The following is a 42,202-nucleotide window of genomic DNA, read 5'->3' as shown; positions in this document are numbered from 1 at the left end:
AAGACCCACAGCGCCGATGGTACTGCACCCGGGAGGGTGTGGGAGAGTAGGACACCGCCGGACAACCATTCACGGTCCAGGCCCCGACACCACATGTCGGGGCCTGACCCATTTAAAACCCACCACAACCCCCGCCCACACATCCACGGCCGTCGGCGGACGCTCGCTCACATATCCACGGTTGTGGGCGGACCCTCGCTCACCTATGTGCCCGAAATCCCGAACCCTCGCTCACCTATCCACGGTTGTCGGCGGACGCCCGCTCACACATGCGCCCGTTTCCACCAACGCCCGCTCACATATGTGGCCGAAATCCCGAACCCTCGCTCACCTATCAACGGTCGTGGGCAGACCCCCGCCCACATATCAACGGTTGTGGGCGGACGCCCGCTCACACATGCGCCCGTTTCCACCAACGCCCGCTCACATATCAACGGTCGTGGGCAGACCCCCGCTGACATATGTGGCCGAAATCCCGAACCCCCGCTCACCTATCCACGGTTGTGGGCGGACCCCGCTCACCGATGCGCCGGCCCGGCCCCTGCACCCACCGGCCGGCAGCAGACCTCCAGGAGCGTCCGGCCGAAACCCGGCACAGGTGAGCGAGCGTCACCGGGAAACCCGGCACAGGTGAGCGGGCGTCCCGCCGGAACCCGGCACAGGTGAGCGAGCGTCACCGGGAAACCCGGCACAGGTGAGCGGGCGTCCCGCCGGAACCCGGCACAGGTGAGCGAGCGTCACCGGGAAACCCGGCATAAGTGAGCGGGCGTCCCGCCGGAACCCGGCATAGGTGAGCGAGCGTCCGGCCGAAATCCGGCATTGGTGAGCGAGCGTCCGCCCGAAATCCGGCATTGGTGAGCGAGCGTCCGCCCGGAACCCGCCATAAGTGAGCGAGCATCACCGGGAAACCCGGCATAGGTGAGCGAGCGTCACTCGGAAACCCGCCATAAGTGAGCGAGCGTTGTTTGAGGATTTCGACCCTTTGGCAACCTCAAAGAGCCGACACTCAGCCCCTGGACTTGGATCTGACAGTCGGCCGTAGGGGGCTCAGCCAGGCCTAGGGTTGTGATGATTCCCACGGGGAGCTGAATAGGCGGCCTTCGAATGCGTTCGCGGATGGCTGTTCACCTAGAATTACATAAGAGATACGAGCCGGATCCCGGCGGCGTGAGAACAAAATACGGATAAGAGCGGCTGCGCATGCGCCAGTGGTCAGCTCACAACAGGAGGAATCCATCATGGCTGAGCACAACGGCGGCAACCGCGGCAACTTCGGCGGTGGCCGTGGCGATCGCGGCCCGTTCCGCGCCAACAACAATTCCGGGGGCGACCCGCGAGGATTCCGTTCCAGGGACAACCGTGAAGGCGCCGCTGGCGGTGACCGTGACCGCAAACCCTTTAGTGACCGGGATCGTAAGCCGGCTGGTGATGGTGAGCGCCGTAGCTTTGCTGATCGTCCTCGTCGTGATGGGGATGCGCGCCCGAGTTTTGGTGACCGTGATCGTAAGCCGTTTGGTGATCGTCCTCGTCGTGATGGGGATGCGCGCCCGAGTTTTGGTGACCGTGATCGTAAGCCGTTTGGTGATCGTCCTCGTCGTGATGGGGATGCGCGCCCGAGTTTCGGCGATCGTGATCGTAAGCCGTTTGGTGATCGTCCGAGTCGTGAGGGTGACCGCGACCGTAAGCCCTTCGGCGACCGTGACCGCAAACCCTATGGTGATCGTCCGAGCCGTGAGGGCGATGGTGAACGCCGTAGCTTCGGCGATCGTGATCGTAAGCCGTTTGGTGACCGTCCGCGCCGTGATGGGGACGCGCGCCCGAGTTTCGGCGACCGTGACCGTAAGCCGTTTGGCGACCGTCCTCGTCGTGAGGGCGATGGTGAGCGCCGTAGCTTCGGCGACCGTGACCGTGACCGCAAACCGTTTGGTGATCGTCCGAGCCGTGAGGGCGACCGCGACCGTAAGCCCTTCGGCGATCGCGACCGCAAGCCGTTCGGTGATCGTCCTCGTCGTGAGGGCGATGGTGAGCGCCGTAGTTTCGGTGACCGCCCCGAGCGCGGTCCCCGCAAGTTCGATGGCCCACGTACCGAGGGACGTAGCTTCGGCGGCGGATCCTGGGAAGATCGTCCCGCAAGGGTTCCGAACGCGGCGGATCTGCGCAGCGCCAACCGCCCGGACCGCGAGCGTTCCCCGGAGATCGACGACGACGTCACCGGCCAGGAGCTCGACCGGATCACTAAGCACCAGATCAAGACTCTTGAAGGCACCAATGCCGATTGGGTCTCCAAGCACTTGGTGATGGCGGGGCGCCTCATCGACATCGACCCGGAGCTATCCTTCCAGCACGCCTTGGCCGCTAGCCGTCGTGGTGGCAGGTTGGCAGCCGTCCGTGAAGCGGTGGGCTTGACCGCCTACGCTGCCGGTCACTACGGCGAAGCGCTTCGCGAATTCCGCACTTACCGCAGGATCAGCGGCTCCAACGTCCATTTGCCTCTCATGGCAGACTGCGAACGCGGTCTGGGTCGGCCGGACCGTGCGCTGGATGTGGTCCGTTCACCCGAAGCGCAGGATCTCGATGCCCCCGGCAAGGTTGAGCTGGCAATTGTGGCCTCGGGAGCGAGGACCGACCTTGGCCAGTTGGACGCTGCAGTGGCCGAGCTGGAGATCATCCAGCTCGACATCAATCGCGCCTTTTCGTACAGCCCGCGCCTATTTCGTGCCTACGCAGACGCCCTGACGGCGGTGGGTCGCACGGAAGAAGCCGGCAAGTGGCAGCGCCAGGCAGTCGTGGCTGAAAATGCCCTCGGCGTTGGAGACTTCGAGGACCCGGACATCATCGACCTCGGCGAGGACGATGAAAACGAAGCCCGCAAGCCTCGTTTCCGGAACATTGACGAGAACACGGAGCGAGCCGAAGAGAGCCAGTCCGAGGCTGCCCCGGCGCTTGCTGAGACGGTCATAGGCTCTGAAGCCACGGAACAGGACGAAGTGGAACTCGACGACGTCGAGTCTGACTACTTTGAGTCCGACGACGCCGAGTCGGACCGCGATTCCGTCGAGGACGCCGAAGAAGACGAGGAAGACGAGGAAGAGGCTTCCGAGGGCGGCGAAGAGACCAAGAATGACTGAGGCCTCACTGGTTTCCCGTTTCGACGCCGTTCTGTCCGATCTGGACGGAGTTGTTTACGCAGGCCCGCACGCCATTCCCGGCGCGGTGGAGTCCCTGCAGCGGCTTGAATCGGTCGGAGTGCGGCTGGGCTACGTAACCAACAACGCCTCGCGTACCCCGGCACAGGTGGCCGCGCATCTTCGTGAACTTGGCGCGCCGGCCGAGGACAACCAAGTGGTCAGTTCCTCGCAGGCCGCCGGGGATCTTTTGGCCGGACTCCTGGCTCCGGGTTCACGGGTAATGATCACTGGAAGCGCGGCGCTGGCCCACGAAATCGAACTTGTAGGCCTCACGCCTGTCCACAGCGCCGAAGATAAGCCTGTGGCTGTGGTCCAGGGCTTCAACCCGGAAATCGCGTGGAAGGATCTTGCGGAGGCGTCCTACGTTGTTGCCGCTGGTGCTCTCTGGGTGGCTACAAATACGGACATGTCCATTCCCCAGGCTCGCGGGATTGCTCCCGGAAACGGCACCTTGGTGGCCGCGGTCGCGTCTGCCACTGGCAAACAGCCGCGGGTCGCCGGCAAGCCGGAGGCCCCGCTCTTCCACTCGGCTGCCCGGAGGCTGAAGTCCGAGCGGCCGATCGTTGTCGGAGACCGCCTGGACACCGACATCCTTGGCGGCAACCGTGCGGGCTTTGCGACGGCGGCGGTCCTCACCGGCGTCGATACGACGGAGTCCATCCTTGCTGCGCGCAGCTCGGAACGGCCCGGCTATTTGCTGGCTGATCTCACGGAACTGTACGAGCCGTACCCCGAGATCTTCGAGGAGGACAGCACGTTCCGCTGCGGAAAGGCAACTGCCGAGGTCCAAGATGGCCTGATCACCGTTTCCGGGTCCGAGAAGGATCTGGACGGCTGGCGTGCTGCGTGTGCAGCCTGGTGGGCCGCCAATCCCGACGCGGCAGAGGCCACATCGCCGCGGCTCGAATGGCTGGAAAACTAGGCTGGTGGAATGAGCGAGTTGAACGATCACCCGGAGCGCGCAGCCGAACTGGACAGCGTCGAACTGCACGGCGTCGAACCGCACGATGCCCCATGGCCGGACGACGCGGCCCCCACAGGTGACTCCGCCGTGGATTCGACCTTGGAACCGCTGACCGGCATCCAATCTGTGCCGGTAGCAGGGCACAGCGGCATCTACGCCGAGATCCACGACTCCTTGTTGGCGGCCCTCGACGCCGAAGAACGCTGAGCATGGCCAGACTCGACCAGGAACTCGTCAGCCGCGGGTTGGCGAGATCGCGGACCCATGCCGCGAAACTCATTGCGGACGGAAAGGTCAGTTCCGGAGGCAGCGTTCTCGCCAAGGCGGCGCAACAGGTCTCCGAAGAGACAGAGATTGATGTTCGGGCCCACGCCGAGGACGTCTACGTCAGCCGCGCCGGACACAAACTAGCTGGGGCGCTGGCGGCGTTCCCTTCCGTTGTTGTGCAGGGGAAGCGGTGCCTCGACGCCGGGGCCTCTACCGGTGGCTTCACTGACGTGCTGCTCCGGCAAGGTGCCGCGCACGTGGTGGCGGTCGACGTCGGGCATGACCAGTTGGTGCCGTCCTTGCGGAACGATCCCCGCGTCGCTGTCCATGAGGGCCTCAACGTCCGCTACATGAGCCCGGAGCAGATCGGCGGCGCGGCCACGCTCACTGTGGCAGACCTGTCCTTCATTTCCCTCACACTGGTTCTGCATCCGCTCGCGGCATGCACCGAACCCGGGGGAGACCTGGTGCTCATGGTGAAGCCGCAATTCGAGGTCGGCAAGGAACGGCTGAGCCGCACCGGCGTGGTCACATCGGACCATGAACGGCGGCGCGCGGTGGCCCAAGTCGCCAAAGCGGCGGTGGATGCAGGGCTTGAACTCTGTGGCCTGGCACCGAGTCCCTTGCCGGGCCAGGACGGAAATGTGGAGTACTTCCTGTGGATAAAACGCAGGATGCAGTCGGACTTGCCTAAGATCGAAGAGCGGGACGAGGAAGTTGCTGCACTGATGGAACGAACCTGGACCACCCACTAGAAAGCAGAACACCATGAGCAGGCGCGTTATGGTCCTTGCCCACACCGGGCGTGAGGACTCCCTTCGCGCGGCTTGGGATGCCTGCGGGCAGCTCCACTACTCCGGCCTGATCCCCGTGATGCAGAAGTCCGAACTGGACGACATCGAACGGTTCTACGGTGTGGTGGACAAGCCGATCGAGATACTGCACGAGGATGTCCGGCTGGAGGACGTCGAACTCGTCATGGTTCTTGGTGGCGACGGCACCATCCTGCGCGCGGCCGAGCTGGTCCGCAACGTCGATGTTCCCCTGTTGGGCGTCAACCTCGGGCATGTTGGATTCCTCGCCGAGAGCGAGCGTGCCGATCTTGCCCAGACTGTCGAGTGGATTGCCAGCCGCGAATACACCGTGGAAGAACGCATGACCATCGATGTCCAGGTGTGGGTCCGGGGCCAGAAGATCTGGCATACCTGGGCCCTCAACGAAGCCGCCATTGAAAAGGCGGACCGGGAGCGCATGATCGAAGTGGTCACCGAAGTGGATGAACGTCCGCTGACGTCTTTTGGCTGTGACGGAGTGGTGCTTGCTACCCCGACGGGCTCCACGGCTTACGCCTTCTCATCCGGCGGGCCGGTGGTGTGGCCCGAGGTGGAGGCCTTGGTGATTGTCCCCATTAGCGCCCATGCCCTCTTCGCCAAACCCCTCGTGGTTTCGCCGCGGTCCAAGCTGGCTGTGGAGATACTCACCCGGACCGACGCCCAAGGCGTGCTTTGGTGCGATGGCCGCCGTTCCGTGGACCTGCCGCCCGGCGCCCGGATCGAAGTAACCCGGTCCACCCGGCCTGTGCGGCTGGCCCGCACCCACCAGACCCCGTTTTCGGCGCGGCTCGTGCGGAAGTTTGAGCTCCCCATCCACGGCTGGCGGGGTCCGGCACCCCGTTCGGCGGACATCCACACCGGTCCTACCCCTGTGGTCAGGACCTTCAAGCCCAGCCCTTTGCCGACGCCCCAGGACGTGCGGACAGGCAGAGCGGCCGACCCCACAAAGGAGATGTAGACCATGATCGAGGAACTCCGGATCCGTGATCTCGGCGTCATCACCGACGCCACGTTGCCGTTGGGGCCAGGCCTGAGCGTCGTCACGGGCGAAACCGGCGCCGGCAAGACCATGGTGGTCACCGCCGTCGGCCTCCTTCTGGGAGCACGGTCCGACGCCGGTGCGGTACGCTCCGGTGCCAAGTCGGCCTCTGCGGAGGCTCGGCTCTTCCTTGATCCGGCGCATGCCGCCGTGGAACGGGCCGTGGAGGCCGGCGGTGACGCGGAAGAGTGCGACGGCGGCACTCAGCTCGTGCTGGCCCGCACCGTGGGCGCAGACGGCCGCAGCCGTGCCTTCGTGGGCGGACGGTCGGCGCCTGTGGGCGTGCTGGCAGAACTTGGCGAGAGCCTGGTGGTAGTGCATGGCCAGTCGGACCAGATGCGGCTCAAAGGTGCCGTGGCGCAGCGGCACGCACTGGACCGCTTCGCCGGTGCCGAGCTCGCCACAGCGCTTACTGAGTACCAGGAACTTTATGGCCATTGGAAGTCCAGCCAGGCGGAACTCGATACCCTCCGCGGCGAGGCCCGGGAAAGGCTGCGCGAGGCGGAATCGCTCGCGGTCGCACTCCAGGAAATCGACGACGTCGATCCCCAGCCGGGCGAGGATGAGTCCCTCAAGGCCGAGGCAGTGAAGCTGGCGAACGTGGAAGAGCTCCGCATCGCGGCCGCGGCAGCACATGAAGCACTGATCTCGGAGGAATTCGGCGAAACAGCCGATGCCACGACGCTCATCGACTCGGCCAAACGGGCGCTGGACCAGGTTTCCGAACATGACGAAGCGTTGGCGGGAGCCGCCACACGGCTCGCCGAGATCGGCTTCCTCATCAACGACATCGCAGGGGAGCTGTCCAGCTACCAAGCATCCCTGGACTCGGAGGGACCCGAACGACTTTCGGAGATCGAGGAGCGGCGGGCTGGCCTGGCCAAACTGATTCGCAAGTACGCTCCGAGCATCGACGAGGTCTTGGAATGGGCAGCAGCTTCGAGGACCCGGCTGGACGAACTGCAGGATGATTCGAGCCGGATCGAAGCCCTTGACACCGAAGTGACTGCGGCGGAGTCCACGCTGCGAAAGCAGGCCACGCGCATCTCGAAGTTGCGATCAAAGGCAGCCAAAGAGCTCTCCGCGCGGGTAAGCGCGGAACTCACCGCCCTTGCGATGGCCGACGCGACCCTGGTGATCGAGGTGGACAGCCAAGGGCGGTTGGGGCCGGACGGCGTCGACGACATCTCCTTCCTCCTGCAACCGCACTCAGGTGCCCCTGCCCGCCCCCTCGGCAAGGGGGCGTCCGGTGGTGAGCTGTCCCGCGTCATGCTTGCCATCGAAGTGGTCCTCGCCGCCGTCGATCCCGTGCCGACCTTCGTCTTTGACGAAGTGGATGCCGGAGTAGGTGGGCGTGCGGCCGTCGAGATCGGACGCCGGCTTGCCATGCTGGCCCGCCACGTCCAGGTGCTGGTGGTAACCCACCTGCCGCAGGTGGCTGCCTTCGCCGATCAGCACATCCGCGTCACCAAGACCTCGGTCAGGGGAAGCGACGGCAAGACGGCCACTGGCTTCACATCCAGCGACGTCCAGCTCCTCGATGACGAAGAACGCGTTAAGGAGCTTGCCAGGATGCTGGCAGGCCAGGAAGACTCGGAGTCTGCGCGTGCGCATGCCCAGGAATTGCTGGACGACGCCAAACTTCTACCCCAGCAGGCGTAGCCACGCGGCTGCGGTCTGGGACATCGGTCACATGTGCGCCTACGCTGGGCCGGGAGCCCGCTCCTGCGCTACCTGATGCCAAGCTGTGGATTCTCGAGCAGCTGACCTGTTTTTACCGGTTCGGGTGGACATTACCCTTGATCCTTGCCTCACGGCGGGAGACTATTGAGCATTTGGGAAAACGGCTAGCGGACCCTCTGGAGGCTCAATTGATGATAGGCTCGAATTCCGTGGTGCAGCGATCAAATTCCCGTGTAAATTCCCGGTTCCCGGGCTCGTCCAAGACGACCAAACACATCTTTGTCACTGGCGGTGTGGCGTCCTCGCTCGGTAAGGGACTGACGGCTTCGAGCCTCGGCCACCTGCTGCGGGCACGCGGTTTGTCTGTAACTATGCAGAAGCTCGATCCCTATCTGAACGTGGATCCGGGCACGATGAACCCCTTCCAACACGGCGAAGTCTTCGTCACTGACGACGGCGCCGAAACCGACCTCGACATCGGACACTACGAGCGCTTCCTCGATGAAAACCTCGAGGGTTCGGCCAACGTCACGACCGGCCAGATCTACTCGACGGTCATCGCCAAGGAACGGCGTGGCGAGTACCTCGGCGACACCGTCCAGGTCATCCCGCACATCACGGATGAGATTAAGCGCCGCATGCGCCTCCCCGCTGAAGGCAAGAACGCTCCGGATGTCATCATCACCGAAATCGGCGGCACCGTTGGCGACATCGAGTCCCAGCCTTTCCTCGAGTCCGCGCGCCAGGTCCGCCAGGACATCGGCCGCAACAACGTCTTTTTCCTGCACGTCTCGTTGGTGCCGTACATCGGCCCGTCGCAGGAACTGAAGACCAAGCCAACGCAGCACTCCGTTGCCGCCTTGCGCTCCCTTGGCATCCAGCCGGAAGCGATCGTGATCCGCTCGGACCGCGAAGTGCCTGACGCCATGCGCGAAAAGATCGGCCGCATGTGCGACGTCGATATTGACGCAGTGGTCAACGCCGCCGACGCTCCCAGCATCTACGACATCCCCAAGACGCTGCACTCCCAGGGCCTTGACTCCTACGTCGTCCGCGCCTTGGATCTCCCGTTCAAGGACGTCGACTGGACCAGCTGGGACAAGCTCCTCGAAGCTGTCCACAACCCCAAACACCAGGTTGAAGTTGCCCTCGTGGGCAAGTACATCGACCTCCCGGACGCTTACCTGTCCGTGACCGAGGCCTTGCGTGCCGGTGGTTTCGCGAACGAAACCAAGGTCAAGATCCGCTGGGTCCCGTCCGACGAATGCGAAACCCTCGAAGGCGCCACCAAGTCCTTGGCCGGCGTCGACGCCATTTGTGTTCCCGGCGGCTTCGGTATCCGTGGCCTGGAGGGCAAGCTCGGCGCGCTTAAGTTCGCCCGCGAGACAAAGCTTCCGGTGCTGGGCCTTTGCCTCGGCCTTCAGTGCATGGTCATTGAATACGCCCGCAATGTGGTCGGCCTCGAGGGGGCGTCCTCCAGCGAGTTCGAGCCGGACTCCAAGTACCCGGTCATCGCCACCATGGAAGAACAGTTGGACATCGTGGACGGCAAGGGCGATCTTGGCGGCACGATGCGCCTCGGCCTTTACGAAGCCAAGTTGGATGAAGGCTCCGTGGTTGCAGAGACCTATGGTGCAACGACCGTCAGCGAGCGTCACCGCCACCGCTACGAGGTCAACAACAAGTACCGCGAGCAGATCGCAGCCGAGGGACTGGTGTTCTCCGGAACGTCTCCCGATGGCAAGCTGGTTGAGTTCGTGGAACTTCCGCGCGAAGTACACCCGTACTACGTGGCAACACAGGCCCACCCCGAGCTCAGCTCCCGCCCCACGCGCCCCCACCCGCTGTTTGCCGGCCTCGTGAAGGCTGCGCTGGAGCGTCAGTCAGGCGTGGATTCGCTAGCAAAGTCAGCCCGCAAGGTAGCTGCGAAGTAATCGCTCACACAAACGAAGGACGGCGCGATGCCCGGTATTTCTGAAACCCCCAGCACTTTTCGGAAGGTTTCGGATATGCCGAGCCCGCGCCGTCTTTTGTCGTCCAGCAAGGTCTACGAAGGCCGCATTTGGGACGTCGTCAGTGACGCCTTCGAGCTGGGCGAAGACACCGGTACTTTGGTCCGCGACTACATCGACCATCCTGGCGCTGTTGCTGTGCTGCCGATGAATGTCGACGGCGAAATCCTGTTGCTCAAGCAATATCGCCACCCCGTGGGCATGGATCTGTGGGAGATTCCTGCCGGGCTTCTTGATGTGGCCGGCGAAGACTTCGTGGTCGGCGCCGCCCGGGAGCTCGCTGAAGAGGCCGATCTTACGGCGGCCACGTGGAATGTCCTCGTGGACTTCTTCAATTCACCTGGATCCTCGAGCGAGGCGATTCGAATCTATCTGGCGCGCGGATTGGGAGACGTTCCCGAGGCGGAACGGCACGTCCGCACAGATGAAGAAGCCGAAATCGAGCTGGTGTGGGTCACGCTCGACGAAGCTGTTTCAGCGGTGCTCGAAGGACGCCTGCACAACCCGTCCGCCGTCGTCGGGATCCTCGCGGCCGCCGCCGCACGCGCCGACGGCTTCAGGAACCTGCGCCCGGCCGATGCTCCCTGGCCCGCCCACCCGAGCCAGCGCTGACCGTGCCCCAGCTCGCGGAGCCGAGGGTCCAGACGGCCATTGACCGGGCCGTCACGGACTACCTGCAACACCTCGGCGTGGAACGGGGACTCGCAAGTAACACTCTGTCCGCTTACCGCCGGGACCTGTCACGCTATTCGAACTTCCTGGCCGCGTCCGGCGTCGACAACCCGGGCAACATCTCCCGGCACGACGTCACTGCCTTCGTCCAGGCACTGACCGAAGGCTCCGATGGTGGCGCCGCACTCGGCGTCCGCTCTGCGGCACGCACCGTGGTTGCCGTCCGGGGGCTCCACAAGTTTTGGGCCCTGGAGGGGACGACGACGGCGGACCCCGCGAGCGATGTCCACCCGCCAATGCCCGGCAAGCGTCTGCCGAAGGCCATTAGCGTCGGCGAAGTGACCCGGATCCTTGAGGCCGCCGGTGCCGATACCGCCACCGGGTTGAGGGACCGGGCCCTTTTGGAGTTCCTCTACTCCACGGGTGCCCGCATCAGCGAAGCCGTGGGGCTTGACGTCGACGATGTCTCCCTCGAAGCGGAAGCCGATGGCCCCGCGATCGTACGGCTCTTCGGAAAAGGCTCCAAGGAGCGCTTGGTGCCACTGGGGTCCTACGGTGCCCGCGCCGTCGGGTCCTATGTGGTTCGCGGAAGGCCTGCATTGGCCGCCAAGGGAAAAGGCACTCCTGCACTGTTCCTGAATGCCCGCGGAGGCCGGATCAGCCGGCAGAGTGCCTGGACCATTCTTAAGACTGCGGCGGAGAAAGCCAACATCACCAAGGACGTTTCCCCGCACACCCTCCGGCATTCTTTCGCCACGCATCTGCTCGAGGGCGGTGCTGATGTCCGCGTTGTGCAGGAGCTCCTGGGCCACGCCTCGGTGACCACCACACAGGTGTACACCTTGGTCACTGCCGACACCTTGCGCGAGGTGTATGCGGCTGCGCATCCGCGGGCGCTCGGCTGACACCTTGCACTGGAGGTTGAAGACTGCACGCGGTCCGGTGCCGATTACGCCAAGACGGTTACGACAAGACCCTGAAGGTCAGCTCCACAGCGTTCAAGAACAGCGCGAGAACAGACATGCCGAGGCCGGCCACGAGCAGGAGGCCCGGGTGCGCCAGACCGACAACCACCCGCCTCAGCCTCGGCCGGGAGCGCAGGAATTTCTTCGGCACCCGTGAGCTGGCGGGACTTTGGCTCCAGCCACGCAAACGGCGCAGGAACCAGGCGCAGCGGACAATGAAAGCCATCCACAGCACGGAAATGACAAGCGGGACAGCTGCCACGAGCAAGTTGAAGCCCAAGGACGTGACTTCGCGCTCGGAATTTCCGACTGCGGCCTGGACGGTGGTGGAGATCGAGGCGCTCATGACCACGGAAACGCCCCACACGAGGAATGCGGTCACCAAGGCAAGGAACCGCACGAAGAAGTGGCCCAGCACTGATTCGTTTTGCGGTTTCAAATGCCTGCGGGGAGTGGCGTTCAGCACCGCGAGTGTGGACAGAAGCGTCGGAAGCGCAGCCATGCCGACTAATAGGTACCAGCTCCAGCCGGCCAGGTCCAGGAATTCATCGAGGACGATCAACAACGCCCAGAATCCGGTCCATACCCACCCGGCGTAGAGCGGATGCCGGACCAGCCAGCCCGGCAACCAGGCATCGGAGGCGTCCGCTGCCTGGGCACTCGCCCCGCTCGCCGGGGCATCCGAAGGGGTTGCCGTCGTGGGACCTTCACCCCCATCCACGCTCATGGGCCAACTGTAGCAAGGACACATTTCCGGAGACCCGCAGAGTTAGGCTTGGTCAATGACTGCAGCCCACGTCACCCTGTGCTTCCTGCTCCGCGACGGCGACGCCGGCCAGGAGGTGCTCCTGGGCCGGAAGAAGACCGGCTTCGGCACAGGGAAGATTGTGGGCGTCGGCGGGCATGTGGAGCCCGGGGAGACAGCGGCCGAAGCCGTATGCCGGGAAGTGCAAGAGGAAATCTTCGTCCATGTGGAAGAAGAGCATCTCATTCCCGCCGGGACGGTGGATTTCGTCTTCCCCGCCAAAGCGGAGTGGAACATGTTCACCACTGTGTATCTGACCGAGCGATGGATCGGCGAGCCCGCCGAAAGCGATGAAATAGCGCCGCAGTGGTACCGGGTGGCGGGGCTCCCTGTCGAGCAGATGTGGGCCGACGCCGAACACTGGCTGCCCGCCATGATTTCCGGCCAACGCATCGCAGTTGAAGTTGTGCTCGCTGATGACAACGAAAGCGTCGCCGAAGTTCACACGGCCGGGTGGCTGGATTCGGGAGCATCGCGCTAACTGCAAGGAATTTTCAAGAAAGTTTGGTTGGAACTGTAACTTTGTCCGGTTTCTTGGAAATTACCCTCGTAGCCGGTAATCACAGGCTCAAAACTTCAAGGGGGGACCATGCTTTCGGAACGGGAGCTGGCGTTTATTGCGCTTCACAAAGACTGCTACCCACGCGTTTTCGGCTTTGTTCGGCGGCGCGTGGCAGATGCGGAATTAGCGCAGGAGCTCGCGGCAGACGTGTTTCGAGTGGCATGGCAAAAATGGGATGAAGCAGGGGCGACTGAACCCGCATGGTTGTTCGTTGTAGCTCGGAATCTGCTGGGGAACGCCTACCGCAGCCACGAACGTCAGCAGGCATTGCATCTTCGGCTTAGGGAATCCGCCAGTGCCACCGGCGCAGCTGCCGAAAGCAACGAAGTTGTGGAACATGCCATGGCTGCTTTGAGGAAAAAGGACCGTGACGTCCTGCAGCTCGCGTATTGGGATGAACTCTCGATCGCAGAAATCGCCGGGGTGCTGCAATGTAGCGAATCGGCTGCAAAGGTGCGTCTGCACCGTGCCCGCGAGGCATTCCGCAAAGCCATTCCGGTCCGGGCCGAAACCGCTTCACAGAAGATGGGGGCATGAGATGGATGCCATCAAGAATTTGATCTCCGCAACCGATCCGTTGAAAACAGATCCAGCTGCGGTCCCCGACGCCGAGACGGTACTGCGGCAAGTTGTCACGGACCGTTCCGAGGCCGTTGACAAGATGCCGCCCAATGTCCGGTCATTGGCCGATGCCAGGCGACAGCGGGCCGTGCGCATCGCCGGGTTGCTGACCATCGCTGCGGCTGCCGTGACCGCAGGCGTGCTGGTGGTGTCGAATCTCGGCGCTTTGAGCGGGGCTGCTGTTCCGGCTAATTCCGGGCACGTGACCCCGGCTCCTTCCGTGACCCCTTCAGCGTCTGGAACACCGGCACCGATCCCATCTCAAACAACGGCACTCCCGTCGCCTGTTGGGGAGCGCTACACGAGCCCAACTACCGGAATCTCATTCAGTATCCCTACCGGGTGGACAGTCACGGAAAACGCCTCAAATGGAGCGGCTGCGGATACCCTCCACCTTGATGTGTTCAACGAAGATCGCGTCAGAGTGGCAGGAATCGAATATGGCCAAGGTGGTTTGGGCGGTGCTTGCGGACCCAAGCCGGTGTCGATGTACACCCTTGACTCGGAACCCGTCGCAATTCCAAACCGGCGGCCTGGCAGTTTCGGGGCACCCGAATTCGTCTACCGCGTGTTGGATGGAACGGAGGCCGGAGGGAAAGTGGTGGGGGCTATCGGCCTCAACCAGGAGGACGCAAACACAGCTGGAAAGGAAACGTGTATGGCCTATACCGTCATATACGCGCCAAAGGCAATGCTGAGCTTCGCGACGAAGCTGCAGATCAGTCTAGGCGACACGAGGGGCCTGATTTTTGACTCTGTCGCAGAAGCCAAGGCCTACATGGGCACACCCGAGTACACGAAATTGAAGGAAATGATCACCAGCCTTCAGCTCACTCAATAGCCTGAGATACGATGTCGGGCACCTCTGGGCCCATGCGAGCAGGGTTCCCTGGCCGAGCTTACGACGTCGGGCCGGTCACCTCTGAGAGGTGACCGGCCCGACGTCGGACGTTCCGAAAATTACGGCAAGTGCCGTTCGTCCACGCCGTTGTATTCGCTGAGCGGACGGATCAAGGAGTTCGCTCCGAGCTGCTCCATGACGTGCGCGGTCCAGCCGGTGATGCGGCTGGCGACGAACAGCGGGGTGAAGGTCGGGGTGTCGAAGCCCATGAGGTGGTAGGTGGGTCCGGCGGGGTAGTCGAGGTTGGGCTTGATGGCCTTGGCTTCGTCCATGGCCTGTTCGAGGCCGTTGTAGAGTCCCAGGATTTCGGGCCGGCCGTAGTGGGCGATCATCTTGTCCAGTGCGGCTTTCATGGTGGGCACCCTGGAGTCGCCGTGTTTGTAGACGCGGTGACCGAATCCCATGACCTTTTTCTTTTGCGCCAGGGCGTGTTCCATCCAGGTCTTCGCTCGTGCGGCGGCGTCCTCGAGTGATTCTTCGGTGCGGATGCCGATTTCCTCGAAGGTGTGCATGACGGCCTCGTTGGCGCCGCCGTGCAGCGGGCCCTTGAGGGCGCCGATCGCCGCGGTGACCGCGGAGTGCAGGTCCGAGAGGGTGGAGGTGACAACGCGGGCCGTGAAGGTGGACGCGTTGAAGGAGTGCTCGGCGTAGAGGATCATCGAGACGTTGAACGCCTTGACAACCTCTTCCACCGGGTCTTCGCCGAAGGTCATCCACAGGAAGTTGGCGGAGTACCCAAGGTCGTCCCGCGGTTCCACTGGCTCGATGGGTCGTCCCCCTGCGCGCCGACGTCGCTGGTCGTAGGCGACCACGGCTGGCATGGCGGCGAACAGGTCCACGGCCTTGGCCATGTTGGCCTCGGGACTGGAATCTTCAGCCAGCACATGCCGGGCCCCCAGCACGGACGTAGCCGTTCGGCACACATCCATGGGGTGGGCGGTGGTCGGCAGCGCATCGATGACTTGCTTCACCACCGGGTCAAGGGCGCGGCCGGAGCGCTCGCGGGCCGAGAACTTCGCAAGTTCCTCGGGGGACGGCAATTCACCCTTCCACAGCAGGAAGGCAACTTCTTCGAAGCTGCACTTGGCGGCGAGTTCCTGCACGGGATAGCCGCGGTACAGCAGCGAGTTGGTGTCCGGGTTCACCTTGGAGATCGCGGTGTAGTCAACCACGACGCCGGCCAGGCCCTTCTTGATCTCAACAGCTACCATGCTGTCCTCCTTCGTTCATCGGCAAGCACTCCGGAGTAGCCGGAGCGCCTGCATCCCTTGGTTGATCCAGTTACCGGCTGAGCCCAGGAATCTGGAAGTTGAAAACGCTCGTGTCGAAGTGGTTGTAAGCCTCGTAGTCCACGAGGTCATAGAGCCGCGCACGGGTGAGCATGCTCTCCACCTGCGCCTCCTGCGTTCCTGTGGCCTTGATCGTTTCCAGCGTACGCTCTGCAGCCCCCATGGCAATGCGGAGCAGGGTGACCGGGTAGATCACCATGTTCACGCCGACGCCGGCGAGCTGTTCCACTGTGAATAGATCGCTTTTACCGAACTCGGTCATGTTGGCCAGGATCGGCACTTCCACTGCATCACGGATGGCTTGGAACTCGGACAGGTCCTTCATGGCTTCCGGGAAGATCGCGTCGGCGCCGGCTTCGACGAGTGCCCGGGCACGTTCCTGGGCTGCCTCGATGCCGTCGACGGCGCGGATGTCGGTCCGGGCCATGATGAGGAAGTTCGGATCCCTGCGGGCGTCCGCTGCCGCGCGGATGCGCTTGGCGGCGGTGTCGACGTCGACCACGTTCTTGCCGTCCAGGTGCCCGCAGCGTTTCGGGTTGAACTGGTCTTCGATGTGGCAACCGGCCAGCCCGGCGTTTTCGAGTTCCTGGATGGTGCGTGCGACGTTCATCGGCTCGCCGAAGCCGGTGTCGGCGTCCACCAGGCACGGGAGCTCGGTCATGCGGGCGATCTGGCCTGCCCGGGTGGCGACCTCGGTGAGGGTGGTGAGTCCGATGTCGGGCAGTCCGAGGTCGTTGGCGAGGACGGCGCCGGAGATGTAGACGCCGGGGAAGCCCTTCTCTTCGATCAGCCGTGCCGAGAGCGGGTTGAACGCGCCGGGAAACTGCTGGATGGTCCCGGAAGCGAGCATCTCGCGCAGGGCGAGGCGCTTCTGTTCCGGGGTGGTCTTGGAATAGAGCATCTAGAACAGTCCCTTCGGTGCGGCGGCGAGGTCGATGACGCCGGGGGCGGCGGTGATGTTCAGTTGGTCCAGCTCGCCCGGGCCTAGTTCCGGGAGGCGTTCGACGGCGGCGAGGAACCTTTCGATCTCGGCGTCCTCGACGAGCCCGGCGGCGAGGGTGCGGAACTTGTTCACGTACTGTTCGCGGGCGAACGGCCGGGCACCGAGGGGGTGGGCGTCGGCGACGGCGATCGACTCGGTGATCACCGTTCCATCCGTGAGGGTGATGACAACAGTGCCGCCGAAGGCCTTTTCCGCGATGTCCAGGGAGTGGTAGCGGCGGGTCCATTCGGGGTCCTCGACCGTGGTGACCTTGTGCCAGAGTTCCACGGTGTCGGCCCGGCCGGCGCGCTCCGGGCTGTAGGAGTCGACGTGGTGCCAGGCGCCGTCCTGCAGGGCGACCGTGAAGATGTACGGGATGGAGTGGTCCAAGGTCTCGCGCGAAGCGGTGGGCGAGTATTTCTGGGGGTCGTTGGCGCCGGAGCCGATCACGTAGTGGGTGTGGTGGCTGGTCTTGATCAGCACGGAGGCCACGTTGGCCGGGTCGGTGGCCTCGGGGTGCTCTTTGTGGAGTTTGCGGGCGAGGTCGATCCAGGCCTGGGCCTGGTATTCGGCGGAGTGTTCCTTGGTGTAGGTGTCAAGGATGGCGCGCTTGGGCTCCCCGGCCTCCGGGAGGGGGACTTCGTAGGAGGCGTCCGGGCCGTCGAGCATCCAGGCGATGACGCCGTCTTCGCCTTCGTAGATCGGCACGGGGGAGGTCTGGCCGCGCATGGAGCGGTCCACGGCCTCGACGGCCATCTTGCCGGCGAACGCGGGGGCGTGGGCTTTCCAGGTGGAGATTTCGCCCTTGCGGGACTGCCGTGTGGCGGTGGTGGTGTGCAGGGCCTGGCCGACGGACTGGAAGATGGTCTCGACGTCCAGGCCCAGGAGGGTGCCGATGCCGGCGGCGGCGGAGGGGCCGAGGTGGGCGACGTGGTCGATCTTGTGCTTGTGCAGGCAGATGGCCTTGACCAGGTTCACCTGGATTTCGTAGCCGGTGGCGATGCCGCGGATCAGGTCCGCCCCGGACGCGCCGGTGTGCTGGGCCACGGCGAGGATCGGCGGGATGTTATCGCCCGGGTGGGAGTAGTCCGCGGCCAGGAACGTGTCGTGGTAGTCCAGTTCACGGACGGCGACGCCGTTGGCCCAGGCGGCCCACTCGGGGGAGACCTTGTCGCTGATCCCGAACACAGACGAACCCTTGCCGTTGGTAGTCGGCGCGTGCGTCAGGGCCTGCGCCCGGGCGGCGATGATCGGGGCACGGTTCAAGGACGCGACAGCAACGGAGGCATTGTCGATGATCCGGTTGATGATCATGTCGGTGACCTCGGGAGTCACCTCGACGGGGTCGGCGGCGACCGTGGCGATCTTGTGAGCCAGCTGCTCCTCGCGGGGAAGGTTTTCTTCGCTCTTGTAGACGCGGACGTGGTTGTTCTTCACCATGGTGCTCCTTATGTGTGAGGGGTGTGGGTGGCTTTGAGGTGGGACAGGCTGCGGTGCAGATGGACGGTGGTGGCGGCTTCGGCGAGCCTGGGATCGCCTAGAGCGATGGCTTCGGCGATCGCGGCGTGCTCGGCCGCGGCCGCGTTGAGCCGGGACGCGTCGTCGGCCGCGAGGCGGCGGACCCGCACCAGGTGGACGCGCAGGCTGCGCATGGCCTGGGCGAGGTAGGAATTGCAGATGGCCGCGTCGATCGCCTCATCCAGCCGGCCGACGAGGGCGTAGTAGTCGTGCCGTGCGGGGTCGCTGTCGTTGAGCATCTCCGGAGCGCGGAGGAGCTCGGCGTGGAGCCGCTCGAACACGGGGCGTTCACCACGTTCCGCGGCGAGGGCAGCGGCTTTGCCTTCCAGGGTTTCGCGCAGTTCGAAGAGTTCGTCGATGTCCTCCAGGGAGATATCGGTGACGACGACGCCGCGGCCGCCCGCCGCCGTCGTCAGCCCTTCCGCGCTGAGCCGGCCCAGCGCCTCCCGGACGGGTGTGCGGGACACCCCCAGACGCTCGGACTGTTCCACTTCCGCGAGGACCGTGCCGGGCGCCAGGCGCCACTCAATGATGTCCTCGCGCAGGACCGCATAGGCTTTCTCGCTGGCACGCATGGACCCTCCTTCATTGAGTGGATGCCCTCAGTGTATACATAAACCTCAATTCGGCCTAGCTTTTGCCAACAAAATTGAGCCGATACCCGATTTGTGTATACATCGCCTTGGGTGGTGGGCTAACTCCGATTCCAGCGATACTCGTTCTCCGGCCGTCCGGGGGTGCCGTATCGCGCATTCCTGGTGACCATCCCGGCGTCGGCCAGGTACTCGAGATAGCGGCGCACGGTGACCCGGGACATCCCAAGGGCCACGGTTGCCTCGCTTGCGGACACGGCCCGGCCAAGGCCCGCCAGGAGGTCTTTGACGGACTCCAGGCTATGGGCGGAAAGGCCCTTGGGCAGCGGGACTTCGGTGGGTGCGCGGAGACTCGCAAACGCCTGGTCCACATCGCTTTGCGAGGCTCCACTCGCCCGGGCGCCCGACGCCGGGGCGGCAAGTTGCTCACGGAAGGTGCGGTAGCTGGCGAGTTTGTCCGCGAACGTTGCGAACGTGAACGGCTTGATGAGGTACTGCACCACGCCGATCGAGACTGCGCTCCGGACAATGTTCACTTCCCTGACGGCGGTGATGGCGATGATGTCCGCAAGGAGTCCCGAAGCGCGCATTCGGCGGGCAACGTCCAGCCCGTGAAGATCCGGCAGGTTCATGTCCAGCAGGACGAGGTCCACTGGCTGCCCGGCAACGGCGAATTCGTTGAGTAGCCGCAGGGCCGATTGTCCGTCCGGGGCCGTACCCGCGACGGTGAAGCCGTCGATTCGGCCGACGTAGACGCCATGGGCATCGGCGGCGATGGGTTCGTCCTCGACAACGAGAACGCGGATTTCGCTCATTCGGCTTCTTTCCTGGAGTCCGGCGCGGGGAGCGCCACGCGGAAGAACGCACCGCCCAAGTCGCTCGTGGATTCGCTGATGGACAGCGTACCGCCAAGCCGCTGCACCGCTTGCCGCACCAGGGCCAGGCCCACGCCACGGGAAGGAGCCCCGGGCTGCCCGGCCTGTCCGATCCCGGCTGCCTTGGTGCTGTATCCGTACTGCCAGACGTCATCCACAATGCCGGGATCGATGCCGTGGCCGGAATCGACCACCGTGAAGGTGGTTCCTTCCGATCCGGATTCGATGCCCAGTTCCACTTTCCGCGGCGGGGGAGCGGCGGCGGCGGCGTCGAGGGCGTTGTCCAGAAGGTTTCCCAAAATCGTCACCAGGTCCTGGACGGCCAAGCCATGGAGGCCGTCCCCGCCGGACACCGTGACCGTTAGCTCCGCTCCGCGTTCGTGCGCTTCGGCCGACTTCCCCATGATGAGCGCACTCAGGACAGGCTCGTCCACCGATGCCACGAGGTGGTCGGTCAGCTGTTGACTCAGTTCGAGGTCCTTGGTGGCAAATTCCAAGGCGTCGGTGGTACGCCCGAGCTCCATGAGGGACACGATGGTGTGCAGCCGGTTGGCGTGCTCATGGGTTTGGGCCCTCAAGGCGTCGGACAGGGTCTTCATGGTTTCGAGTTCGCTGCCCAAGGACTCGATTTCCGTCCTGTCCCGGAGCGTGGCTACGGTCCCGAACACGGCAGGTCGCTGCCGGCCCCTCATCCCCGGCGGGCCTACGGCGGGCGCCTGGTTCACCACCAGGATCCGGGATCCTGTGAGGTGGATTTCGTCGTGCGCCGTCCGGCCGGACTCGAAGAGCCCGTGGAGGCTGGGCTCCAGGGGCAGATCCGAAAGGCGCGGTGCGGCTCCTGCGGCGGGATCGACGTCGGACCGTTCCAGTCCCAGCAGCTCCGCGGCCTGGTCGTTGTACATGACCACCCTGCCACCGGTGTCGATCAGCACCACGCCTTCGCGGACCGAATGCAGGACGGACTCGTAATACGCGAACAACTGCGCCAATTGCTCGGGTCCCCAGCCCCGGGTGACCGAACGCAGATATCGGCCAAGCAGCCAGGAGGCCAGTGAACCTCCAGCGAGCATGGCCAAGGAAACACCGATGATCGCCGTGAGCCGCGCTGACACCGCGACGTCCACCGTCCGCACCGTGACACCCGCGGCGACCAGGGCCCGGACTGTTCCGGATGAATCCTTCACCGGAACGATCGTGCGCACCGATGGGCCGAGAGTGCCTGCTGTGACTTCGGTGAAGGTTTGTCCGTGGAGGGCAGGATCGATGGTGCCGATGTAGGGTTTGCCGATTTCGTCGGGATTCGGATGTGTCCAGCGAGTCCGGTCCGGCGCCATGATGGTGATGAAATCGGCGTGGGCATTGGCCGTCACCACCTGGGCGTATGGCTGCAGGCTGGAGGATGGATTAGGCGTGCCGGCTGCCTGAAGCACTAGGGGATTTGCTGCGATCGCGGCGGCCACCGCCTGCATGCGCTGGCCGGCGTCGTTGTAGGCCCGGTCCCTGGCATCAAGGAAGGCCGCCGTGCCCACGATGGCGGTGAGCGCCAGGACGGACAGCAGATTCGCCACAAAGAGTCTTCGGGCAATGCTCCAGCGTCGGATCACGTGCTCCTTTCCGCGGGCAATCCTGTGACCAATATGAACGCAACCGTGATACATGTCACGCGGCGCCCAATGATGGATATCACAGCAGAGCGACGCAGGGACATTTTGCAGGAACCACGGCGCTTTCCAGAGTATCTATAAGGAGCAAAGCCATGACCTCTCAAAGAGGAGAGATTGCACCCGCGAAGGCCGGGCGCAAGGGGCTGGACAAGTCGCATTACCTCTACATCGCCGTGATCGCCGCAGTTGTGCTGGGCGCCGTCGTCGGCCTGCTTTTTCCTGAAGTCGGCAAATCCCTCAAGCCACTGGGTGACGGCTTCATCAAGCTCATCAAGATGATGATCGCCCCGGTCATCTTCTGCACCATCGTCCTGGGCATCGGATCGATCGCCAAGGCAGCCACCGTTGGCAAGGTTGGCGGCCTCGCACTCATCTACTTCCTGGTGATGTCCACCTTCGCGCTCGCCATCGGTTTGGTAGTAGGCAACCTCATCCACCCCGGCGAGGGCCTGAAGCTGATCCCGTACAACCCCAACACCCCCACCGCCTCGAACAGCACTGCCGATTTCCTGCTGGGCATCATCCCCGGAGACATTCCCGTCTTGCCGACTCTCCTGGCCGCCATCTTGGTGGGCTTCGCGTTGCAGCGCATGGGCTCGCAGGGCCAGCCGGTGCTCAAGGCCATCCAGCACGGGCAGGCACTCGTCTTCCGCATCCTCATCATGATCATGTGGCTGGCACCCGTCGGCGCCTTCGGCGCGATCGCCGCAGTGGTCGGTGCCACCGGTGTGAAGGCCATCTTCGGCATGGTCACCCTGATGGTCGCCTTCTACATCACTTGCGCGCTGTTCATCGTGGTGGTGCTCGGCACCTTGCTGCGGGTTGTTGCCGGCGTCAGCATCTTCCAGCTGATGAAGTACCTGGCCCGCGAGTACCTGCTCATCTTCTCCACCTCATCCTCCGAGGCCGCCCTGCCCAGGCTCATCGCCAAGATGGAGCACCTCGGTGTTTCCAAGCCCGTTGTTGGTGTCACCGTGCCTACCGGTTACTCCTTCAACCTGGATGGAACTGCCATCTACCTGACCATGGCCTCGCTGTTCGTCGCCAATGCCATGGGTATTCCGCTGGACCTCGGTGCGCAGGTATCGCTGCTGGTCTTCATGATCATTGCGTCCAAGGGAGCAGCCGGCGTTTCCGGTGCCGGCCTGGCCACCCTCGCAGCAGGCCTGCAGGCACACCGGCCCGAACTGCTCGGCGGCGTCGGCATGATCGTCGGGATCGACCGCTTCATGTCGGAAGCCCGTGCCCTCACCAACTTCACGGGCAACGCCGTCGCCACCGTGTTGATCGGTACCTGGGTCAAGGAAATCGACCGCAACCAGGTCACTAACGTCCTGTCCGGCTCAAAGCCGTTCGACGAGCTGACCATGATCAGCCACCACGCTGAACCCGAGGTGAAAGAGGCCGTGGCCGTTTAGTCCAGAACACTGTTTAGAATCATCCGCGCAGGCAAGGCAGGAACCGGTAATCGGGACCTGCCTTGCTTTCGTTTTATTGGCACGAAGTCTCAACCTTCTACCTCAGCTAGAAGGTAAAGGCTCAAATTGCGGGCAATGTCAAGTTCCGCAAAATGCCGTGTCGGGCGCTGTAGCCTAGGTGGGGAGCAGTGCTGGTGCTGGAGACAGCCGCAGGAAATGACCGTCGTGGAGAGAGTGGATAAATACGTGAGCAGCGAACGGGGAGCAACTACGCTGGAGGGCACGGATTTCGATCTGGAAGACGCCGTCATGGGGCCCACTGGCCGCCCGTACCGCGACTTCCCTGAGCCCGCACCACTGGCCTCCCATGGCCCGGCCCGGGTAATCGCCATGGTCAACCAGAAGGGTGGCGTGGGCAAGACCACGTCAACCATCAACCTCGCTGCTGCGCTCGCAGAATTCGGCCGGCGCGTCCTGCTCGTTGACTTCGATCCGCAGGGTGCTCTTTCCGCTGGCCTGGGCGCGAACCCGCACGAACTCGATCTCACTGTCTACAACGTCCTGATGGACCGCAAAGTGGACATCCGCGACGCCATCCAGCAGACCGGCGTCGAAGGCATCGACCTCCTTCCAGCAAACATCGACCTTTCCGCCGCTGAGGTCCAGCTGGTCAACGAGGTAGCCCGCGAGCAAGTGCTGGACCGCGCGCTCAAGAGCGTCGAGGACGACTACGACGTCGTGCTCATCGACTGCCAGCCGTCCCTGGGCCTCCTGACGGTCAATGCCCTGACGGCTGCGCACGGCGTCATCATCCCGCTGATCTGCGAATTCTTCGCCCTCCGCGCGGTGGCACTGCTCGTCGAGACGATCGAAAAGGTCCAGGACCGGCTGAACCCGCGCCTGCAGGTGGACGGCGTGCTCGCGACGATGTACGACGCCCGCACGCTGCACAGCCGCGAAGTCATTTCGAGGCTCGTGGAGGCGTTCGGGGACAAGGTCTTCGAAACCGTCATTAAGCGTTCCATCAAGTTCGCCGATGCCACGGTTGCAGCAGAGCCCATCACCAGCTATGCCGGAAACCACATCGGTGCCGACGCCTACCGCCGCTTGGCCAAGGAACTGATTTCGCGCGGCGGCGCACCCTAGCCCGCGTGGCAGAGCCACTCACTCCTGAAGCCGCTCCCGTTGGACGAAAGGCCGGCTTTGAGGTCAGGCTGGCGAACTTCACCGGCCCCTTCGATCTCCTGCTCGGCCTGATCTCCAAGCACAAACTGGACATCACTGAAGTTGCGCTGGCCACCGTCACGGATGAGTTCATCAAGTACATCCGGCGCTTGCAGGAACTGGGGGAGGACTGGGCGCTCGACGAAGCCAGCGAATTCCTGGTCATCGCCGCGACGCTCCTGGACCTCAAAGCCGCGAGGCTCCTGCCCGCGGGCGAAGTCGAAGATGCCGAGGACATTGCCTTGCTGGAAGCCCGGGATCTTCTCTTCGCCCGGCTCCTGCAGTACAAGGCTTTCAAACAGGTGGCCGCGATCATGTCCGGTACCTTGGAGTCCGAAGCCAGGCGTTTCCCGCGGCAGGTTGCCCTGGAAGGGCATTTCGCGGCAATGTTGCCGGAGCTGATTTGGCGCCATACGCCTGAGCAATTCGCCGCGCTGGCGGCCAAAACCCTGGCGCCGAAGGACAACACGCCCGAGGAAGTCGGGCTCGACCACCTTCACGGAACACCCGTCAGCGTCAGGGAACAAGCCGAGATTATCGGGTACCGCCTGCAGCGCGGCCAGCCACAATCCTTCAGGGCACTGATTGCCGACGCCGAGTCCACGCTTGTTGTCGTGGTCCGGTTCCTGGCACTTCTGGAGCTGTTCCGCGACCGTGTGGTGGCGTTTGAGCAGTCGGGTCCGCTCGCCGAACTGACCGTCCGCTGGACCGGGCGCCCCGAAGGCTGGAGCAGCGACAATTTGAGCGACGAGTACGACCAGATCAACGAAGGGGAGGAGCCGCTGTGAGCGAGCAGGAAACAGGCGGGGACGGCCTCGCTGGGCTTGAAGCCCTACCGGGTGGCGTCCGCGCGGCCCTGGAAGCCGTCCTGATGGTGATCGACGAACCGGCCACCGCGGAAGAGCTCGCCGCCGGGCTCCACGTGACGGTCGCCGTCGTCGAGGATTTGCTGGAGGGACTGCGGCAGGAGTATAGCGGCTATACTGTTAAAGCCCCGGGCAGGGACGCTGATGACTTGCACACTGATGCAAGTGCCAGCGCTGCACCCCGGGGTTTTGAGTTGCGGAACGTTGCCGGAGGGTGGCGGATCTATTCGCGCGCGGATTTTGCCGACGTCGTGGGCAGGTTCGTTCTCGAAGGCCAGACCGCGCGGCTGACGCAGGCAGCCCTTGAAACCATGGCGGTCATCGCGTACCGGCAGCCGGTTTCCAGGGCGAGGGTGTCGGCCATCCGCGGCGTCAATGTCGATTCAGTCGTCAGGACCCTTGTCCAACGCGGGCTGATCGAGGACTCAGGTACCGATCCTGAATCGGGGGCCATCCTTTACCGGACCACCTCGTACTTCCTCGAGCGCATGGGCATTGGCTCGGTGGCGGAACTGCCTCAATTGTCCCCCCACCTTCCGGGGCTGGAGGGCATCGAGGAGTTCTTCGACGCCGAACGCATGTAGTCGCGGGAAACCCGCGGCCGCAGGCAAGGCATAACAACTCAATATTGCAAGGATCTACGAACGCCCGGCTAGTAGCGGGCAGATTTCACACAGGGCAGATATCCTCTGTCCGGCTGGCTAATGTTGAGAAAGAACAAGCCGGCCACCATAACAAAAGGACGGGTCATGACACAGGCGGGACGCCAGGGTTCACCACGTAATAGTTCGGGACGAAACGGTTCCGGACGCAACGAGTCGCAAGACTCAGGCCGCAGCGGCGCCGGCCGCAGCAGTGCCGGCCGCGCAGGAGGCAGCGGCTTTGGTGCCGGCAAGGGTGGCGCAAGCCGTGCCGGCGGCGCCTCCGGAGGCAGCAAGCGCAGCTTCTCCCCGGGCGGAGAACGCCCCTTCAAGCCCACTCGTCCGCGTGAAGAGCGCCCCTTCGATCCGGACAACCCCACCTCGGCCGGAGGCTACGAGCGTCGTGAAGACGCCACCCGCCAAGGTGCCAGGCCGGCAAAGGCCCCCCGCAAGCCAGGCTCCAACAAGCCCGGCTTCGGCAAGGCTCCCGGTACGCCAGGCGCATTGAAGCCCAAGACCAGCAACAAGAAACAGTACGCTTCCCGTGCCTTCGGCAGTGAGCGCTTCGGCCAGAACCTTGGCCCGATCCGCAAGCCCCGCGGCCGCCGCGGCGAGGTGGCCCAGTCCGAGCAGCACGACGCCGATGGCGTGCGCCTGCAGAAGGTCATGGCCCAGGCCGGCGTGGCTTCCCGCCGCGTCTGCGAGGAAATGATCGAGGAAGGCCGCGTCGAGGTCAACGGCCAGCTCACCACCGAGCTTGGCATGCGCGTGGACCCCGCGACCGCCGTGATCCATGTCGACGGCATTCGCATCCAGCTCGATGACACCATGCTCTACATGGTGTTCAACAAGCCCAAGGGTGTCGTCTCCACCATGGAAGATCCCGAAGGCCGTCCCTGCATCAGCGACTTCCTCAAGTCCGCCAAGAACAAGGGCGAGCGTCTCTTCCACGTCGGCCGTCTTGACGTCGCCACCGAGGGCCTGCTGCTGCTGACCAACGACGGCGAACTTGCCAACCGCTTGACGCACCCCTCCTATGAGGTGCCCAAGACGTACCTGGTACAGGTTCGTGGTCCGTTCCCGCAGGGCGTCGGCGCGAAGCTGAAGGAAGGCATCGAGCTCGAAGACGGCATCGCCTCCGTCGACTCCTTCAAGCTGGTGGATTCCACTCCGGGCCACGTGCTGATCGAGGTTGTGCTGCACTCCGGCAAGAACCGTATTGTTCGCCGTTTGTTCGAAGCCGTGGGGTTCCCTGTGCTGCGTCTCGTACGTGTGAAGATCGGTCCCATCGGCCTGGGCGACCAGCGCCAGGGCAGCATCCGCAACCTCGGCAAGCAGGAAGTCGGACACCTCCTGGCCTCCGTAGGACTGTAAGGCATGTCGGCATTCCACTCGCACGGCCGGGGCCATCTTGACGGCCCGGTGGTCGTTTTCGGCACCGGCCTGCTCGGAGCCAGCATCGGTCTCGGCCTGCGTGGCCGGGGTGTCTCCGTGTTCCTTTCGGACCCGTCGCCAACCAACCAGGCTGTGGCCGTGGATATCGGTGCGGGCAGGCCTCTGTCCGAGCTTGAGAACCCACCCCAGCTGGTTGTCGTCGCGGCGCCACCGGATGTGACGGCCGACGTCGTCGAGCGTGCCCTCGGTGAATACCCGGAGGCCATTGTGGTGGACATTGCCAGCGTCAAGCTGGCAATCCAGGCCGATCTCCGGGGCCGTGGAGTGGACATGTCCCGCTACGTCGGGACGCACCCGATGGCGGGGCGCGAGAAATCGGGGCCCGTCGCTGCCCGCGGCGAGCTCTTCACCTCCATGCCTTGGGTGCTTTGCCCGTCCGACGAGACCAACGCCGATGCGCTTCAGACTGCACGTTCCCTTGCCGGCGACCTGGGGGCAATAGTCTCCCAGTTCACGGCGGAGGAACACGATGAAGCCGTTGCCTTGGTATCGCACTTGCCCCAGGTGATGTCTTCGCTTCTCGCCAGCCGTTTGCAGGGGACACCGCTTCATGCGCTGTCCCTGGCCGGCAACGGGCTGCGGGACACCACGAGGATTGCCGCCAGCGATCCCACCCTTTGGGTGCAGATCCTTGGCAACAATGCGGCCAGGATGGTGGATATCCTTCACGGTGTCCGTGAAGACCTCAACCGTTTGATCGGTACCTTGGAGGATCCCACGGCCCCCGGTGCCCGGCTGGACCTTGCCCAGCTCATCAGCGAGGGCAATGCCGGGCAGGCCAGGATCCCGGGAAAGCATGGCGGACCCCCGCAGGCATATTCATGGCTTACAGTTCTGGTAGACGACCGGCCCGGGCAGATCGCCAGGCTGTTGACGGAGATCGGTGAGATCGGCGTCAACGTCGAAGACCTCCGCCTGGATCACTCGTCCGGGCAGAACGTTGGCATGGTGGAACTTTCCGTCATGCCCAACAAGCATGACCTCCTTGTTGAAGCCTTGACCGACCGTGGATGGCGGGTACTCCAGTAATGACACGTGACCTTTTCGGCCCGGAGACCGTAGTACGTCCGGGCAAGCCGCTCGTTGTCGCCATCGACGGCCCGTCCGGATCCGGCAAGTCCAGCGTCAGCAAGGAAGTTGCCCGGCGCTTGAAGCTCGCCTATCTCGACACGGGTGCGATGTACCGTGCTTTGACCTGGTACTGCCTCAAGACCGGCATCGACCTCGCCGACGGTGCCGCCGTCGAACAAGCCTCAAAGGACCTGCCGCTGGAACTTAGCACCAGCGCCAACGCCGAATACGTCAGTGTTGCCGGAGTAGACATCTCGGAGGAAATCCGTGAGCCCAGGATCTCCTCGTCCGTCAGCGCGGTGGCAACCACCCTGGGTGCCCGCAACGAATTGATTCGTCGCCAGCGCCAGCTGATCGAACAGCACCACCGCCGCATGGTGGTGGAGGGACGGGACATCACCACCGTCGTCGCGCCCAACGCGGAGGTCCGTATGCTGCTGACCGCCAGCGAGGAAGCCCGGCTGCGGCGCCGCGGCCTCCAATTGGGCGGAACGCAGAGCCAAGAGCAGCTCGCCGCCCAAGTGATCCACCGCGATGCCAAGGACTCCACTGTGGTGAATTTCACCCAAGCGGCCGACGGCGTCGTGACCCTGGATTCCTCGGACCTGGACTTCGAAGAAACGGTCGAAACGGCACTGAGTATTGTGGGCAAGGTCATCTACGGTGACTGAAACCCGACTCCCGGCGCGCTGGACCATGATCTGGAGCAGGCCTGTCGGCTGGCTGTTGGATCATGTCCTGTACCGGACCGCGATCACCGGGCGCTCCAACGTTCCCAAGTCCGGACCGGTCATTTTCGCGGGTAACCACCTCAGCTTCCTGGACGGGCCGGTGATGTTTGGCGCGGCTCCACGACCCATGCACATCCTGGTCAAGAAGGAGATGTTCAAGGGTTTCCTGGGAAGGGTGCTTCGTGCCTCGGGGCAGATCTCCATCGACCGCTCCGGTGGCCGCGCTGCGCTTCAGCTCGGAAAACAAGTGCTCGACGCCGGCCGTTGCGTGGGAATTCTCCCTGAAGGGACGCGGGGGAGCGGCGCCGCCGGCAGCATCGGCAACGGCGTCGCATGGCTCGCGCTGATGTCCGGGGCCACGGTGATTCCCGTGGCCATCCTTGGAACGCGGATCGGAGACGAACACCGTGATTCCATTCCGAGACTGCGCCGCCGGCTGCAGGTCAGTTTCGGAGCCCCCTTCAATGTGACCCGCAGAAATGGCGAGTCGGGGCGTGTTTCAATGGACAGGGCGGCCGCGGAGATCCGCGCTGCGCTGGCTGGACACGTCCAGGATGCCGTCAAGACCACCGGTCAGTCCCTTCCGGGAGACTAATGCACCGGCCCACAGCCAATGCAGCACCGCCAAGAAGAAGTAGCCGGGACGCCGGCAGATCACCACTAAGGAAAGTGCAATGAGCGATACGACTCACAAATCCGGCAACATCGGAGCCGGCGACGACGAATACACGCCCACCGGCACCGACCAGGTGGCTGAAAACCTCGCCGCCCTGGACGACGACGAAGCCGAACTCCGCGCAGCCTCCCTCCGGGCAGGCCTGGAAGACTATGACCTCGACGAGGACGACGCCGCCCTGCTGAGCGGGCTGTACGACGACGAAGGCGAAGACGGTCCCCTCAAGCTTGACCCGGTCCTGGCCATCATTGGCCGCCCCAACGTCGGCAAGTCCACGCTGGTGAACCGCATCCTCGGGCGCCGCGAGGCCGTTGTCGAGGACACCCCGGGCGTTACCCGTGACCGTGTCATGTACTCGGCACACTGGAACGGCCGCAACTTCACGCTGGTGGACACCGGTGGCTGGGAGCATGACGCCAGGGGCATTCACGCCCGGGTCGCCGAGCAGGCCGAGATGGCCGTGGAGCTTGCTGACGCCGTGCTCTTCGTGGTGGACTCCGCCGTCGGTGCTACTGCCACGGACGAGGGCGTCATGAAGATGCTGCGCAAGTCCAAGAAGCCGGTCATCATGGTGGCCAACAAGGTCGATGACTTTGCGCAGGAAGCCGACTCGGCTGCGCTTTGGGGCCTTGGCTTCGGCGAGCCGTACCCGGTGTCCGCCCTCCATGGCCGCGGCGTTGCCGACCTCCTGGACCACGTCATGGACACCTTGCCGGAGTTTTCCACGGTGGAAGGCGTTGAGCGTTCGGGCGGACCTCGCCGCATCGCCCTCATCGGCCGTCCGAACGTCGGCAAGTCTTCCTTGCTGAACAAGCTGGCCGGCTCCGAACGCGTCGTCGTTGATACCCTCGCCGGGACTACCCGCGACCCCGTCGACGAGTTCATCGAACTCGGCGACCGCACCTGGCGCTTCGTGGACACCGCAGGCATTCGACGCCGCCAGCACATGGCACAGGGCGCAGACTTCTACGCTTCCCTGCGTACGCAGGCCGCGCTCGAAAAGGCGGAGGTCGCCGTCGTGCTCCTGGCCGTGGACGAGGTGCTCAGCGAACAGGACGTCCGCATCCTGCAGCTCGCCATTGAGTCCGGCCGCGCGCTGGTCCTCGCGTTCAACAAGTGGGACCTGCTCGACGACGAACGTCGCCGTTACCTTGAGCGTGAAATCGAGCAGGACCTGGCACACGTTGAATGGGCTCCGCGCGTCAACATCTCCGCCAAGACCGGCTGGCACAAGGACCGTCTGGTGCCCGCGCTGGACCTCGCCTTGGAGAGCTGGGACAAGCGCATCCCCACGGGACGCCTCAACGCGTTCCTGGGCGAGCTCGTGGCTGCCCACCCGCACCCGGTCCGCGGCGGCAAGCAGCCCCGCATTCTGTTCGGCACCCAGGCATCCAGCCGTCCGCCGAAGTTCGTGCTGTTCACCACGGGCTTCCTGGACCCCGGATACCGCCGATTCATCACTCGCCGCCTGCGCGAAACCTTTGGATTTGACGGCACGCCGATCGAGGTCAACATGCGCGTCCGTGAAAAGCGCGGCAAGAAGCGCTAATTGAGACGCGCATCACAGATGACACCCGCCAAGGTGTCATTGAGAACCTCGAACATCGTGTAAGCTTTTTGAGGTGGTTCGGCCGGACTGCTTAGGTGAAAATCTAGGCGGAGAACGGCAGGACTGACGGGCTGTAGCGCAGCTTGGTAGCGCACTTGACTGGGGGTCAAGGGGTCGCAGGTTCAAATCCTGTCAGCCCGACCAATGAAAACCGCTCTATCACTGGGAAGTATCTCGGTGGTGGGGCGGTTTTCCTTTGCCCTCAAGTCGAAATTGGGGCTTTTGAGTGCAGTGGGTGCAGCGGCTTTTTCGCCGGTACCAATGCAGCGGCATTCTCGGCTGCATTGCGTGATGCGGAACCGATCAGGTGTCCGTAGATATCTGACGTGATGCTGATCTAGCTGTGACCCAGCCGCTTGGACACGACGGCGATGTCTACCTCAGCGGCGACCATCAGTGAGGCGTATTCGTGGCGTTGGCCGTGGAACGTCAGCTTCGGCAGGCCCGCCTATACGCGGAGGCTCTCAAAGAGTTTGGTCGCGTACCGCGGTTTCAGCGGGCGTCCGTCTTCCATGGTGAACACATACCCGGACGCCTCATAGGCCTCCTGACCGATTTTCCGTTTCGCGGCCTGTTGGATCTGCCAGCCGATCAGCGCCCCGGTCCAACGATCGTCTAGGTCAACGTATCGCTCACCCGTGTCCAGTCTTCGTGCCCTGGTCCAGGATCCTGCCAGCAGTTTGAACCCTCTTGTTCCGAACTGTGATGACTCGTTTGGGCAGGTCGATGTCTGTCCACCGTAGGCCTAGCAGTTCGCCTCGGCGCATGCCGGTAAACATGGCGAGTTCGAACAGGGCGCCGAGCCGGTGCTCAGAGGCGACATCCAGGAAGGCTCCGACCTGTGCGGGCTCCCATATGACGGTGTGTGGCGGAGAACTGAACCAAAAGATGGCCCTCTAGAGACAGACTGTGGAGGGCCATCGCGTGCTGGCTATGCGTCCCGGCACGGGGGACGCATGCCTGTACAGCTTCTCTGCCTTAACGGGTCACACCCCACAGCGCATCGGCCAAGAAGCCGTTCCTTGCAAAGGCAAGGCAATCATCAAGGAATTCGGGGTTCGTGTAATTCACCCTTTGCCCTCCACCCTTTTTAGAAAAGGTTCCCGGCTTGGCTGGCACGCCGCCTAACCACCTCTGCGGTATAGCGTTTGTCAGTAGCTGGCCTTCATAACCCAGATAGTCCCCGACAGCAAGCAGCAGTCGATTGCCTTTAACAGTTCCGTTGTGAAGGGCAAACCCACTGTTTGCGACCTCGATGCCACCGCCCTGCTGACAAGCTTTTCCAATCCGGATCAGGACGCCGCGACACCAAATCTCTGCGCGTTCGATAACAATCCGATCAGGAGGCATCAGCCTAATCCGAAGCACGACGTCCCCGAGAGCACGCCTCACGATAAGAGTCCTCCCCTCGAATGCGACGTCCCATGTGGAAACGGCGTGCCTAAGCTCGCCATCACGAACCACCAGGAGGGGACGGTTGTCGGCGTCACGCACAAGGAGGTCAAGGGAAATCGAACCGTCGACGAACGCCACGTGGATGACGGGCTCGCCATCCACCTCAATCGCCGAAGCCTTGGGCGCATAGTCCGCCCATTCAACCTTTAGGGTACCCAGAGCCACTGTGAGCGAGCTTCCGTCAAAATACAACGGATGCCGCGAGCCCAAGTTGCGAGCTTTATTGAAGGGGTTGTTGTTGGCCTTGCGCACTCGTGCGACTGGAAGGCGTTTCGCTGTCTTCTCCCGGTGGTGCATCGGGCACAGCAGAGTCATCTTGTCCGGATCATGTCCGGTTTTCCCGTATCCTTCGATGTGCTCGTAGTCGAACACGGGAGACCCGCACAGGACGCAGCCGAATCCGCAGCGTTGCCTGACAGCCCTTTTGATTTCCGCAGGAAGGTAGTCTCTATCCACACGGGCGAGCGTAGCAGTGAAGGTGCGGCCCGAAAGACCGAGTTAGTCCCACACCTCGACGACGGCTCCCTCGAAGCCGACTGCGACATTGCTGGCCGTCGTGCCCGGTATCGAGGATGCAGGCGGCTGGAAAGCCGATTCTGGTACCCGCGGATGGGCAGTCTGCCTCGTTGATCAGGTCCACGGAGAATGCATCGCCAATGTGAAATTTGCCAGGTGCCTTGTCATTTATCGCGGGTCTCTCCTACTCAGCAACCCGGACGACGTGAGTGAGATGCTCCTCCCGAAGTTTCTGAAGGCATGCAGCGTGGGCCGTGGGATCGTCTTCCTGCCCCATCCCCAGACGGAAGCCCTCTTCGTGCTCGCAACCCTTGATAGGACACTTGAACAGCAGATTTGCACCCATGTTTCCTCCGTCTGAGACCTGATTGTGCGCCAACTCTACCGGCCCCGATTCGAAGAGAGGATGTTAGTCATAACTGGCCGACCCGATCATCAATCCTTTTCAGCTTGGGCGAGTAATAATCATCCAACCCTGCCACCGCAGAGAATGCGGTCAGCGCAACATGGAACGCGATAACCGACTTGGCAGCAGTGTTGTTCTGCTGGGAGCTGGACCTGTGCGTCAGCCTGAAGCCGGGTCCGTCGGGATGGCTATCAGGAATTGCCTCAAAGTATCCGCTGCTGCTCTGGATGGTGGGATGCGAAACCTGCGTTTCGATTAGCCAGCCCTGATACAGGTTTCCGAGATCTTCCGGGTATCTCTTCGCGAGATGCGAGAGGCGGCCAAAGTTGTCGAGTTCTTTGTGTCGCTCCGAAGCCTGCGCGATGATTTCTTCAATAGTGGCCAGAGTTGGAGGGTCCAGCGTCCAGCCGATCTCTTGGGCTTTCATTAGGGTTTGAAGGCTCGCGGCTTGCTTCCGTTGAAGGGTTTCCACCACTTTGCCGCCGTCCTTACTGATCCACCACAACCACATCGCATGCTCCGTGGCGGAACGGAGCAGTGGGACTGCCTCCTCGTCGAATCCGTCGTCTGACAAGCGAATAGCCGCTTCACTTGAGCGGGCCACTCTAGCCGTCCAGCCCCAGGCAAGCGCAATCGACGACCAAGTGTTGAATTCCTCGGGATTGACCTCGCCTATTTGCAGGGAAGTTGGTTGTGGCCCGTGGAGCCAGATTGATTTCAGGTCGAAGAATATGCGCCGGAACAGCTTCCGCCTCTGTGCGTCCATTAGATGATACTAGGGGCGGCAAGCGCCAAGCCCGACTGGTCAACGCACCCTGGGGTCGATTGTCCGGCGCCCCACCCTGGATGCTTCCACCCAGACCTCTTTGCGGCCCTCGTAGTACTCCATCGGCCAGGGCACCGACACCAGCACGTGTACCCTAGTCCACCCGTACGAGAAGGCCGGCACCTCATGGCTTTGGCCGTTCTCATAATCCAGCATCACGAACACAGGCAGCGGCTCTTTAGCCCTCGTCGCACCTTCCAAGGCCGCAGGATCCACAGGCACCACTACAGGCGTAGGAGCAGGCGAACGTGGCAGCTGCCAGAACTTCTCTTCCTCCACAAGCCAGAGTCTGCCACCGCAGGCAGACAAAAGTTGCGCGGGGGCCACGAGGGTGGCACATAGGTACGGGGCGTATGCGCGTCAGAGGTCATTCCAAGCGGTAATTGGTTTAGACCCGAACGGCGGCGCCCGCGGGTCTCCGCATCATTGGATCACCGCTGGCAATAAGGTGAGCGAAGAATCAGTGAAACCGGAGAAACGCCATGCTCAAAAGCGAATTCGAAAACTTTCCAATCTGGACCGTCTGTGACGAACTGAAGGCCCAGATCGAAAGGATATCCCCCACTCTCCAGGGAGATGAGGTCACCATCCTGAACAGGATTCAGTTCATAGCAGACCATCTTCGATCGTTTCGAAGCACAGCATCTGTCATGAGTCCGTTTGTCAACGACCTGATGCTTGTGCCCGTTCATCAACAGATCAGCGCATCGGTTGAACAACTCAGGGCTCACCCTGGTGTGCAAGGCTACGCGCACTACTCCGAAACTGCCCGGACCTGCGCGGAGAACGCACTGATGGCTGCTGGTACGTGGCCTCAGCCGCTCCTGAACGGGGCACAGGCCATTCGGATGGAGACGTTGTATGAAGACCTCATTCAGGCTCAGCGCAGGCAGATCGAGCAGATGCAAGCCGAGTTCGCTGGTCTCGCGGGGGCGATTGAAGCCATGAATAGGCATGTCGACAGCCGCAAGACCGAAGCGGATGCCCATTTTGAAGTCGTCGGGAACCGGGCTTCCGTAGTCGAGGCATCCGTGGACGCAGAAAAGGCGAGGATGGACTCTGTCATTCAGTCGGGTCTTGAATCCATAGACCAACTAAAGGAGAAGAACACTCTCAATTTCACGAAATGGATCGAGGACCGGCAAGAGGACTGGACCGACATTGTTGCAGAACACAAGGGGCACTTTGGAAGGGCTCGCAACGAGGTCTCCAAGATGCTCGAATCCCTGAAAAAGCAAGAAACAGAGTTTGCCAACATCACCAGTGCAGCCGCTGCCGGCAAATTGGCTAGCGATTTCGAGAATGAGGCCACCAACTCAAAGCGCTGGGGGCTCGGATTGTATGGCGCCGGGGCCATGGTTCTGATCCTAGCCACCCTGCCATTGCTGTGGATTCTTGTTGACCAAACGGGTTCGCCTGAGAAGCAATGGCAGCAGTTGGCGGCGAGGCTTTCGATCGGCATCATCGCGGCTTCTGGGGCAACCGTATTGATACGACTGGGGGCGCGATTCATCAGCGGCTCAACGGCAAGCAAACGCATGGCCCTCGAACTGCGGACCATGGGCCCGTTCCTAGCGAATGTAGAAGATCAGGCATCGGTAGATGCGGCCAGGCTGGAACTCGTTGATAGGGCGTTCGGAAAGAGCTACGTCACTGACGTCAACACGGAAAAAGAGGACGGGGTGTCGGTCTCTGCCTTTTCGCATGTGATCGACCTAGTCAAGGCACTGAACAAGTAGCCCGAGGAGAGTTGGCCTGCTACCCGGGACTTTCGCGTTTAAGCGTTGGTGTTGCAGCCGGTAGTCGTTGGAATTTGCTGCTCCGATGGGATCGTGTGCGCTCGGATGTCGGATTCTGCTCAATCATTCGAATGGATAGATTCCGGATCCGCGGAATCACGGAACCTGAAACTTCGGCAAGGAGAATGATCCAGCAGAATCGGACGGTGTCCGAGCCGGCAGCCTCACCTTGTCCCGGTCATTCGCCGAATACCTACGAAAAAGATCAGCGTCAGGTAGATCCAGATAGAAGAGAAGACGTTCAACCCGTCCTGTTGACTTGCCGTCAAATGCAAGGGTTCAGCAAAAAGCGTCGACGCAGCACGCGCGACTAACCCAGGCACGGCACAAACTGTCATCAGTACGAAGAACTTCAGCGTGCGAAGATATATGCTCACGACCAGCCAGCCTAGGACGAGGCCCCATGTAGGCAACTGCACGGTTCATGCACCAACTTTCGATTTCTCGGGCATGGGCAATATATGGCCGACATTTGCCGTCTAAGTGGTCAAATCCAAGAATTAAGTGGTCTGCAGTTCCCATCTACGTGTTCAATTCCGCGAGATCTCGGGGTTCTTGCCGAGCGTCTACGTGTGCCCAGGCCGCCGTCTCCGTGTTGGACCGACCCCAACTATCATTGGACGGTGAGCGAAACACTTCCCCCTTGCCCCGAATGCGCCAGCGAATACACCTACGAGATGGGCGCTTTGCTGGTTTGCCCCGAATGCGCGCACGAATGGTCGCCCACGGTGTCTGATGAAGCAGAAGCCGGGTCAACGGAGATCAAGGATGCCGTCGGCAATGTGCTCGCAGACGGGGACACCGTGACCGTGATCAAGGACCTCAAGGTCAAGGGGAGCGCCACGGCCATTAAGGTCGGTACGAAGGTCCGCAACATCCGCCTCGTGAACGGCGTGGGGGACCACGACATCGACTGCAAGGTTGACGGCTTCGGCCCCATGCAGCTCAAGTCAAGCGTCGTCAAAAAGGTCTAAACGCGCCCACGCGCCCCCCACGAGGCACGCGAAGCGCCGCGCCCCACGAAGCAACGCCCTCAGACCCCCTGCAACGCCCCCAACGCCTTGACCAGCGGCTCAAGCTCCGGCACCGACTCTGCGGCCGCCAGCGACTCCGCGAGCGTTTCGTCGTGCACCGGCCGGGCCGCCAGCAAGAGCTTCTGGCCGGCATCGGTAAGCTCCGTGTAGATGCCGCGGCGGTCGTCAGCGCACAGGATCCTGGTCAATAGCGCGCGGTCTTCGAGCCGGTTCACCAAGCGCGTGGTGGCGCTGCTGGAAAGGGCTGTTGCCCTGGCGAGCTGCTGCATCCGCATGTGCCAGCCGTCCTGGCGGCTCAATGCGTCCAGGACGGTGTACTCGACCACCGAAAGATCCGCGGCCGACTGCAGTGCCTTCTCCAGTGCCGCCTCGATGTTGCCGTGCAAGGCAGCGAGAGTCCGCCACCCCTGCGCGCGCACCTCAACGGCGTCGTCCTTGATGCCCATGTCTCCCGTAACTCCTGCCGATTGATGAAGAAACCAGACGCACGCAAAGTAGTTGCTTGCGCAATTACATGGCGTGTGCAACTATGTATGCAGCGTCTGCAACTAATATTCTACGGTTCTCGTCGGCGCACTTCCAGTCTGACGGGAATCCATCCCCACAAAGGAGCACAACATGCCTGCAGGGTTGATCGCCCTTGCCCTCGGCGGATTCGGCATTGGCTTGACCGAATTCGTCATCATGGGCCTCTTGCCCGAGATTGCCACCGATTTCGGAGTCAGCGAAGCCGCCGCCGGCTGGTTCATCACCGGCTATGCGCTGAGCGTCGTTGTCGGTGCCCTCCTGGTCACGGCGGCGGTCACACTCTTGCCCCGGAAGCCCGTGCTGATCGGGCTCCTCGTCCTGTTCATCGCGGGCAACTTCCTCTCCGCCATCGCGGACAGCTACCCGGCCATGCTGATCGGGCGCATTGTCGCCGCCCTCTGTCACGGAGCCTTCTTCGGTATCGGCTCAGTGGTCGCAGCCGGCCTTGTCCCGGCCCACAAGAAGGCCGGAGCCATTGCCATCATGTTCACGGGTCTCACCGCCGCCAACGTGCTGGGTGTTCCCTTCGGTACCTTCCTTGGCCAGAACCTCGGCTGGCGGTCCACGTTCTGGGCCATCACCATTATCGGCGTGGTCGCCCTCATCGGCATTGCCCTCATGGTCCCTCGCGCCAAGCGCACCAAGGAAGGGGCCGACGCCAGCAGCCTCCGCAGCGAGCTTGGCGCTTTCAAGTCCGGCCAGGTGTGGCTCTCCATCATCGTCACCATCCTCGGCTTCGGCGGCATGTTCGGTGCCTTCACGTACATCGCCTTCACCCTGACCGACGTCTCCGGATTCGATCCCCACGCCGTCCCTTGGCTCCTGGTCCTATTTGGCGCCGGATTGTTCGTCGGCAACATTGCCGGCGGCAAAGCGGCCGACAAATCAATCGATAAAACCCTCGTGGTGATCCTCGCGGGCCTGGTGCTGGTGCTCGTGTTCTTCGCCCTGACCGCCGCGAGCCCGGTGGCCACCCTGTTCTCGCTGGCACTCATGGGCGGCTTCGGCTTCGCCACGGTGCCGGGCCTGCAGATGCGCGTCATGCATTTTGCCGCCACCGCGCCCACCCTCGCCTCCGGCGCGAATATCGGCGCCTTCAACGTGGGCAACGCCCTCGGCGCCTGGCTGGGCGGCGTCACCATCACGATGGGCTTGGGCTACACCTCGCCGATCTGGGCCGGGGCTGCCATCACTGCAGCGGCCCTGCTCGTCATGATCGCCGCCGCGGCAGCGGCCCGGCCTGGGGGAGCGGCGCAGTCTGCTATCGCCCCGGAAGCAGCCCCCGACGTCGTACGCGAACCGGAGGCGTCTCCGGTCGCCTGAGCGACACGCAGGAAAGCCCGCCGCCGGAATGTGGCGGGCTATCGGCGAATCAGGAGTCTTCGTCGTGGCCCCGTTTGGCAAGGATCGCGCCGTTGGTCTGGCACGTGGGGCAGTACTGCAGCGAAGTCCCCACGAAGGTAACCTCCCGCACGGTGTCCCCGCAGACCGGACAAGGCTCGCCGGTCCTGCCGTGCACGCGCATGGAGGCTTTCTTGGAGGGTTTGAGCTCGTCAGGCTTCTTGCCCGAGAACTCCTTGATGGCTCCACTGAGAATGTCCTTCATTGCCCTGAAAAGGCGCTCCACCGCATCCGGCTCAAGTGAAGAGGCATGGGCGACGGGAGACAGCTTCGCCGCGTGCAGGATTTCGTCGCTGTAGGCGTTGCCAATACCCGCCACGAGCTTTTGATTCTTCAACACACCTTTGATCTGCTGCCTCTTCGTGAAAAGCCTGCGGAACTCATCCAGGCCGAAGCTAACGTCAAGGGGCTCCGGGCCCAGCTCGGCAATCCCATGGACCTCCACAGGCTCGCGAACGATGAAGATGGCCAGTCCCTTCCACGTGCCGGTGTCCGTGAGGGTGACACCGTAATTGTGGCTATTGTTCGAAAAGCCCAGTTGCGCGGCGAAGTAGCCGCCCGCCGCGTTAGCCTCGGCGCCAGGCTGGTGCTCGGTGAACAGCAGCCAGCCGGACTTTGCGAAGTTCACGATTAAGTAGAGCGGCCCTTCGGTGTCGCCTTCCGCACGTTCCTCAAGAGCAGGAGCGATCTCGAAAATGAGAAATTTTCCCCGCCGGCAGACGGATCCGACTGTCCGCCCGATCAGCGATTCATGGGGAACATCCGCTACTTTCAGGGCGAACGCCGATGGCAGGAGGAACTGCGTGAGCTGCGCCCCGGATAGCCGTTCGTCCAGAAATTCTGTCAAGGCAGTGATTTCGGGCAGTTCCGGCATGATCGCGCTCCTTCGGCGGCGTTGCAGGACTATGCGGCTCGAGTCTGGTTCCAATCATTCCAGACACCTGTGGGGAGGGGGCGTGGATGTGCTTATACTTTCAGCGGTGGCCGGATGACCGGGCTGCCGTCGTGGTCCGAAATGTCCCGATGAAAGGCGACTCATGAGCAACATTCCTGCCGATCTTTCCTACACCGCCGAACACGAATGGGTCAGTGCCCCGAATGCAGACGGCGTCGTGCGCGTCGGCATCACGGACTTCGCCCAGGATGCACTCGGCGATGTCGTCTACGCCCAGCTGCCCGAGCCCGGCACCACGGTGAAGGGCAACGACGTCGTGGGTGAAGTCGAGTCCACGAAGAGCGTGAGTGACATCTACGCCCCCGTCAGCGGCGAAATTGTCTCCCGCAACGAGTCTCTCGACACCGACTCTGCCCTGATCAACTCGGATCCCTACGGTGACGGCTGGCTGTTCGAAGTAAAGCTTTCGGAGGCTGACGCCATCGAAAGCCTTCTCAGTGCGTCAGAGTACGAACAACAGGTAGGCTAAATGGTATCTGGCCCGCCAAGTCGGTTCTCCCTGGAACAGGGGAGCGGCGGCGGCGGGCCAGCGACCTGTTTGGCCTGGTGGAACCGGGCAGATGCGTAACCGGCGGTTGATGACAACTGCCGGCGGATGAGGAGGATTTCCATGGTTGGCGGCAAGCGGAACCACGCCCGGGACGAGCACGGTGCTGTAGAACAGCCAACCTCGGAGACCACCTCAATCCAGCTCACGCCCGTGCGGCACCACGAGCCGGATGACCGCCCGCCTCTGGCAGCCGAGGAACGCGCTGCTGTCCAGGCATTGCCTCCTGGCTCGGCCTTGCTGATTGCTCACACCGGCCCCAATGCGGGTGCACGGTTCCTTCTGGACTCGGACACCACCACTGCCGGCCGCCACCCGGATGCGGACATCTTCCTGGATGATGTGACGGTTTCGCGCAAGCATGTGGAATTCGTACGCACCCGCGAGGGCTTTGAAGTGGTGGACACCGGAAGTCTCAACGGCACCTACGTCAACCAAGACCGGGTGGACAACGTGCTGCTCAAGAACGGCAGCGAGGTCCAGATCGGGAAGTTCCGCCTCACCTACTACCTGAGCCCTGCCCGCGCAGCAGGCCAAGACTGATTCCGGGTACGCCTGTGGCAATGCCCCAGCCGGAACGGCGAGGACCGCAGGTCCTCAACATCGGAGAGGTTCTCGCTCAACTCAGCGACGACTTTCCCACCATGACGGCGTCCAAGATCCGTTTTCTCGAGGAAAAGGGACTGATCAACCCGAAGCGCACGCCTGCCGGGTATCGGCAATACGCCGAAAGCGACGTCGAGCGTCTGCGCTTCGTGCTGGCCCTCCAGCGTGACCAGTACCTGCCCCTCAAAGTCATCAAGGACTACCTTGACGCGATTGACCGAGGCGAGCGTCCCGATAACCTCCCACCGGGGGTGTCGGTTTCCCCTCGGATTGTCTCGGACGAGCTTGCAGCTGAGCTGCAGGGCCGCGCACGCGCCTTGAGTGAGGAACAGTTGCGGACGGAATCCGGGGCCAGCGTCCCGCTATTGCAGTCCCTCCTCAGTTTCGGGCTCATCAGCCACGTCAACGGCAAATTCGACGAGCACGCCCTGCAAGTGGCGCGTGCGTGCGTCCAACTTGAAGGCCACGGACTTGAGCCGCGGCACCTCCGTCCGTTCCAAGCGGCAGCCGAGCGCGAATTCGGCTTGGTGGAGCGGGTTGTCGCTCCTCTGACGTCCCGCAAGGATGCGGCATCGCAATCCCGGGCTGCGGAAGCCGCCAGGGAAATCAGCGAACTCTGCCTCAGCCTGCATCGAGCCTTGGTGCAGGACCGTATCTCCCGTATGGACGCATGATGATTGAGGTCGAGATCGTTGGAGTGCGGATTGAACTGCCTTCAAACCAGCCTCTGGTCCTCCTGCGTGAGATGCACGGGGAACGCCACGTTCCCATCTGGATCGGCACGCCCGAAGCCAGTGCCATCGCCCTGGCCCAACAAGGTGTGGTACCGCCCCGGCCCATGACCCACGATCTGATGATCGACGTCGTTGAGGCACTTGGCCACACGATCATCAGTGTGAACATTGTGGCGGTCGAGGACAACATCTTCTACGGTCAGCTCCAGTTCGACGACGGCACGGTGGTGAGTTCCCGCGCTTCCGACGCGCTGGCGCTTGCGTTGCGGGC

39 protein-coding genes, 1 tRNA gene and 2 pseudogenes (1 of these 42 running past the window's edge) are annotated in these 42,202 nt (G+C 63.1%); 29 read left to right on the top strand and 13 right to left on the bottom strand.

The window, feature by feature from the left end; genetic code table 11:
• Nucleotides 1-1,217 precede the first annotated feature (1,217 nt).
• Entirely contained in the window at nt 1,218-2,243 is a 1,026-nt protein-coding gene (locus NFJ07_RS19415; RefSeq protein ID WP_269996909.1) for a hypothetical protein, read from the bottom strand.
• A 54-nt stretch (nt 2,244-2,297) separates the two neighbouring features.
• Between NFJ07_RS19415 and NFJ07_RS19410 the strand changes: the two genes are divergently transcribed.
• The 9 genes from NFJ07_RS19410 (at nt 2,298) to xerD (ending at nt 11,563) form a co-directional block, all read left to right on the top strand.
• Nucleotides 2,298-3,128: a hypothetical protein gene (locus NFJ07_RS19410; protein ID WP_269996908.1), complete on the top strand. Its 831-nt coding sequence runs from the start codon at nt 2,298-2,300 to the stop codon at nt 3,126-3,128.
• Nucleotides 3,121-4,110 carry an HAD-IIA family hydrolase gene (locus NFJ07_RS19405; protein ID WP_269996907.1) on the top strand — a complete coding sequence of 330 codons (990 nt, stop codon included), beginning with the start codon at nt 3,121-3,123 and terminating at the stop codon, nt 4,108-4,110. The genes NFJ07_RS19410 and NFJ07_RS19405 overlap by 8 nt, the downstream gene beginning before the upstream one ends.
• A gap of 9 nt (nt 4,111-4,119) precedes the next feature.
• Nucleotides 4,120-4,359 (top strand): hypothetical protein, encoded by a 240-nt coding sequence (locus NFJ07_RS19400; RefSeq protein WP_269996906.1) that lies wholly within the window; start codon nt 4,120-4,122, stop codon nt 4,357-4,359.
• Nucleotides 4,360-4,361: 2 nt separating this feature from the next.
• Nucleotides 4,362-5,174, top strand: a complete 813-nt coding sequence (locus NFJ07_RS19395) for a TlyA family RNA methyltransferase (RefSeq protein ID WP_269996904.1) — start codon at nt 4,362-4,364, stop codon at nt 5,172-5,174.
• Nucleotides 5,175-5,187: 13 nt separating this feature from the next.
• Nucleotides 5,188-6,210: an NAD kinase gene (locus NFJ07_RS19390; RefSeq protein WP_269996903.1), complete on the top strand. Its 1,023-nt coding sequence runs from the start codon at nt 5,188-5,190 to the stop codon at nt 6,208-6,210.
• A 3-nt stretch (nt 6,211-6,213) separates the two neighbouring features.
• Nucleotides 6,214-7,953 (top strand): DNA repair protein RecN, encoded by a 1,740-nt coding sequence (recN, locus tag NFJ07_RS19385; protein ID WP_269996901.1) that lies wholly within the window; start codon nt 6,214-6,216, stop codon nt 7,951-7,953.
• Between the two features lie 212 nt (nt 7,954-8,165).
• Complete coding sequence (locus NFJ07_RS19380; RefSeq protein ID WP_269996900.1) at nt 8,166-9,908, top strand: CTP synthase; 1,743 nt, start codon at nt 8,166-8,168, stop codon at nt 9,906-9,908.
• 27 nt (nt 9,909-9,935) lie between these two features.
• Nucleotides 9,936-10,598, top strand: coding sequence for an NUDIX domain-containing protein (locus tag NFJ07_RS19375; RefSeq protein ID WP_269996899.1), 663 nt, complete (start codon nt 9,936-9,938; stop codon nt 10,596-10,598).
• Nucleotides 10,571-11,563 carry a site-specific tyrosine recombinase XerD gene (xerD, locus tag NFJ07_RS19370; RefSeq protein ID WP_269996916.1) on the top strand — a complete coding sequence of 331 codons (993 nt, stop codon included), beginning with the start codon at nt 10,571-10,573 and terminating at the stop codon, nt 11,561-11,563. The genes NFJ07_RS19375 and xerD overlap by 28 nt, the downstream gene beginning before the upstream one ends.
• Nucleotides 11,564-11,621: 58 nt before the next feature.
• On the opposite strand, the gene NFJ07_RS19365 is transcribed toward xerD, so the two are convergent.
• A complete protein-coding gene (locus NFJ07_RS19365; protein WP_269996898.1) occupies nt 11,622-12,350 on the bottom strand; it encodes a hypothetical protein in 729 nt (242 codons plus the stop codon).
• A gap of 55 nt (nt 12,351-12,405) precedes the next feature.
• On the opposite strand from NFJ07_RS19365, the gene NFJ07_RS19360 reads away from it, so the two are divergent.
• From NFJ07_RS19360 to NFJ07_RS19350, 3 genes are all read left to right on the top strand, one after another.
• Entirely contained in the window at nt 12,406-12,909 is a 504-nt protein-coding gene (locus NFJ07_RS19360; protein WP_269996897.1) for an 8-oxo-dGTP diphosphatase, read from the top strand.
• Nucleotides 12,910-13,017: 108 nt separating this feature from the next.
• On the top strand, nt 13,018-13,527 hold the full coding sequence (locus NFJ07_RS19355) for an RNA polymerase sigma factor (RefSeq protein ID WP_269996895.1): 510 nt from the start codon (nt 13,018-13,020) through the stop codon (nt 13,525-13,527).
• Between the two features lies 1 nt (nt 13,528).
• Nucleotides 13,529-14,452, top strand: a complete 924-nt coding sequence (locus NFJ07_RS19350; RefSeq protein ID WP_269996893.1) for a hypothetical protein — start codon at nt 13,529-13,531, stop codon at nt 14,450-14,452.
• Nucleotides 14,453-14,571: 119 nt separating this feature from the next.
• On the opposite strand, the gene NFJ07_RS19345 is transcribed toward NFJ07_RS19350, so the two are convergent.
• The 6 genes and pseudogenes from NFJ07_RS19345 to NFJ07_RS19320 all read right to left on the bottom strand — a co-directional run bounded on the left by NFJ07_RS19345 (nt 14,572) and on the right by NFJ07_RS19320 (nt 21,373).
• Complete coding sequence (locus NFJ07_RS19345; protein WP_269996891.1) at nt 14,572-15,723, bottom strand: bifunctional 2-methylcitrate synthase/citrate synthase; 1,152 nt, start codon at nt 15,721-15,723, stop codon at nt 14,572-14,574.
• Between the two features lie 70 nt (nt 15,724-15,793).
• Nucleotides 15,794-16,702, bottom strand: coding sequence for a methylisocitrate lyase (gene prpB, locus NFJ07_RS19340; RefSeq protein WP_269996889.1), 909 nt, complete (start codon nt 16,700-16,702; stop codon nt 15,794-15,796).
• Complete coding sequence (locus NFJ07_RS19335; protein ID WP_269996887.1) at nt 16,703-18,223, bottom strand: MmgE/PrpD family protein; 1,521 nt, start codon at nt 18,221-18,223, stop codon at nt 16,703-16,705.
• A pseudogene (locus NFJ07_RS19330) lies at nt 18,219-18,876 on the bottom strand (GntR family transcriptional regulator); the annotation flags it as partial. The gene NFJ07_RS19335 and the pseudogene NFJ07_RS19330, both read right to left, overlap by 5 nt.
• Nucleotides 18,877-18,995: 119 nt before the next feature.
• Complete coding sequence (locus tag NFJ07_RS19325; protein WP_269996884.1) at nt 18,996-19,709, bottom strand: response regulator; 714 nt, start codon at nt 19,707-19,709, stop codon at nt 18,996-18,998.
• A complete protein-coding gene (locus NFJ07_RS19320) occupies nt 19,706-21,373 on the bottom strand; it encodes a sensor histidine kinase (RefSeq protein WP_269996881.1) in 1,668 nt (555 codons plus the stop codon). Before NFJ07_RS19320 ends, NFJ07_RS19325 begins: the two co-directional genes overlap by 4 nt.
• A 152-nt stretch (nt 21,374-21,525) precedes the next feature.
• Here NFJ07_RS19320 and NFJ07_RS19315 point away from each other — a divergent pair, with 152 nt between their 5' ends.
• The 10 genes and pseudogenes from NFJ07_RS19315 (at nt 21,526) to NFJ07_RS19270 (ending at nt 31,268) form a co-directional block, all read left to right on the top strand.
• Nucleotides 21,526-22,851 (top strand): cation:dicarboxylate symporter family transporter, encoded by a 1,326-nt coding sequence (locus NFJ07_RS19315; RefSeq protein WP_269996879.1) that lies wholly within the window; start codon nt 21,526-21,528, stop codon nt 22,849-22,851.
• A 246-nt stretch (nt 22,852-23,097) separates the two neighbouring features.
• Nucleotides 23,098-23,997, top strand: coding sequence for a ParA family protein (locus NFJ07_RS19310; RefSeq protein ID WP_184738910.1), 900 nt, complete (start codon nt 23,098-23,100; stop codon nt 23,995-23,997).
• 5 nt (nt 23,998-24,002) lie between these two features.
• The gene (locus NFJ07_RS19305; RefSeq protein WP_269996876.1) at nt 24,003-24,863 is read left to right on the top strand and encodes a segregation and condensation protein A; all 861 of its coding nucleotides are present in this window, start codon (nt 24,003-24,005) and stop codon (nt 24,861-24,863) included.
• Nucleotides 24,860-25,525 carry an SMC-Scp complex subunit ScpB gene (scpB, locus tag NFJ07_RS19300; protein WP_269996874.1) on the top strand — a complete coding sequence of 222 codons (666 nt, stop codon included), beginning with the start codon at nt 24,860-24,862 and terminating at the stop codon, nt 25,523-25,525. The genes NFJ07_RS19305 and scpB overlap by 4 nt, the downstream gene beginning before the upstream one ends.
• Nucleotides 25,526-25,690: 165 nt before the next feature.
• A complete protein-coding gene (locus NFJ07_RS19295) occupies nt 25,691-26,956 on the top strand; it encodes a pseudouridine synthase (protein ID WP_269996873.1) in 1,266 nt (421 codons plus the stop codon).
• Between the two features lie 3 nt (nt 26,957-26,959).
• Complete coding sequence (locus NFJ07_RS19290) at nt 26,960-28,066, top strand: prephenate dehydrogenase (protein ID WP_269996871.1); 1,107 nt, start codon at nt 26,960-26,962, stop codon at nt 28,064-28,066.
• Nucleotides 28,066-28,779, top strand: a complete 714-nt coding sequence (cmk, locus tag NFJ07_RS19285; protein ID WP_269996869.1) for a (d)CMP kinase — start codon at nt 28,066-28,068, stop codon at nt 28,777-28,779. The genes NFJ07_RS19290 and cmk overlap by 1 nt, the downstream gene beginning before the upstream one ends.
• A 25-nt stretch (nt 28,780-28,804) precedes the next feature.
• Nucleotides 28,805-29,503, top strand: a pseudogene (locus NFJ07_RS19280) (lysophospholipid acyltransferase family protein).
• A gap of 10 nt (nt 29,504-29,513) precedes the next feature.
• A complete protein-coding gene (gene der, locus NFJ07_RS19275) occupies nt 29,514-31,064 on the top strand; it encodes a ribosome biogenesis GTPase Der (protein WP_269996867.1) in 1,551 nt (516 codons plus the stop codon).
• A gap of 127 nt (nt 31,065-31,191) precedes the next feature.
• Nucleotides 31,192-31,268: transfer RNA gene (locus NFJ07_RS19270), tRNA-Pro, on the top strand.
• Nucleotides 31,269-31,756: 488 nt separating this feature from the next.
• Here the strand turns inward: NFJ07_RS19270 and NFJ07_RS26075 are convergent.
• The 3 genes from NFJ07_RS26075 to NFJ07_RS19260 form a co-directional block, all read right to left on the bottom strand.
• Nucleotides 31,757-31,981, bottom strand: a complete 225-nt coding sequence (locus NFJ07_RS26075; RefSeq protein WP_442865373.1) for a tyrosine-type recombinase/integrase — start codon at nt 31,979-31,981, stop codon at nt 31,757-31,759.
• 121 nt (nt 31,982-32,102) lie between these two features.
• Nucleotides 32,103-33,035, bottom strand: coding sequence for an HNH endonuclease signature motif containing protein (locus NFJ07_RS19265; RefSeq protein WP_269996865.1), 933 nt, complete (start codon nt 33,033-33,035; stop codon nt 32,103-32,105).
• A 473-nt stretch (nt 33,036-33,508) separates the two neighbouring features.
• The gene (locus NFJ07_RS19260; protein ID WP_269996863.1) at nt 33,509-34,267 is read right to left on the bottom strand and encodes a DUF5677 domain-containing protein; all 759 of its coding nucleotides are present in this window, start codon (nt 34,265-34,267) and stop codon (nt 33,509-33,511) included.
• Nucleotides 34,268-34,809: 542 nt separating this feature from the next.
• Here NFJ07_RS19260 and NFJ07_RS19255 point away from each other — a divergent pair.
• Nucleotides 34,810-36,066 (top strand): hypothetical protein, encoded by a 1,257-nt coding sequence (locus NFJ07_RS19255; protein WP_269996861.1) that lies wholly within the window; start codon nt 34,810-34,812, stop codon nt 36,064-36,066.
• Nucleotides 36,067-36,749: 683 nt separating this feature from the next.
• Complete coding sequence (locus NFJ07_RS19250) at nt 36,750-37,100, top strand: zinc ribbon domain-containing protein YjdM (RefSeq protein ID WP_269996859.1); 351 nt, start codon at nt 36,750-36,752, stop codon at nt 37,098-37,100.
• A 59-nt stretch (nt 37,101-37,159) separates the two neighbouring features.
• Here NFJ07_RS19250 and NFJ07_RS19245 read toward each other — a convergent pair whose 3' ends face one another.
• Entirely contained in the window at nt 37,160-37,606 is a 447-nt protein-coding gene (locus tag NFJ07_RS19245) for a MarR family winged helix-turn-helix transcriptional regulator (protein WP_269996857.1), read from the bottom strand.
• 172 nt (nt 37,607-37,778) lie between these two features.
• Between NFJ07_RS19245 and NFJ07_RS19240 the strand changes: the two genes are divergently transcribed.
• Nucleotides 37,779-39,011: an MFS transporter gene (locus tag NFJ07_RS19240; RefSeq protein WP_269996855.1), complete on the top strand. Its 1,233-nt coding sequence runs from the start codon at nt 37,779-37,781 to the stop codon at nt 39,009-39,011.
• Between the two features lie 49 nt (nt 39,012-39,060).
• Here NFJ07_RS19240 and NFJ07_RS19235 read toward each other — a convergent pair whose 3' ends face one another.
• The gene (locus NFJ07_RS19235) at nt 39,061-39,963 is read right to left on the bottom strand and encodes a DNA-formamidopyrimidine glycosylase family protein (protein ID WP_269996853.1); all 903 of its coding nucleotides are present in this window, start codon (nt 39,961-39,963) and stop codon (nt 39,061-39,063) included.
• Between the two features lie 163 nt (nt 39,964-40,126).
• Here NFJ07_RS19235 and gcvH point away from each other — a divergent pair, with 163 nt between their 5' ends.
• The 4 genes from gcvH to NFJ07_RS19215 form a co-directional block, all read left to right on the top strand.
• Nucleotides 40,127-40,513, top strand: a complete 387-nt coding sequence (gene gcvH, locus NFJ07_RS19230) for a glycine cleavage system protein GcvH (RefSeq protein ID WP_269996851.1) — start codon at nt 40,127-40,129, stop codon at nt 40,511-40,513.
• 141 nt (nt 40,514-40,654) lie between these two features.
• On the top strand, nt 40,655-41,134 hold the full coding sequence (locus NFJ07_RS19225; RefSeq protein ID WP_269996848.1) for an FHA domain-containing protein: 480 nt from the start codon (nt 40,655-40,657) through the stop codon (nt 41,132-41,134).
• A 20-nt stretch (nt 41,135-41,154) separates the two neighbouring features.
• Entirely contained in the window at nt 41,155-41,871 is a 717-nt protein-coding gene (gene ftsR / locus NFJ07_RS19220) for a transcriptional regulator FtsR (protein WP_269996847.1), read from the top strand.
• On the top strand, nt 41,871-42,202 hold the 5' portion of the coding sequence (locus tag NFJ07_RS19215; RefSeq protein ID WP_234753890.1) for a bifunctional nuclease family protein. It continues 172 nt past the right edge of the window; only the first 332 of its 504 coding nucleotides appear in the window; the start codon lies at nt 41,871-41,873; its stop codon lies beyond the right edge, outside the window. Before ftsR ends, NFJ07_RS19215 begins: the two co-directional genes overlap by 1 nt.

This window comes from Arthrobacter sp. B2a2-09 (assembly GCF_027587375.1).
GTDB lineage: Bacteria > Actinomycetota > Actinomycetes > Actinomycetales > Micrococcaceae > Arthrobacter.
The sequence above is the reverse complement of the archived record's forward strand: the minus strand, read 5'-3'. Positions and strand labels throughout refer to the sequence as shown.

Coding starts and splice junctions, on each gene's coding strand:
- NFJ07_RS19380 (WP_269996900.1), top strand. CDS start 8,166: ATGATAGGCTCGAATTCCGTGGTGCAGCGATCAAATTCCCGTGTAAAT.
- NFJ07_RS19355 (WP_269996895.1), top strand. CDS start 13,018: ATGCTTTCGGAACGGGAGCTGGCGTTTATTGCGCTTCACAAAGACTGC.
- NFJ07_RS19345 (WP_269996891.1), bottom strand. CDS start 15,723: ATGGTAGCTGTTGAGATCAAGAAGGGCCTGGCCGGCGTCGTGGTTGAC.
- NFJ07_RS19240 (WP_269996855.1), top strand. CDS start 37,779: ATGCCTGCAGGGTTGATCGCCCTTGCCCTCGGCGGATTCGGCATTGGC.
- der (WP_269996867.1), top strand. CDS start 29,514: ATGAGCGATACGACTCACAAATCCGGCAACATCGGAGCCGGCGACGAC.
- ftsR (WP_269996847.1), top strand. CDS start 41,155: ATGCCCCAGCCGGAACGGCGAGGACCGCAGGTCCTCAACATCGGAGAG.
- NFJ07_RS19235 (WP_269996853.1), bottom strand. CDS start 39,963: ATGCCGGAACTGCCCGAAATCACTGCCTTGACAGAATTTCTGGACGAA.
- NFJ07_RS19255 (WP_269996861.1), top strand. CDS start 34,810: ATGCTCAAAAGCGAATTCGAAAACTTTCCAATCTGGACCGTCTGTGAC.
- NFJ07_RS19375 (WP_269996899.1), top strand. CDS start 9,936: ATGCCCGGTATTTCTGAAACCCCCAGCACTTTTCGGAAGGTTTCGGAT.
- NFJ07_RS19245 (WP_269996857.1), bottom strand. CDS start 37,606: ATGGGCATCAAGGACGACGCCGTTGAGGTGCGCGCGCAGGGGTGGCGG.
- NFJ07_RS19365 (WP_269996898.1), bottom strand. CDS start 12,350: ATGAGCGTGGATGGGGGTGAAGGTCCCACGACGGCAACCCCTTCGGAT.
- NFJ07_RS19360 (WP_269996897.1), top strand. CDS start 12,406: ATGACTGCAGCCCACGTCACCCTGTGCTTCCTGCTCCGCGACGGCGAC.
- recN (WP_269996901.1), top strand. CDS start 6,214: ATGATCGAGGAACTCCGGATCCGTGATCTCGGCGTCATCACCGACGCC.
- NFJ07_RS19225 (WP_269996848.1), top strand. CDS start 40,655: ATGGTTGGCGGCAAGCGGAACCACGCCCGGGACGAGCACGGTGCTGTA.
- NFJ07_RS19260 (WP_269996863.1), bottom strand. CDS start 34,267: ATGGACGCACAGAGGCGGAAGCTGTTCCGGCGCATATTCTTCGACCTG.
- gcvH (WP_269996851.1), top strand. CDS start 40,127: ATGAGCAACATTCCTGCCGATCTTTCCTACACCGCCGAACACGAATGG.
- NFJ07_RS19295 (WP_269996873.1), top strand. CDS start 25,691: ATGACACAGGCGGGACGCCAGGGTTCACCACGTAATAGTTCGGGACGA.
- NFJ07_RS19405 (WP_269996907.1), top strand. CDS start 3,121: ATGACTGAGGCCTCACTGGTTTCCCGTTTCGACGCCGTTCTGTCCGAT.
- NFJ07_RS19390 (WP_269996903.1), top strand. CDS start 5,188: ATGAGCAGGCGCGTTATGGTCCTTGCCCACACCGGGCGTGAGGACTCC.
- NFJ07_RS19290 (WP_269996871.1), top strand. CDS start 26,960: ATGTCGGCATTCCACTCGCACGGCCGGGGCCATCTTGACGGCCCGGTG.
- NFJ07_RS19410 (WP_269996908.1), top strand. CDS start 2,298: ATGGCGGGGCGCCTCATCGACATCGACCCGGAGCTATCCTTCCAGCAC.
- NFJ07_RS19400 (WP_269996906.1), top strand. CDS start 4,120: ATGAGCGAGTTGAACGATCACCCGGAGCGCGCAGCCGAACTGGACAGC.
- NFJ07_RS19325 (WP_269996884.1), bottom strand. CDS start 19,709: ATGAGCGAAATCCGCGTTCTCGTTGTCGAGGACGAACCCATCGCCGCC.
- NFJ07_RS19315 (WP_269996879.1), top strand. CDS start 21,526: ATGACCTCTCAAAGAGGAGAGATTGCACCCGCGAAGGCCGGGCGCAAG.
- cmk (WP_269996869.1), top strand. CDS start 28,066: ATGACACGTGACCTTTTCGGCCCGGAGACCGTAGTACGTCCGGGCAAG.
- NFJ07_RS19395 (WP_269996904.1), top strand. CDS start 4,362: ATGGCCAGACTCGACCAGGAACTCGTCAGCCGCGGGTTGGCGAGATCG.
- prpB (WP_269996889.1), bottom strand. CDS start 16,702: ATGCTCTATTCCAAGACCACCCCGGAACAGAAGCGCCTCGCCCTGCGC.
- NFJ07_RS19350 (WP_269996893.1), top strand. CDS start 13,529: ATGGATGCCATCAAGAATTTGATCTCCGCAACCGATCCGTTGAAAACA.
- NFJ07_RS19335 (WP_269996887.1), bottom strand. CDS start 18,223: ATGGTGAAGAACAACCACGTCCGCGTCTACAAGAGCGAAGAAAACCTT.